The sequence below is a fragment of the Acinetobacter sp. PC34 genome (genome assembly GCF_051789135.1).
Lineage (GTDB): Bacteria > Pseudomonadota > Gammaproteobacteria > Pseudomonadales > Moraxellaceae > Acinetobacter > Acinetobacter johnsonii.
Window position 1 is genome coordinate 692,060 of record NZ_CP196664.1, and the last position, 57,671, is coordinate 749,730.

Annotated in this window: 58 protein-coding genes (2 of these 58 running past the window's edge); 44 read left to right on the forward strand and 14 right to left on the reverse strand. The window is 42.0% G+C overall.

The genetic code is table 11. The annotated features are described in order from the left end of the window. The 7 genes from ACSC9N_RS03395 to ACSC9N_RS03425 form a co-directional block, all read left to right on the forward strand. Positions 1-157 carry the 3' portion of a hypothetical protein gene (locus ACSC9N_RS03395; RefSeq protein WP_010327424.1) on the forward strand. It extends 65 nt beyond the left edge of the window, so 157 of the gene's 222 nt are visible here — the last part of the coding sequence; its start codon lies off the left edge, out of view; the stop codon is at positions 155-157. A gap of 4 nt (positions 158-161) precedes the next feature. Then, complete coding sequence (locus ACSC9N_RS03400; protein WP_010327423.1) at positions 162-1,100, forward strand: hypothetical protein; 939 nt, start codon at positions 162-164, stop codon at positions 1,098-1,100. A 72-nt stretch (positions 1,101-1,172) separates the two neighbouring features. After that, positions 1,173-1,403: an antitoxin gene (locus tag ACSC9N_RS03405; protein WP_010327422.1), complete on the forward strand. Its 231-nt coding sequence runs from the start codon at positions 1,173-1,175 to the stop codon at positions 1,401-1,403. After that, positions 1,403-1,822 (forward strand): type II toxin-antitoxin system tRNA(fMet)-specific endonuclease VapC, encoded by a 420-nt coding sequence (gene vapC, locus ACSC9N_RS03410; protein WP_010327421.1) that lies wholly within the window; start codon positions 1,403-1,405, stop codon positions 1,820-1,822. Before ACSC9N_RS03405 ends, vapC begins: the two co-directional genes overlap by 1 nt. Before the next feature lie 130 nt (positions 1,823-1,952). Continuing rightward, the gene (locus ACSC9N_RS03415; RefSeq protein ID WP_004695201.1) at positions 1,953-2,096 is read left to right on the forward strand and encodes a zinc ribbon-containing protein; all 144 of its coding nucleotides are present in this window, start codon (positions 1,953-1,955) and stop codon (positions 2,094-2,096) included. Positions 2,097-2,214: 118 nt separating this feature from the next. Continuing rightward, positions 2,215-2,790 (forward strand): DUF4126 domain-containing protein, encoded by a 576-nt coding sequence (locus ACSC9N_RS03420; protein WP_010327420.1) that lies wholly within the window; start codon positions 2,215-2,217, stop codon positions 2,788-2,790. 231 nt (positions 2,791-3,021) lie between these two features. Continuing rightward, complete coding sequence (locus ACSC9N_RS03425) at positions 3,022-3,228, forward strand: hypothetical protein (protein WP_004695205.1); 207 nt, start codon at positions 3,022-3,024, stop codon at positions 3,226-3,228. Between the two features lie 81 nt (positions 3,229-3,309). Here the strand turns inward: ACSC9N_RS03425 and ACSC9N_RS03430 are convergent, their stop codons facing one another. Continuing rightward, positions 3,310-3,663: a hypothetical protein gene (locus ACSC9N_RS03430; RefSeq protein WP_010327419.1), complete on the reverse strand. Its 354-nt coding sequence runs from the start codon at positions 3,661-3,663 to the stop codon at positions 3,310-3,312. Positions 3,664-3,875: 212 nt separating this feature from the next. Here ACSC9N_RS03430 and ACSC9N_RS03435 point away from each other — a divergent pair, with 212 nt between their 5' ends. The 14 genes from ACSC9N_RS03435 to ACSC9N_RS03500 all read left to right on the forward strand — a co-directional run bounded on the left by ACSC9N_RS03435 (position 3,876) and on the right by ACSC9N_RS03500 (position 13,784). After that, a complete protein-coding gene (locus tag ACSC9N_RS03435) occupies positions 3,876-4,574 on the forward strand; it encodes a hypothetical protein (protein ID WP_010327418.1) in 699 nt (232 codons plus the stop codon). 106 nt (positions 4,575-4,680) lie between these two features. Continuing rightward, the gene (locus ACSC9N_RS03440) at positions 4,681-4,953 is read left to right on the forward strand and encodes a hypothetical protein (protein WP_010327417.1); all 273 of its coding nucleotides are present in this window, start codon (positions 4,681-4,683) and stop codon (positions 4,951-4,953) included. A 589-nt stretch (positions 4,954-5,542) separates the two neighbouring features. Then, positions 5,543-5,938: a VOC family protein gene (locus ACSC9N_RS03445; protein ID WP_010327416.1), complete on the forward strand. Its 396-nt coding sequence runs from the start codon at positions 5,543-5,545 to the stop codon at positions 5,936-5,938. A 637-nt stretch (positions 5,939-6,575) separates the two neighbouring features. Beyond that, positions 6,576-7,241 (forward strand): RluA family pseudouridine synthase, encoded by a 666-nt coding sequence (locus ACSC9N_RS03450; protein WP_029575102.1) that lies wholly within the window; start codon positions 6,576-6,578, stop codon positions 7,239-7,241. 277 nt (positions 7,242-7,518) lie between these two features. Then, positions 7,519-8,475 carry a DUF5660 family protein gene (locus ACSC9N_RS03455; protein ID WP_010327414.1) on the forward strand — a complete coding sequence of 319 codons (957 nt, stop codon included), beginning with the start codon at positions 7,519-7,521 and terminating at the stop codon, positions 8,473-8,475. A gap of 150 nt (positions 8,476-8,625) precedes the next feature. Further along, the gene (locus tag ACSC9N_RS03460) at positions 8,626-9,012 is read left to right on the forward strand and encodes a ribonuclease E inhibitor RraB (RefSeq protein WP_004695219.1); all 387 of its coding nucleotides are present in this window, start codon (positions 8,626-8,628) and stop codon (positions 9,010-9,012) included. Between the two features lie 169 nt (positions 9,013-9,181). Beyond that, complete coding sequence (locus ACSC9N_RS03465; protein WP_010327413.1) at positions 9,182-9,628, forward strand: SRPBCC family protein; 447 nt, start codon at positions 9,182-9,184, stop codon at positions 9,626-9,628. Between the two features lie 59 nt (positions 9,629-9,687). After that, positions 9,688-10,038 carry a DUF488 domain-containing protein gene (locus ACSC9N_RS03470; protein ID WP_029575101.1) on the forward strand — a complete coding sequence of 117 codons (351 nt, stop codon included), beginning with the start codon at positions 9,688-9,690 and terminating at the stop codon, positions 10,036-10,038. Positions 10,039-10,217: 179 nt separating this feature from the next. Further along, on the forward strand, positions 10,218-10,556 hold the full coding sequence (locus ACSC9N_RS03475) for a zinc ribbon domain-containing protein YjdM (RefSeq protein WP_004695225.1): 339 nt from the start codon (positions 10,218-10,220) through the stop codon (positions 10,554-10,556). 141 nt (positions 10,557-10,697) lie between these two features. Beyond that, positions 10,698-11,063, forward strand: a complete 366-nt coding sequence (locus ACSC9N_RS03480; RefSeq protein WP_010327411.1) for a 5-carboxymethyl-2-hydroxymuconate Delta-isomerase — start codon at positions 10,698-10,700, stop codon at positions 11,061-11,063. 231 nt (positions 11,064-11,294) lie between these two features. Next, positions 11,295-11,630 (forward strand): YegP family protein, encoded by a 336-nt coding sequence (locus ACSC9N_RS03485; RefSeq protein ID WP_004695228.1) that lies wholly within the window; start codon positions 11,295-11,297, stop codon positions 11,628-11,630. 110 nt (positions 11,631-11,740) lie between these two features. Next, positions 11,741-12,187, forward strand: a complete 447-nt coding sequence (locus ACSC9N_RS03490) for a YybH family protein (protein ID WP_004695230.1) — start codon at positions 11,741-11,743, stop codon at positions 12,185-12,187. A 98-nt stretch (positions 12,188-12,285) separates the two neighbouring features. Next, a complete protein-coding gene (locus ACSC9N_RS03495; RefSeq protein ID WP_010327410.1) occupies positions 12,286-12,690 on the forward strand; it encodes an NUDIX hydrolase in 405 nt (134 codons plus the stop codon). Between the two features lie 38 nt (positions 12,691-12,728). Continuing rightward, complete coding sequence (locus ACSC9N_RS03500) at positions 12,729-13,784, forward strand: DUF1176 domain-containing protein (RefSeq protein ID WP_010327409.1); 1,056 nt, start codon at positions 12,729-12,731, stop codon at positions 13,782-13,784. Here the strand turns inward: ACSC9N_RS03500 and ACSC9N_RS03505 are convergent. The 4 genes from ACSC9N_RS03505 to ACSC9N_RS03520 form a co-directional block, all read right to left on the reverse strand. Continuing rightward, positions 13,781-14,716: a tRNA dihydrouridine synthase gene (locus ACSC9N_RS03505; RefSeq protein WP_010327408.1), complete on the reverse strand. Its 936-nt coding sequence runs from the start codon at positions 14,714-14,716 to the stop codon at positions 13,781-13,783. The genes ACSC9N_RS03500 and ACSC9N_RS03505 overlap by 4 nt on opposite strands. A 62-nt stretch (positions 14,717-14,778) precedes the next feature. Then, the gene (locus ACSC9N_RS03510) at positions 14,779-16,365 is read right to left on the reverse strand and encodes an ATP-binding cassette domain-containing protein (protein ID WP_010327407.1); all 1,587 of its coding nucleotides are present in this window, start codon (positions 16,363-16,365) and stop codon (positions 14,779-14,781) included. A gap of 458 nt (positions 16,366-16,823) precedes the next feature. Next, a complete protein-coding gene (locus tag ACSC9N_RS03515) occupies positions 16,824-17,186 on the reverse strand; it encodes a hypothetical protein (protein WP_010327406.1) in 363 nt (120 codons plus the stop codon). 37 nt (positions 17,187-17,223) lie between these two features. Continuing rightward, a complete protein-coding gene (locus ACSC9N_RS03520; protein ID WP_010327405.1) occupies positions 17,224-18,033 on the reverse strand; it encodes a cytochrome C assembly family protein in 810 nt (269 codons plus the stop codon). A gap of 138 nt (positions 18,034-18,171) precedes the next feature. Between ACSC9N_RS03520 and ffh the strand changes: the two genes are divergently transcribed. Continuing rightward, positions 18,172-19,578: a signal recognition particle protein gene (ffh, locus tag ACSC9N_RS03525; protein ID WP_010327404.1), complete on the forward strand. Its 1,407-nt coding sequence runs from the start codon at positions 18,172-18,174 to the stop codon at positions 19,576-19,578. Positions 19,579-19,757: 179 nt separating this feature from the next. Then, positions 19,758-20,357: an RBBP9/YdeN family alpha/beta hydrolase gene (locus tag ACSC9N_RS03530; RefSeq protein ID WP_010327403.1), complete on the forward strand. Its 600-nt coding sequence runs from the start codon at positions 19,758-19,760 to the stop codon at positions 20,355-20,357. Here ACSC9N_RS03530 and ACSC9N_RS03535 read toward each other — a convergent pair. After that, positions 20,348-21,079 carry a type III pantothenate kinase gene (locus ACSC9N_RS03535; protein WP_010327402.1) on the reverse strand — a complete coding sequence of 244 codons (732 nt, stop codon included), beginning with the start codon at positions 21,077-21,079 and terminating at the stop codon, positions 20,348-20,350. The two genes, ACSC9N_RS03530 and ACSC9N_RS03535, sit on opposite strands and share 10 nt — an antisense overlap. A 16-nt stretch (positions 21,080-21,095) precedes the next feature. Then, positions 21,096-21,851 carry a biotin--[acetyl-CoA-carboxylase] ligase gene (locus ACSC9N_RS03540; protein ID WP_010327401.1) on the reverse strand — a complete coding sequence of 252 codons (756 nt, stop codon included), beginning with the start codon at positions 21,849-21,851 and terminating at the stop codon, positions 21,096-21,098. 28 nt (positions 21,852-21,879) lie between these two features. On the opposite strand from ACSC9N_RS03540, the gene ACSC9N_RS03545 reads away from it, so the two are divergent. The 5 genes from ACSC9N_RS03545 (at position 21,880) to ligA (ending at position 30,135) form a co-directional block, all read left to right on the forward strand. Next, positions 21,880-22,683 (forward strand): sulfite exporter TauE/SafE family protein, encoded by an 804-nt coding sequence (locus ACSC9N_RS03545; RefSeq protein WP_010327400.1) that lies wholly within the window; start codon positions 21,880-21,882, stop codon positions 22,681-22,683. A 159-nt stretch (positions 22,684-22,842) separates the two neighbouring features. Continuing rightward, the gene (locus ACSC9N_RS03550; RefSeq protein ID WP_004983028.1) at positions 22,843-23,538 is read left to right on the forward strand and encodes a GntR family transcriptional regulator; all 696 of its coding nucleotides are present in this window, start codon (positions 22,843-22,845) and stop codon (positions 23,536-23,538) included. A gap of 10 nt (positions 23,539-23,548) precedes the next feature. Beyond that, positions 23,549-27,001, forward strand: a complete 3,453-nt coding sequence (gene smc / locus ACSC9N_RS03555; protein ID WP_010327399.1) for a chromosome segregation protein SMC — start codon at positions 23,549-23,551, stop codon at positions 26,999-27,001. A gap of 4 nt (positions 27,002-27,005) precedes the next feature. Then, positions 27,006-28,001 carry a cell division protein ZipA C-terminal FtsZ-binding domain-containing protein gene (locus ACSC9N_RS03560; RefSeq protein WP_010327398.1) on the forward strand — a complete coding sequence of 332 codons (996 nt, stop codon included), beginning with the start codon at positions 27,006-27,008 and terminating at the stop codon, positions 27,999-28,001. Between the two features lie 94 nt (positions 28,002-28,095). Next, positions 28,096-30,135 (forward strand): NAD-dependent DNA ligase LigA, encoded by a 2,040-nt coding sequence (gene ligA / locus ACSC9N_RS03565; RefSeq protein ID WP_010327397.1) that lies wholly within the window; start codon positions 28,096-28,098, stop codon positions 30,133-30,135. 356 nt (positions 30,136-30,491) lie between these two features. Here ligA and ACSC9N_RS03570 read toward each other — a convergent pair whose 3' ends face one another. Then, complete coding sequence (locus tag ACSC9N_RS03570) at positions 30,492-31,559, reverse strand: SDR family oxidoreductase (RefSeq protein WP_010327396.1); 1,068 nt, start codon at positions 31,557-31,559, stop codon at positions 30,492-30,494. 274 nt (positions 31,560-31,833) lie between these two features. Here ACSC9N_RS03570 and ACSC9N_RS03575 point away from each other — a divergent pair, with 274 nt between their 5' ends. From ACSC9N_RS03575 to ftn, 5 genes are all read left to right on the forward strand, one after another. After that, entirely contained in the window at positions 31,834-33,975 is a 2,142-nt protein-coding gene (locus tag ACSC9N_RS03575; RefSeq protein ID WP_010327395.1) for a TonB-dependent receptor, read from the forward strand. A 73-nt stretch (positions 33,976-34,048) separates the two neighbouring features. Beyond that, complete coding sequence (locus ACSC9N_RS03580) at positions 34,049-34,321, forward strand: hypothetical protein (RefSeq protein ID WP_155115400.1); 273 nt, start codon at positions 34,049-34,051, stop codon at positions 34,319-34,321. Next, positions 34,305-34,598 carry a hypothetical protein gene (locus ACSC9N_RS03585; protein WP_058870177.1) on the forward strand — a complete coding sequence of 98 codons (294 nt, stop codon included), beginning with the start codon at positions 34,305-34,307 and terminating at the stop codon, positions 34,596-34,598. The genes ACSC9N_RS03580 and ACSC9N_RS03585 overlap by 17 nt, the downstream gene beginning before the upstream one ends. Positions 34,599-34,601: 3 nt before the next feature. Next, the gene (locus tag ACSC9N_RS03590; RefSeq protein ID WP_010327392.1) at positions 34,602-36,233 is read left to right on the forward strand and encodes a PepSY-associated TM helix domain-containing protein; all 1,632 of its coding nucleotides are present in this window, start codon (positions 34,602-34,604) and stop codon (positions 36,231-36,233) included. A gap of 270 nt (positions 36,234-36,503) precedes the next feature. Beyond that, positions 36,504-36,968, forward strand: coding sequence for a heteropolymeric bacterioferritin subunit Ftn (ftn, locus tag ACSC9N_RS03595; RefSeq protein WP_004695301.1), 465 nt, complete (start codon positions 36,504-36,506; stop codon positions 36,966-36,968). 101 nt (positions 36,969-37,069) lie between these two features. On the opposite strand, the gene ACSC9N_RS03600 is transcribed toward ftn, so the two are convergent. Further along, positions 37,070-37,639 (reverse strand): peroxiredoxin, encoded by a 570-nt coding sequence (locus ACSC9N_RS03600; protein WP_029575099.1) that lies wholly within the window; start codon positions 37,637-37,639, stop codon positions 37,070-37,072. A 154-nt stretch (positions 37,640-37,793) separates the two neighbouring features. Between ACSC9N_RS03600 and ACSC9N_RS03605 the strand changes: the two genes are divergently transcribed. The 5 genes from ACSC9N_RS03605 to bioD all read left to right on the forward strand — a co-directional run bounded on the left by ACSC9N_RS03605 (position 37,794) and on the right by bioD (position 42,547). Continuing rightward, entirely contained in the window at positions 37,794-38,540 is a 747-nt protein-coding gene (locus ACSC9N_RS03605; RefSeq protein WP_010327390.1) for a hydrolase, read from the forward strand. Between the two features lie 105 nt (positions 38,541-38,645). Beyond that, positions 38,646-39,965, forward strand: coding sequence for an adenosylmethionine--8-amino-7-oxononanoate transaminase (gene bioA / locus ACSC9N_RS03610; protein WP_010327389.1), 1,320 nt, complete (start codon positions 38,646-38,648; stop codon positions 39,963-39,965). Continuing rightward, on the forward strand, positions 39,962-41,119 hold the full coding sequence (locus ACSC9N_RS03615) for an 8-amino-7-oxononanoate synthase (RefSeq protein ID WP_010327388.1): 1,158 nt from the start codon (positions 39,962-39,964) through the stop codon (positions 41,117-41,119). Before bioA ends, ACSC9N_RS03615 begins: the two co-directional genes overlap by 4 nt. A 7-nt stretch (positions 41,120-41,126) precedes the next feature. Continuing rightward, positions 41,127-41,906 (forward strand): malonyl-ACP O-methyltransferase BioC, encoded by a 780-nt coding sequence (gene bioC, locus ACSC9N_RS03620; RefSeq protein ID WP_010327387.1) that lies wholly within the window; start codon positions 41,127-41,129, stop codon positions 41,904-41,906. Next, positions 41,903-42,547 (forward strand): dethiobiotin synthase, encoded by a 645-nt coding sequence (gene bioD, locus ACSC9N_RS03625; RefSeq protein ID WP_010327386.1) that lies wholly within the window; start codon positions 41,903-41,905, stop codon positions 42,545-42,547. Before bioC ends, bioD begins: the two co-directional genes overlap by 4 nt. A 72-nt stretch (positions 42,548-42,619) precedes the next feature. On the opposite strand, the gene ACSC9N_RS03630 is transcribed toward bioD, so the two are convergent. The 5 genes from ACSC9N_RS03630 to ACSC9N_RS03650 all read right to left on the reverse strand — a co-directional run bounded on the left by ACSC9N_RS03630 (position 42,620) and on the right by ACSC9N_RS03650 (position 47,936). Further along, a complete protein-coding gene (locus ACSC9N_RS03630; RefSeq protein ID WP_439036113.1) occupies positions 42,620-43,036 on the reverse strand; it encodes an ExbD/TolR family protein in 417 nt (138 codons plus the stop codon). A gap of 18 nt (positions 43,037-43,054) precedes the next feature. Continuing rightward, on the reverse strand, positions 43,055-43,480 hold the full coding sequence (locus tag ACSC9N_RS03635; protein WP_010327380.1) for an ExbD/TolR family protein: 426 nt from the start codon (positions 43,478-43,480) through the stop codon (positions 43,055-43,057). Between the two features lie 18 nt (positions 43,481-43,498). Beyond that, complete coding sequence (locus ACSC9N_RS03640; RefSeq protein ID WP_010327379.1) at positions 43,499-44,380, reverse strand: MotA/TolQ/ExbB proton channel family protein; 882 nt, start codon at positions 44,378-44,380, stop codon at positions 43,499-43,501. Between the two features lie 34 nt (positions 44,381-44,414). Beyond that, complete coding sequence (locus ACSC9N_RS03645) at positions 44,415-45,113, reverse strand: energy transducer TonB (RefSeq protein ID WP_010327378.1); 699 nt, start codon at positions 45,111-45,113, stop codon at positions 44,415-44,417. 141 nt (positions 45,114-45,254) lie between these two features. Further along, positions 45,255-47,936, reverse strand: coding sequence for a TonB-dependent receptor (locus tag ACSC9N_RS03650; RefSeq protein WP_278345177.1), 2,682 nt, complete (start codon positions 47,934-47,936; stop codon positions 45,255-45,257). Between the two features lie 753 nt (positions 47,937-48,689). Here ACSC9N_RS03650 and ACSC9N_RS03655 point away from each other — a divergent pair. The 6 genes in view from ACSC9N_RS03655 to ACSC9N_RS03680 are tightly spaced (at most 24 nt apart) and all read left to right on the forward strand, a layout consistent with a single transcriptional unit that may run on beyond the window. After that, positions 48,690-50,480 carry an ABC transporter substrate-binding protein gene (locus tag ACSC9N_RS03655; RefSeq protein ID WP_278345189.1) on the forward strand — a complete coding sequence of 597 codons (1,791 nt, stop codon included), beginning with the start codon at positions 48,690-48,692 and terminating at the stop codon, positions 50,478-50,480. A 17-nt stretch (positions 50,481-50,497) separates the two neighbouring features. Then, positions 50,498-52,306 carry an ABC transporter substrate-binding protein gene (locus ACSC9N_RS03660; protein ID WP_010327375.1) on the forward strand — a complete coding sequence of 603 codons (1,809 nt, stop codon included), beginning with the start codon at positions 50,498-50,500 and terminating at the stop codon, positions 52,304-52,306. A 24-nt stretch (positions 52,307-52,330) separates the two neighbouring features. Beyond that, the gene (locus tag ACSC9N_RS03665) at positions 52,331-54,346 is read left to right on the forward strand and encodes a M3 family metallopeptidase (protein ID WP_010327374.1); all 2,016 of its coding nucleotides are present in this window, start codon (positions 52,331-52,333) and stop codon (positions 54,344-54,346) included. A gap of 11 nt (positions 54,347-54,357) precedes the next feature. Next, a complete protein-coding gene (locus ACSC9N_RS03670; RefSeq protein WP_004695335.1) occupies positions 54,358-55,296 on the forward strand; it encodes an ABC transporter permease in 939 nt (312 codons plus the stop codon). Positions 55,297-55,303: 7 nt separating this feature from the next. Further along, positions 55,304-56,449: an ABC transporter permease gene (locus ACSC9N_RS03675; protein WP_010327373.1), complete on the forward strand. Its 1,146-nt coding sequence runs from the start codon at positions 55,304-55,306 to the stop codon at positions 56,447-56,449. A 10-nt stretch (positions 56,450-56,459) separates the two neighbouring features. Then, positions 56,460-57,671, forward strand: partial view of an ABC transporter ATP-binding protein gene (locus ACSC9N_RS03680; protein WP_010327372.1) — the 5' portion only. 519 nt of this gene lie beyond the right edge of the window; only the first 1,212 of its 1,731 coding nucleotides appear in the window; it begins with the start codon at positions 56,460-56,462; its stop codon lies beyond the right edge, outside the window.

Genomic DNA, 57,671 nt, shown 5'->3' on the forward strand with positions numbered 1-57,671 from the left:
TATAAGGGTTAAATTTAGTGGTACAGCTAAAATTTATACTTATAGTTATCGAAGTGCAGGTATTGAGAAGGTTGAACGTATGAAGCAGCTAGCTAAAGTTGGAAATGGTCTCAATGCATATATTAAATTAAACGCAAATAGCCTTTACGAAAAATAAGAATATGAAATTTAAAAGCAGAAACCTAAGAGCGATTGCTGAGTGCATTATTGGTGATAATAAATCCTTTAAATATAGAAGTAGCACGTATATTACTGAGTTTTTCGAGGAGTGTGATTTACCATTTCAACATGATGGTTCAACACGTTGGGCTTGGACATCAGATAGATTAGCCGAATTACTGGACGAATCTTGCCCACCAAATATGTTGCCTCCACGATTTGTACATGTATTAAGGGTCTTAATGCATAAATCTGAAGCAACAGAGGATGATCCGCAACGTATCAATGCTTTAATTGAGTTAAATAAGCCTTTAAGCAGAGAAGGATATGAGGCTTTTTATAGTAATGATAATAATTTATATATTAAAAACTTAAATAATAATCAGATTATAAAACCTTCTGAAAATCCTCATCGAATATTCTCAGAAGAGGAAATCAAAAAAAGAGATTTGTTAATCAATTATTTAGATAAATGCTCAGAGGATCAACTAATTGAAAATATATTATTACCACTATTTCGAATATTAGGTTTTCATCGAATCACAGTAGCAGGACACAAAGATAAAGCATTGGAATATGGAAAAGATATTTGGATGAAATATACACTGCCTACACAGCATATAATTTATTTTGGAATTCAGGTAAAGAAAGGAAAACTAGATTCTTCAGGTGTTTCCAAAGCTAGCAACCACAATATTGCTGAAATTTATAACCAAACAACGATGATGTTGGGGCATGAAATTTTCGATCCTGAAACAAATAAAAGAGTATTGGTAGATCATGCTTATATCATTGCAGGCGGTGAAATCACAAAAGCAGCAAGAAACTGGTTAGGTAATAAATTAGATGCAAATCGCAGAAGCCAAATTATTTTCATGGATAGAGATGATATTTTGAATTTATTTACTGTGAATGTTATTGAAGTACCTCAAATTCATTAAATTTAATTCGCTTGAAAAACACTCAATAAATACCTATCATAAGGTATATATCAAAACTGATGGAGTAGCCTTATGACTACCGCAAAAGTTTTTATGACTGGTCGAAGCCAAGCTGTTCGCTTACCCAAAGAATTTCGCTTTGAAGGTACAGAAGTCGAAATTTTCCGTCGTGGCGATGACGTGATTCTGCGTGAAAAGCCAGTCACCGTAGATCGGTTATTTAAAGTATTAGCGCAAATGCCGAATGACTTTTATGCAGAAGAAAGAGTGGATGAACCACCACAGGAACGAGAAGAGTTCTAATGCAGACACAATATTTATTGGATACGAATATTTGTATCTACATCATCAAACATCAACCTGAAATTGTCCGTCAGCATTTTGAAAAACATCTCCCACATCGAAATATTTTAATTTCAGTCATTACTTTGGGGGAGTTGCGTTTTGGTGCAGAGAAAAGTCAGCAAAAAGAAAAAGCCCTTAAAGTGATAGATGAATTAACCTCAATGATTCAAGTGGTTGAGTTAGATGAATATGTCGCTGATCACTATGCGCAAATACGTCAAGACCTTTCATCTAAAGGGCAGATTATTGGTGCGAATGATTTGTGGCTTGCCGCGCATGCACGTGCGAATAATTGGGTGATGGTGACCAATAATGAAAAAGAATTTTTGCGTGTCGATGGATTGCAGATCGAAAATTGGGTGACTAACACCTTGTAAGGCGTTTAGATTTTCTAGGGAAATTATTTCTTGCCCAAATGCCATCATCATTTGTCGAAATGATCAATAGACATTCATCATAAAAGGCATATACTAGTAAGACCATTTTCTAAACATATGGAGAACAAAAATGGTTACTGCTGGCGAAAAACCTGGAACAGGCTTCTATTTTTGTGTTCAATGCGGACACCGCGTCTACTTAGAAATTGGTACAGATCGTTTACCCCCGTGTACCAAATGCCAAGGCAATCAATTTAACAATAAGAATGCCTAAGCCCAAGATTTAACAGTTACCCACTGTTTAAAAGAAAAGCCCTATCACCCGATAGGGCTTTTTGCTAAGTTATAAAAAAGATAAAAGTATCCCAACTTAAGCCACATAGGAAAAGCACATGGAAACCATATTAGGACTTTGTATCGGCATTGGCTTAAGTGCGGCCTGTGGCTTTCGTGTTTTTGTCCCACTCTTGGTCATGAGCCTTGCATCTATTATGGGTTGGTTCGAGCCCATGCAAGGTTTTGAATGGTTAAGCATGCCATCGGTATGCATTGCCTTAGCTATTGCAACTGTCTGTGAAATCGCAGCTTATTACATACCATGGGTAGACAACGCTTTAGACACCATTGCAACGCCAGCCGCGATGGTCGCAGGAACACTCACCACTATGGCGGTCAGCAGCGGGGAAATGTCGCAGTTTGCCAGTTGGGCCGCAGCAATTATTGTCGGTGGGGGAACAGCAGGCGCCGTGCAAATGAGTACCGTTGCTGTCCGAGGGGTTTCAACCGCGACGACGGGCGGGGTCGCCAACCCACTGGTGTCTACAGTGGAATGGGTCGGAGCCGTTTTACTGTCCGTGCTGTCACTACTGGTTCCAGTCTTGGTGGTGATTGTGGGCATTATTTTGGCGATTTGGGCCGTACGTTGGTTTAAACGTAAAAAACAACAAAGTATCAGCACACCTTTATAGTTTCAGCAGTTTTCTTATGGTGTTGCTGGGCCTCTAAATTTAAAGATAGCATGGCTAATTTTTCGGTTATATGGACATCAATTCTTTTAACTTGATATGACTTAGAGGTCAGTTTCACTTTTAAAATAATGATTGATTTTTATACGGCATCCGTTTAATTTTATAAATACATACTTTTTGTATGGTTTTGTTTGTGGTTGAACTTTATAAAAATTATTCGGGGAGCTGTAAATGATAAAATTTATTGTAAATGAACAGCCTAGTGAAAAAGGCATCCATCATATTCATAATGCGTCCTTAGGCTGTGCAGACTTACCCAGCTCGGAGGATCAAATTCTAATTGGTTATTTTGCCAATTATGAGCTGGCTTATAAACGGGCAAGAATGAACTGGCCCAGAGAAAAAGTCGAAGGTTGTGACAAGTGTTGTTTCAAATAGCCAAAAGCAAAAAAGCTCTGCAAATTATGCAGAGCTTTCCATTGTTAGATATGGATGTTCAACTTTTTAAGCATTACAACATTAATGAATTTCAATTCGGGTCGTGACCTTAATTTTTCGACACTCTCGGTCAGCTTCGACTAAAGCACGAATTTTAAAGTCAGAAAATCGCACTACTCGGTTTTGCATAGCAAATTGTTCAGGTGTTTTAATTTCTAAGCACTGAAAAGGACGCAGATTTTTTAGGATGTGCTTTTGTTTATCCGTCATGTTCTGTGTCGATAAATATACATAGCCTTTGGTGGTTTTTAATAACACTTCATTTGGCTGTGCTTCAGTTGAGCTGGTGACTTTAACGATATGTGTTTTTAACACTTTGCATGCACTGAGGGAAAGCGCAAGGCACAGCATCAGCAGGGCAGTTTTAGTTTTCATGATGAAACGTATTTGAATGGTCTTCCGTCACTTTAGCCGAAAGTTTTCAGCGGCAGCAATCAAAATATGACACTGATACGGTCATCTGTTTTAATTGTAGAGCATCCTATAAATAGGCTTCTGATAAATGCTAATCTGTAGTACAGATGCCAAAAATGAGGCATTCATTAGCGTGCTCGCTTAACTACTTTATTTTAAAAATTAAGAAAACTATGAAAAAACAGTTCATTCAAACTTCTCTAATGTTCGCTGCAATGTTGGGTATATCCACCAATCTCTGTGCTGAAAACTTAAGCGCTGAGAACATTCAGCGGCAAAAAGCGACCAACCAATACCAAGCTTACCTTCCCGCAAAATATACGGTGTATGAGGTTGTGCAAGGGGACTTAAACAAAGATGGTTTAAAAGATGTGGTTTTAATCGTCAAAGGTACAGATCCGAAACAATGGGTCACCGATGAATACCGTGGAAAACTAGACCGCAACCGCCGTGGTGTGATTGTGCTGTTGAATACCAAAGGGCACTACCAAAAAGTCGTTCAGAACCTGTCACTGTTTTCTTCAGAAAATGAAGATGGCGGTGTGTACTTTGCGCCTGAGTTGGTGCCCTCTATCGAAAAAGGCGTGTTAAAACTACATTATGCCCATGGCCGTTATGGATATTGGGCCTATCAGTTCCGTTTAGAGGGGCGTGATATGCGTCTGATTGGCTATGACAGCTCCGATAATTTCGGCCCTTATGTGAACAGCGAAACCAGTGTCAATTTTCTCACCGCTAAGAAGCTGGTCAGAGAAAATCTCAATAAAGACCCGGATAGTGACCCTAAATTTAAAGAAACATGGAGCAAAGTGAATTTTGCTCCACTGTATTTGAGCAAAATTCAAGACATCGATGATCTGAGTCTTGAATAGTATTGGCTTAGTTTTTGCTAACTTATATCTCAAAATGCACTTTTATAAGTGACGTGAGTCTGAGGCATCAGTCACATGACTGCTTGATCATGTATAGGGGAAAGAGATGGAAAATAAAGAACTGGCCTTGAGTGTTGAAGAGAAACCTAAGCTGAGTACGGCTGCTCATTTGATGGCAGGTTGGCCTTTGTTTTTAGTGATGATTGGTGGTGCAATCGGTGGAGCCTTAGCTGTGGTTGCGTATGTAATTAACCGAAAAATCTATCTGTCTCAGCTCAGCAATATGCAAAAGGTGCTTGCCAATTTACTCTGTGGTATGTCTGCGATCAGTTTGTGGTGGTTTATTGCAACATGGTTGCAAGGCTATATGGCGACTTAAACGTTCTGGAATGATGGTGTAAAAAATGATACAAGTTCATTTTTATGCGATGAAATAGATGATTTAAGTGTCATGATGAATATCTTTATCAAATTTAGTTTTATTTATGGAAATATTTTTCATCATCGCTTGAAATTAGCCAATCTTCGAAAATTCATCCCGTACCAATTTGCTTAATATAACGTTTAAGGGCACAGGAATCGAAAAGAGTAGTTTGCGACTCGTTATCTATCAGATCAGCGTCGTACTTACCCACAAGGTCTCGATTCAGCTTAGGACGCTATAGATTATCCATTTATAGGCAAAAGTTTAGAACTTACCCAGTTTTAATCGTTGAAGTTATCTCCTGATCCCTAGAAACTACATGATAAAAACAACACGATAAAAGACAGGTCCATTCAAATATTTTCTTCCATTTTAAACTTCTATATTGCCCCGAATTTATCCAAATATTTGCTTTAACTGTGCCAAAACAAATTGGCGCTTTGGTTTGCGAAAACGGCTTTAAAAAAATTGCGATTTGATAACATTGGAACGCTTAGAGTTCTGCTATAACCATTAAAAGTCTGATAAAAAATATGGAACAACAATGAAAATATATGTCACCAGCATCATGGTCGATAGCCAAGAAAAAGCCTGTCAGTTTTATACAGAAAAACTCGGTTTTAAAGTCAAACATGATGTACCTGTGGGGGATTATCGTTGGCTGACTTTGGTTTCCCCCGAAAGTCCTGAAGGTGTTGAACTGCTACTGGAGCCTGATGCACATCCTGCGGCACAGCCGTTTAAAGCTGCAATTAAAGCAGACCTGATTCCCTATACTTCTTTTCAAGTGGATGACCTAGATGCGGAATATGAGCGACTCAAAAACTTAGGGGTACGCTTTACCAGTGAACCGATGCGGGCAGGAAAAGTTAAAGTTGCAGTCTTTGATGATACCTGCGGGAATCTCATTCAGCTGATGCAGGTCTGTGCAGGAAGTTGAATTTCTCATCTGTGATGCAGCAAAGAAATAAAATCCTGAGAAAAGTGCTTTTATGTGAGAAAAAAATCATAAATACTCTGCATTTGGGAAAATATTTTTTAGATAACCTGAAAGCCAAGATTTTTTTCCAAAAATAGCCGAAAAGACTTTATCTTCGGGAAACAATCCCGCCCTTGGATTGTTAAATTATATCTCAAGGGTGTGACGGGATCGAAAAGAGTAGCATGCTACCAGTGGCGCAAAACGCGTGAGTAGTACTTACCCAAAAGGTCTTGATTCGGCTTAGGACGCTATAAATCAAAAGTTTATAGGCTATAAGATCATCACTTACAAAGTTATGATAGTTGAAGTAAACAACATGTTTTCCCAGACACCCTAAAAAATTTGAACTCGAATAAAAGATAAATCAAAAAAATAAATTTTAATATTTCCCGCGAAAATCGAAAAATCCTGCTGTTGTAGTTTCACTTACATCATTTTATTTTAAGCTTTCAATCCAATCAGCCCTGCTAAAAAGCTGGCTTATATGGAGTGATGGACGCCTAGGATTAAGGCTGTTTTCCATATTTCTTGAATGATTGACAGCAGAAACACGGCTTGCTATTTTTCGCGCTCGCTTTTTTATGCTGTTATTCCTATGGCTCTAAATGACAACTTTATTTATGCACCACCCCAAGAAGACTTGGTGATCGTTTATGAAGACGATGATTTGGTGGTAATTGAAAAGCCTGCGGGCTTGTTGTCTGTACCAGGGCGTTTACCAGAACACCAAGACAGTGCCTATTTACGGGTTTTAGCCCAGTATCCACATGCCAAAATTACCCATCGTTTAGATATGGCGACCTCGGGGATTTTAATGTTTGCCAAGCACCGCGATGCCGAAGTTGCCGTCAGCAAAATGTTCCAAGCCCGCACGGTGGATAAACACTATATTGCTTTAGTTCAAGGCCAGTTGGATGCTGAAGGCAGTGTTGAAGTACCACTGATTACTGACTGGGAAAATCGACCACGGCAGATCGTGCACTTTGAGTTGGGCAAACCTGCAAAAACACTTTATCAAGCACTTAGCTATGATACTGAGACCGATATTACGCGAGTTTTACTGACCCCAATTACGGGGCGTTCGCATCAGCTCCGTGTACATATGCAATATATTGGGCATCCAATTACAGGGGATAAGTTGTATCACCCTGAGCCGACACGAAGTCCATTAAAACGTATGGCTTTACATGCCAGTTTTCTCGCCTTTCAGCAGCCTTTAAGTGGAAAAGCGGTTGCGATTCATGGAAGTGTGCCATTTTAACTGTGTCACACTTTACCTATATTTTGAGAAATACTTAAAATTTGGGATATCGGGCAGTTTAAAAAACCGTTAGCGTAAGTTGTGTAAGTGCAGTTTTATCCAGTGTGCTTATCTTTGTGGAAATTAACATTTGAGTTTGACTTTTTGGCCATAGTCACGATTGATTGAAATTGAATGAAAATATGTTTGTCTGTTCCAAGGCTTACTGTTCGAATTTCATGTGTTCTTACAGCGGAGTCTTTAAAAGAAAAATGACGTTCCCGTAGGGAGATAGACCATGCTTTATGTATTCGCTGTCATTCTTGTCCTGCTGTGTGCGGTTATATGCGGGCAAATAATACACAGCCTTGCCCAAAAAAAGAAGATTGAATCCTTAGAAAGTAATTTAGAGCGCAGTCGAAACAGTTTAGAAGTTTATGAACAGCAGCAAAGTGAATTACAACACCGGCTGACCAGTTTAAGAATTGAGCTTGGAACACTCAGACAACGCAATGAAACTTTGAGTCCTTACCAAGAAATTATTGATGTCGAACACTATGTCATTGAACGACACAACCAAGTTGAATTGTTTGCTGAAACAGTCAAATTTGATGCTGAACAAATGCTTAAACAATGTCGGCAGCGCATCGAAAAAGTACATCACTTTTTAACGGAATATGAGCGTAAAGCCAAAGAAATGAGCATGCTGCGCGCCAGAGAAAAACTGGGTGCTTTTTTTCACATGGCTGAAGAACGACAACATCTGGCTGAAATATCAAAGGCCTTACATCATAAAATTGAAACCTACAGCCAGAGTTATCAACTGCCTTCGGAGCAGTTATTAGATGAACTCATCGAAGGCTATGGGAAAACAGATGCGGCCGGTCATTTACAAAAAGTCCGGCAACAAGTGATTCGTGCGGTTGAGCAAAACGACGTTGTGACCTGCGCCTTTATGGATGAACATCGACGACTATCGATGATGGTGTTGGTTTCACAGTTATTTAATACGAAAGCAGACTTTTATTTACAACGTGTGAGCAAAGACAATCTTGGCCTTTTGATTCAAGCTTTGCAGGATGACTTTACCCTCATTAATCACTATGGTGTGGCTTTCGGTCATACTCAGATACAAGAGAGTTATCTGGCTTTACGCTTAGAAGAACTTAAATTTGCGGCTCTATTAGAAAGCCTAAAAAGCAGTGATTTACAGTTTCAAGCGGACATTTTAGTTGAGCATCGGGTTTTACAATAATCTGGCAAAGTCTGCGTGAAATAAAGTCCAAACAACCTTCGAAAAATCAGATGTAACTGCTATAAAAATGAGCAAAATATGCTATGTTGAAGTCACTATTTTGTCACTTGCCAACGATATATTGGCTAAAAAGATAACAAGGACATACGCATGACACGTGATTATGAATTATATCCAGATGATGATAACGGAAATGTACTTTGGCAAATGGCTGAGGATGGCGACGACCTATCTGAACCGCATGAAATAGAATATTCGATTGCCTTTCAAGAGCAGTCACAAGCAGAAAAGTGTGCGTTGTATTTATTACAAGAAGAGCAAAAAATCACTTTGTTTGTCGATGAAGAAAGTGATGTATCTGAGTGGATTATTACCATCTATGTGTACATGGAACCTGAGTATTCAGACATTGTCGACTTAGAACAATGGTTTACTAAAATTGCAGAACAGTTTGGTGGTGAATATGATGGCTGGGGCTGTATGGCCTATGTCTATGACGACGAAGATGATGAGGACTATGAGCAAGGTCAAGCCTAAAAAATGGTCAAATTTAAAGCATGTTGAAAAACATGCTTTTTTTGTTGGTGGGTAGAAAAAGACAGCTGGCCACGTTTGGCTATTTAAAAAAGATGCACAAAAAAAATACAGTATGTGGGGTTGAGCGTTCTAAACTAAATCTGAATATTTGAAAAGAACGAGAAAAATCATGTCAAATAGCGTCCAATTACACCGCGTATTTAGTGCGCCCGTCGAGCGCGTCTATCGTGCTTTTACCACTGCAGATGCTTTAGTCAAGTGGATGGCACCACATGGCTTTACCGCACATGTCGATCAGTTCGATCTGCGTGAAGGTGGTCAATATCGTATGTTCTTTACCAACTTCAGTACAGGCATGCAGCATTCATTTCATGGCACTTATCATGAAATCGTTGAAAACAGTTTATTACGCTATACCGATGAGTTCGATGTACCTGAACTTGCAGGTAAAATTGAAGTGCGTGTTGAATTTAAAGAAGTATCTGTCGGTACAGAGGTTCATATTACGCAGTCTGGTTTGCCCGATGTGATTCCTGTCGATGGCTGTTATCTAGGTTGGCAAGAGTCGTTGCAACTCTTGGCTTTTTTAGTGAATCCAGACATTCCTGATGAATAGTGCTTCGTCATCGTTGAACAATAAAACAAGTTGCACCATAGATTTAAAAGGAGTTTTGCATGCCAATACGCATGAAGCGAATTTATGCGCCTGTCGAGGCAGAGGATGGCAAACGGATTTTAGTTGATCGGTTGTGGCCTCGAGGGGTCTCAAAACTTGAGGCCAAAATAGATGAATGGCCAAAAATTCTCACACCATCCAATGAACTACGGAAATGGTATCACCAAGACATGGTGGCACACTGGGATGAGTTTAAAGTCCGTTATATGAAAGAACTGGAAGCACATCCCGCCGAGTTGAATGATTTGCGCCAACTGGCAGTGCGTGAGCAGATCACGTTACTCACCGCAGCCAAAGAAGAACAGCATAACCATGTGGTGATTTTGAAGCAGTGTTTGGAACAAAAGTAAGTGTTGAGCTGATGCTATTACAGGGAAAATTTATACTTTCCTAGGCTTTATTTTATTCATCCCGTGACAAGGCTAAAGCCTTAAAATAAATAGGTGATTCGCATCGTTTTTGTCTGAAAAATGCTATATTGGCGTTTTGAGCAATGTGAATTGCTTATTTTTTTATTTTTGAGGTTTTTATGTCTTTACCCAACTGCCCAAAATGCCAGTCCGAATATACCTATGAAGATGGTGACTTGCTGATCTGCCCTGAATGTTCAAACGAATGGAAAGAGGGAGAAGCAACTGAAGAAGTGGTAGCAATTAAAGATGCCAACGGCAACTTACTTGCTGACGGTGACACGGTAACGGTGATTAAAGATTTAAAAATTAAAGGTTCGTCATCGGTGGTGAAAGTCGGAACCAAAGTGAAAAATATTCGTTTACTGCCAGATGCCGCAGATGGTCATGACATTGACTGTAAAATTGACGGTGTCGGTGCGATGAAACTGAAATCTGAGTATGTGAAAAAAGCCTAATCCGCTGAGTTTGCAGTTCGAGATTAAAACGGAGTCAATTGGACTCCGTTTTTTGTTTTTTCAGCCATTTTGAAAAGACATTAAGCGTTGAAACACCCGCACAGCATGCTATAAAGATAAAAACTTGTTGAAGAATACGCTATGCCACATATCCACCTTGAATATTCAGACAATATCGACACCCTTGAAGTTAAGCCGATGTTATTGGCGTTAAACCAAGCTTTGCTGGATGGTCAGTTTGTACAATCGGGTAATGACATCAAAAGTCGTGCCATTCGACAGTCCGATTTTGTGATTGGGGTGGATGGTGATGCACAGGCTTATTTGCATGCCAAAGTGTCTTTATTAAGCGGACGAGATGAAGCCACCAAGTGTGCCATTTCGAGCCAATTGCTTAAAACCTTGCAGCAAAACTTTACCGCTCCTCAGGATTTAACGGTACAAATTTGTGTAGAAATTATTGAAATGCCAAAAAGTAGTTATAGCAAATTGGTATTAAAAGCATAGAATTAGGAAGAGTACCAAGCCGTATTGGGCCGATATCGAGTGTCATTTAAACGGTTTGAGGCTGTCATGCGTTATTCATATAGCGCTGTTATTTTAAAAAAATAAAAATTGGGCTGGTAGTAAATGCACTTTTTTTTATAAAAGAAGTCATTTATATTTTATGAAATTGGATGATTTTTTATTCGGTTTTGGTGGATCTACAATCACTTTAAAATAACAATAGGTGAGCTTATGTCAGGATGGTACGAAGTAAGTCAGGCAAATGATGGCCAATACCGCTTTGTTTTAAAAGCGGGAAATGGCGAGGTCATTTTGACCAGTGAACTGTATAAAGCAAAAGCGTCAGCACATAATGGAATTGAGTCGGTGCAAAAAAACAGCCCCGATGATACGCGTTATGAACGCTTAGAAGCCAAAAATGGCAAACCTTATTTTAACTTAAAGGCTGCCAATCATCAGATTATTGGTACCAGTCAGTTTTATGCCAGTGAGCAATCCCGAGACAAAGGCATTGAATCGGTCAAAAACAATGGTTCAAGTACCACGATTAAGGATTTGACGACTTAAGATCAGATTACATATTTTGCTTGTTTTAAGAATTGAAGAAAACCGCGTGTTTGCTATGGATGGCGCACGCGTTTTTTTATGCAGTTTGATTTGTAGTGTGGGAGGGCGATGTGGATTTTCGATTAGTTGGAGATGAGCATGCAGGGCATGAAATTATCTTCAAACTCAAACAATGGGATGATGCCATTTGTAAAATGGATGTACAAAATATCATTCGTCTTTGTCAGAGTGATGTCAGCTTGTTTGATATTGGGTTTGAGCTGCAAGGTGTGCAAGCCTATCAAGAATTGTGGAGACGATATGCCCCATTTTTTCAGGGGGAAATCAAAGTGTTTAGGCGTAACATCAATATTTTTAGTCGTGACGGTTTAGCTTTTTTACATTGTTATTCTAAATTGGATCATGCCAGTGGTGTTGCAACTCCAGAGATTCCTTGGTGCAGAATCACCCTATGTTTTCAAAAAACGGCAGGTGAGTGGTTGGTTGCCCATCAGCATATTTCGGTGCCTGTGGACTTTGAAACTAAAATGTCAAAGCCGATTTATTTTCCAGACTGAGTTCGACTAAAGCTTTGGCTTTGGCACAGATCGAGCCACCTCAGTTTTAGTGAGTTATGTTTTAATGACAACATGAACAACTTAAGAAGAAGGTATCTATGGCATTTCAAGACTTTTACCGACTGAGTTCTCATGCGGTGCTAACCAATGCTGTAGGGCAGGTTTTATTACTGAAAGCCAATTATGCCGATCAGGCTTGGGGGCTGCCAGGTGGAGCCTTGGATATGGGAGAAACCATTCATCAGGCTTTGCTGCGTGAGTGCCAAGAAGAACTCGGTTGTCAGGTTCAGATAGAGTATTTGTCGGGTGTGTACTTTCATGCGGCAGTGACCTCGCATGCCTTTATTTTTAGATGCCATCTGGCTGCATCTGCTGAGATCAGGCTCAGTGATGAACATACGGCCTATGCTTGGTTTGATCTAGATCAGCTGTCGAAAGTACAACGGATTCGCGTTGAAGATTGTTTAAATTATACAGGTATCGTGCAAAGCCGAAGTTTTTGAGTGCAAGATTATATTCCTCTAAAGTGGAGTGAGTGCATATGTTGAATAATAAGATCATAAAACGAAATAGTCCCATTATTGGTGTGTTGCTGATGAGTGCCTTGAGCCAGTTGACTCATGCTGAAACGGGTAACTATTTTATGCATAAAGACTGGGAGCTTGCCTGTGATAATACGGGTATGTGCCGCGCGGTGGGTTATCAAAGTGATGCTCAGTTTGGTCATCCAGTTTCATTACTGATTTCTCGTCCCGCAGGTGCAGGCAGTGCGGTACTCAGCCAAATTCAAGTGGTTGAGGAGTTTACGCAGGATACTGAAGCCAGTTTAAATGTAGGAGGAACATCTCTAGGGAACCTAACCATCGATGCCAAGAAAAGTACCGCGAAACTGTCCAGTGCTCAAAGTGCGCAGTTGCTAAAGGCTTTGGTAGGCGCAGAAGATATTCGTCTCACGACCCAAGCACAGCAATGGCAAATTTCAACTGCTGGGGCAAATGCAGTTTTGCTCAAAATGGATGATATACAAAAACGTGTAAATACACCGAACGCGGTATATCAAAAAGGCAATCAGTCTGAGCAAAATGTTTTACAACCCAAAGCCATCCCTAAAATTGGTATTACGGGATATCGACCTGCAGTTGCCAGTCATTTTGCCGTGGACAGTAAAATTGCCAATCAACTCTTTAAAAAGTTAAAAGCAAAAACAGATGAACAAGACTGTCCAAATCTCTATGAGGCACGATTTTTTGAGGAAGATCGGGTTTCAGTCTATCCGCTGAATGCAGAGCAAGTGGTGGTTCAAGTGCCATGTTGGCGTGGAGCGTACAATGAAGGTCTAGGCTACTGGGTTATGGACAAAGCATTACAAAAGATTCAGCAGCAAGTCACGACATCAGGCTCAAGTTTTAGTGAGGCGCAGATTTTCTCAGAGCAAAAAGGTCGGGGTATTGCTGACTGTGGTATTAGTTCAGAGTGGGCTTGGAATGGAAAGGCTTTTGTCCTTAGTTATCAGGCACAATCGCAGCAATGTAAAGGCTTTGCAGGTGGTGCGTGGAACTTACCCACTTATGTCGCGATCGTTGCGCGAACGGATTAAGTTGAGCTTGCGTTTAGTTTAAGAATAATGTCATCCAGCGGCTTGATACGTTTGACTTCATCCCAGAGGGCTTTGGCTTCTGGATAGTGTTTAGACATCATGCCAAGCCATTGCTTATAACGTCCGACCATATTCATTTCTTTTTTATAGCCGCCGTTTAAGAAACGGATTTGTAAGGTTAGTAGCTCATTCCATGTCAGCAAAGGTGTGTCGATATTTTGACGAATACATTGGGTCAAATCAGGTATGGTCACGGCACCACGTCCAATCATCAAATCTTCACAGCCAGACTCTAAGCGACACTGTTTCGCGTCTGCATTGTTCCAAATTTCACCATTGGCAATCACATTGATCTTCAATGCTTCACGAATCGGGCGGAGCTGATCCCAAAAAGCGGGTGGGGTATAACCATCGGCTTTGGTACGTGCATGCACGGTAACCCATGCTGCACCTGCATCTTCAATGGCATGAGCATTGTCCAACATAAAATGTCGGTCCATATAGCCTAAGCGCATTTTCGCAGAAACAGGAATATGTGCAGGAACCGCATCACGCACGGTTTTGACCAGTTCATGCACTACTTCTGGCTCATCTAAGAGTACAGAGCCACCACGGTGACGGTTCACGGTTTTGGCTGGACAGCCAAAGTTCATATCAATGGCGGGTGCACCGAGTTTCACCGCACGGATGGCATTGGCAGCCAGCATTTCAGGGTCATTGCCCAAAAACTGCACATGCACGGGTGTTCCTGCCGCCGTTTTTCCGCCATTGAGTAATTCTGGGCAATACTGGTGGTAAATATGATCGGGTAAGACCGAATTGGTCACACGGATAAACTCGGTCACACACCAGTCGAAGCTACCTACAGACGTGAGAACATCACGCATGATTGGGTCGGTTAAGCCTTCCATTGGTGCAAGAATGAGTTTCACAGCGGTGTCACCAGTCAAATAGAAAAACGGTGTTATACGCAAATCCGATCACGCTGTCTAGTCTAATCCGTTTGGGTTAAATCGAAATAGTTTTCAATCTGTGTCTCCTCGATAAAGGCATCATCATGCGAAACTAAAATAACCGCCCCTGTAAAATCGCGTATAGCCTGTGCCAACAGTTGTCTTGAGTTGATGTCGAGATGATTTTCGGGTTCGTCCAGTAACAGTAAGTCCACAGGCTGTGCTGCGAGACTGATACACAGTAAAGCGACTTTGAGTTGTTCACCGCCACTGAGTAGTGAGATGGGAAGCAGAGCCTTATCTCGTCGAATTCGAAGTTGCCCCAATTGATTCCGACACTCCTCATCGGACAAAGACGGATTCAATAATTGTAAATTGTGTACCGCATTCAGTTCTGGATTCAGTAGGCTAAAGTTTTGATCTAAATATAACGATGCTCCACGCTTAAAAATGTCTCCCGATTGAACATGACTATGATTTTGAATGGCACGAAGTAGGGTCGACTTACCTGAACCATTTTGGCCGCGCAGTTGGATTTTTTCTCCGTTGTGTAAGGCGAAAGAAATAGGCGAGATAGAAAGTGCTGCTAAACCCACTTCTTTCAAACGAAGAATTTCACCTGTTTGTTTAGGTTGAAAATGGAAATCAAACTTTTGTGACTTAATCTGTTCTAGTTGCTGCTGTTTGTTTTTGAGCTCATCTTGCGCTTGTTCCTTTTGGCGAAGTTGTTGCTGCGCGACTCCCGATAAGGTTTGACTCGCACGTTCTTTTTTAAAGTCGAGTAGGATTTTGGCTTGAGAACCAGAGCTTCGTAATTTCTTCCCAGACTTTTGCCTTTTCTGAGCTTTCATGCGCTGCTCATGCTGTTGGACTTGTAATTGTTTTAGTTCGCGTTTCTCTTGCGAGATATTGTGTTGTAGTGCCTGCTGTTGTTGCTCTGCTTGTGACTGATACTCGGCATAGTTGCAACGGAAGTGTTGTAAACCAAAATCATTTAAAACATAGGTATTGGAGATTGGATTTAACAATGTGCGGTCGTGGCTAATGACTAAACAGCCCGCAGGATGCTGAAGGATTTTTTGACTTAACCATGCACGACTTGCATGGTCTAAGTGATTACTGGGCTCATCAAGAAGTAAATAATGCTCAGTTTGTAAAAAAAGGCGACACAGTGCCAGTTTAGTTTTCTGACCTTCACTCAGTTGAGAAACTGAGCTAGATAGATTTGTAGGTAAGTTTGCACTTTCTAGCAATTTCAACCATTCAGTGGGTTGATGCCATGCATGTTCGACGCGGTCATAGTCTTCAAAGCTCGCAGTCGATTGTTCAATACGTTGAAAACTTGCATGTAAGTCAGCAATGTTAAGGGCTTCGGCAAGTGTACAGTTGCTTAAACGCTCGAGCTGACTTAAGTAGGAAAATGACATATGCCAAATCACTTCGCCACTCGCATAATTGGGCATGTGCGCCTGAGTGAGTAGGGACATTAATATTGATTTGCCTTGACCATTTCGTCCAATCAGAGCTGAACATTGGGCAGCGGGCAATTCAAAGTTTAAATGCTGAAACAGTGGTTCATGAGCAAATTGAACGCTGAGATTTTTTACAGTACAGGCCTGTTGGATCATTGAAGACTCCTTTATACAGGACATACAAAATAAATTTTTATAGAGATATAGAGCAGTAAATAAGTTTATTTTGCACGTCAGAAAACACATAAATTAGATTTGACGGAAAATAAGACTTACTTCATTGGTGTTACTCTAAATTGGAAGAAGGGGGGATATTTAGCCAGTATAACAGGTGGATAAAAAATGATCCATTTCATTGTCTTTCTTATGTACTTAAGGTTTATCGATCAATGCTATTGGTTAGGGAGTTTGTCATATACACTAGTCGAAGCTTTCTGTAGATGTAAGTACAACCCGCACGATTGGTTAAGTGAGGCTTTTGTGAGTGCGTGGATGAGTTTTACAGTGGTGCTATACGTTTTTAGTAGGGGTGATAAGCAATAGATAACTAAAATATTGTAGGGTGGTTGGGGGAGTTTTTAGTGTTATGTTACATAAGCTCTATTCTGTAAACTTTATGGAAAATTATTAATTTTGTTCATATTTGTTAGAATTTTTATAGTATCCATATAAGTGTGAATGTAAGTATATTCATAACAAATTTTTTCCCCTTGCTTTATTTCTCCAGAGTATTTTATGTTCTGATGCACATCAAATTCAGGATCAAAATTAAATTTATCTATTTCCTTTTGATTATTCTGTATTACAAAATACTCCTGACTAAATCTAGCTTTTGTTGACTTAATGCCCAACAAGTAGCCACAATTTTTAATTTTATTTGTTGAGTTTATTGCAGAATCTAATTGTTTTTTATGAAAAAAATCGCTGCAAACCCATGTGATTAAAGTGAATGCAAATACTACAAAGAAAAATTTCATTATAAGTTTAATTTTCCTAAAGTTAACATAAAATACTTTATCGACCTAAAATCATTTCCAATACAAACTTAGATCCGATAAAACCGACAGCCAACAAGAAGAATCCAATTAAGGTAAAACGAATCGCTTTTTGACCGCGCCAACCAAAACGGTAATGTCCGATGAGCAAAGCCCCATACACAAACCAAGAAATAATACTAAAAGCGGTTTTATGTGCCAGATGTTGGGCAAAAAAGTTATCGATGGTAAAGAAACCAAACACCAATGCTACAGTCAGTAAAAGAAAACCCGTTTTAATCAAGTCAAACAGTAAAGATTCCATCGCTTGAAAAGAGGGCAGTAAGTTGACCCAAAAGCGTTTTTTTTGTTTGTTCTTTAACTCTCGATCTTGGAACCATAAAATCACGGCTTGTATGGTCGCCATGAGTAGCACTGCATAGGCCGACAGCGATAAAATAATATGAATATCTAAACCCAATGAGCGCTGTTCAATAAATTGAGTGGACTGACTAAAGGCAAAACCTAAAATGAGTCCTGTCGCGGCCACAGGAATGCCAATCAGGTTCAAAGCTAGAATTGGACGATAAGTGCTATAGAGTAGACTAAGTAATAGCATGAGCCCCGATGTAAATGACATTAAGACAAAAACGTCATAATTCACTCCCATCGGTGTGAGCATGTCATGGTACAAAACAGTGGCATGTAGCAATAAGCCTAGGCCTAAAATAATGCCAATAAACCAATGGTTTGGATCACGTTTAGCCATTAATTTGAGAAACAAATACCAAAAAGAGGTGGTATAAGCGACTAATGCTAAGATGGTGTAAACCAAGGGCAGGCTAATCATGTCAAACCTTTTTCAGGATGATGAATATTCATTTATATAAATTCGGTGCGAACTACAGTATCCTATAGCATTCTATGCATAAATTTTCTATTTTAAGAAAGATTTTTTTGCAACTAGCAATTTTAAGCGGATTTTGCAATGTTTGATACCTTAACGGAACGACTCACGCAGAGTTTAAGAAATGTTACTGGCTCTGGGCAGCTAACCGAAGACAATATTAAAGATACCCTACGTGAAGTACGTATGGCACTTCTTGAAGCCGATGTTGCACTTCCTGTAACTCGTGAATTTATCGCGAAAGTTAAGGAAGAGGCGTTGGGTCAAGAAGTCATGACTCAATTATCGCCGGGCCAAGCATTTGTTAAAATCGTGCATGACGAATTAACAAAAATGATGGGCGAGGCAAATGAAAGCCTTGATCTTGCAGCAAAACCTCCTGTTGTGGTTCTACTTGCAGGCTTACAAGGTGCAGGTAAAACAACAACGGCTGCAAAACTTGCTCGCTTCTTACAAGAACGCCAAAAGAAAAAAGTAGCGATGGTATCTGCCGATGTTTACCGTCCAGCAGCAATTAAACAGCTACAAACCGTTGCAGGTGAAGTAGGCGCGATTTTCTTTGAATCGAGTGCTGATGAAAAACCGATTACCATTGCAACGCGTGCAATTGAACAAGCCAAAATTCAGTTTGCGGATGTCTTGATTGTCGATACAGCAGGTCGTCTACACGTAGACGATGAAATGATGGACGAGATCAAAGAACTTCACGCGGCGATTAAGCCAACTGAAACTTTGTTCGTGGTCGATGCAATGACCGGTCAGGATGCGGCAAATACAGCCAAAGCCTTCAATGATGCACTGCCATTAACAGGTGTGATTCTGACCAAAACTGATGGTGATGCGCGCGGTGGTGCGGCGCTTTCAGTACGTGCAATCACAGGTAAGCCAATCAAATTCTTAGGCATGGGTGAAAAGCTCGATGCCTTAGAGCCATTCCATCCTGAACGTGTTGCACAGCGTATCTTGGGTATGGGTGACGTACTTTCTTTGGTCGAAGAGCTTGAACGTAAAGTCGACAAAGAAAAAGCCGAAAAAATGGCGAAAAAACTGCAAAAAGGCGGCAGCTTCAACTTTGAAGATATGCTAATGCAGTTTGAGCAAATGAATAAAATGGGAGGCATGATGGGCTTCTTGGATAAGTTGCCTGGCATGAGCAATGCAGGGATTCAAGATGCGTTGGCGCAAGCGAACCCTGAAAAGCAAGTGAAAAAGATGGAAGCGATTATCCAATCGATGACCATCAAAGAGCGTCGTAATCCGGACCTGATGAACCCAAGCCGTAAAAAGCGCATTGCAGCAGGCTGTGGTATGGATGTTGTTGAAGTCAATAAATTGATTAAACAACATGCGCAAATGGCGAAAATGATGAAGAAATTTGCCAATCCATCGGGTATGGCAAAAATGATGAAATCATTAAGCGGTATGCAAAAACAGTTTGGTGGTGGCGGCGGAATGGGACCATTATTTGGTGGGAACGATAAGAAGTAATCTGCTTCTTACCATTTCAGAAAAAGGCGCGTTGAGCGCCTTTTTTTTGTTGTTTTGTAAGTCATGGAAATTATTGTGTGCGTTTTCAATACCGTCGCTTAATAACAAAAACGCACTGTTTATGGCTTGAAAGTTGCGTAAAATTTATTCTTTTCAAACATTATAATAAGAAGTTGAAAATGAATGGATCAAAACAACATATCTATATTGTGCATGGCTATCAAGCATCGCCCAATGACCATTGGTTTCCGTGGCTAAGTCAAAAACTCAGTCAGATGGATCTGCATGCTGAAGTAAAACGCTTAGTGCTTCCGCATAGTGATGCACCACATTTCGAAGAATGGCAACAGGCTTTGGCCCTGCAAATGACCACTTTGGATGAAAATACCATCATTATTGCGCATAATTTGGGGTGTCTGGCGACTTTACATTATCTCAGTAGTAAACTGCGTGAACGTCGAATCAAAGCGATCTTCTGTATTGCGGGCTTTAAAGCGGCTTTAAAAAGCTTACCTGAGTTAAGTGGTTTTATTGCGCAAGCGAAGCTGGACAGCGGTATACTCCACTCTCACATCGCTTCACGTGTGGTGATGTTTTCCAATAATGACCCTTATGTTCCACCGCCTTTGGCGCTTACCTTTGGACACTTTTTGAGTGCAGAGGTATTGGAAGTGAAACGTGCAGGAAATTTTATGCGGGAAAATGGCTATGCTGAATTTGAGCTACTGCTCAATACCTTAAAACCCCTTTTACAACAACAGGCGGTGGCTCAGGGTTGATGCTGAATATAATATTGTAGCCCTTTAAGTAATAAATCATTTTCAATACGTGGTGCATACTCTGCCAAATAGCGTGCAAATACAGGCGCATCACCGCCAGTTAAAATCAGTTGGCGTGGAGACTGTTGCAAGACTTTTTCAATGGTACTGACCAAACCGAGCAAAATCCCATGATGCACTGCGTCGATGGTATTACGACCGGGCCCAAGTTCATCAAAAGCCGCATCTGGAATTTTAATGCCTTTGGTGTTTTGGATCAGCGAGTCTCTTTGTAAGTAGAGATTTGGTAAAATATAGCCGCCCAAATGCTGTAAACCATCTGCCAAGTCGATGGTCAGCGCCGTACCACAGCTAATCACACAATAGTTCTGCTCTGGATTACGTGCGACGGCCAACACTTGCAGCCAACGGTCAATTCCGAGTTGTTCAGGCTGTTCGTAACCACACTGCAGGCCTGCATAGTTGGCCTGCACTTGAGCAAAGGTGATCGGCACATTTAAACTTTTTAAAAGTCTACGGATTCGGTCATTATTTTTTTTGTCCTGAACCGAAGAAACACCAATCTGTTGGATGTTTAAGTTTTTAAAATGCTGAATTAGACCTAAAAGCAAATCGGCAGGGGACTGTAAATGTAACTCAGCCCCTTGCTCTAAAATTTGATCTTCCTGCGTAATCCAATATTTTAGGCGGGTATTACCAATATCTAACCATAAATTTTTCATGATGATGCTCAATCATTTAAACAGGGGTCACTGGGCGTAAACGGCCTTGATAAAAATTTTCAACACCATTGGCGGTCTGAATTTGTACCGCACCATCATCTTGAATGCCTAAGAATAGGCCTTGAGACAGACCCTTCATATGTTCAAATTCAACGGGTTGCTGCATAAAGGCTGCGTAATGATTGAAACGAGAAGCCAGATTTGCACTGTTATGGGTGAACCATAGGCCTGCTTGTTGAATTGCCAGATATAGTTCCGCCATTAAGCGAATTCGCTCTGCTTGGGCTAAACCCAGCTGTTCAAGTGAGCTGGTGGCTTGATCAAGCTGGGTATCTTCGACTTGGTTGATGTTGATGCCCACCCCAATAATCGCTTGGTGGCTTGACAGTGGTTCAACTAAAATCCCGCCCCATTTACCTTGAGCACTATAAAGGTCATTCGGCCATTTCACTTGCAGAGCAAGGCCTTGCAAACTCGGCATTTGCAAGATATTTAACGCAATTTCTAAAGCCAAGCGCCCATCTATAGGTGTTTTGGTCTGTAGCAATGTGCTTAAATAGATGTTTCCTTCAGGAGAAACCCATTGTCGTTGACGCTGTCCACGACCTTGAGTTTGTCGTGTACTGCAGACCAAAACGCTCTGAATCCCTTTTTGCGCAATTTCACGCACATCGTCATTGGTGGATGTGGTAACTGGCTTAAGCAATAAAACTTCAGGAAGTTGCTGTGCTTCAGCGAGAAGCTGTTGTAATTGGCGTGTCTCTAAATCCATATGAATCTGAGAAAAGTGAAAAATGATCATGGAGTTAATCATATATTTACTGATTGGTGCAATCGCTGGTTTTGCTGCGGGGCTATTTGGGGTCGGTGGTGGACTCATTATCATCCCGATTTTATATGTGGTGTTTACTCATCTGAACTATGACCCGAGTGTCATTATGCATATGGCGGTTGGCACATCACTGGCTACGATTATTGTCACGTCAATGAGTTCAGTGAGTGCGCATCATAAACGCGGGGCAGTGTTATGGTCTGTGTTTCGCAATTTGGCTCCAGGTTTAGTCATGGGTGCTTTTTTAGGTGCGGGCATTGCAGACTATATGTCGGGACATGGCTTACAACTGCTGATCGGTTTTTTTGCGGTATGGGTGGCGTACAAAATGTTTAGTGGCGCACATGTTGAGGTCGATCCTTCGCGTCAGTTACCCTCTACAGGCAAACAGTTATTTGTCGGTGCAGGCATTGGTGTGGCTTCTGCGATCTTTGGCATTGGTGGGGGAAGTTTGACGGTGCCGTACTTAAACCGTCATGGTGTGGTTATGCAAAAAGCGGTGGCGACGTCTGCGGCTTGTGGCTTACCAATTGCAGTGGCTGGAGCTTTAGGTTTTATGTGGTTCGGGCATCGGGCTGAAGTGAATGTACCGAATACCATTGGTTATATTCATGTCTATGCATTTTTCGGGATTGCGGTCATGAGTTTTATCACTGCCAAGTTTGGGGCAAAAGTGGCGCATCTTTTATCGCCTGCGATGTTGAAAAAGTGTTTTGCTGGTTTGTTGGTGGTAGTTGGTTTATATTTTATTTATCAAGGTTTTAGTTCTTAATTTCTTTGACAATGTTGTGTGCGTTGCTGTTGATTGGCATTATAGACGGTAAAATTGTTAGACAATGACATAGTGTTTAGCGTTTAAGATCGGGTAAAACCTAAAAATAGGTCACTAAAGACCATGGATTGCATCTTATAAAAACAAGTTAGGAACAGTATGCAAGCACATGATACAGAGAGTTTGTCCGAACAAATTGCCAAGCACATCAGTGAACAAATCATTCGCGGTGAGTTGGTCGAAGGTGAGCGCATACAAGAATTACGTATTGCCGCTGAACTGGATGTGAGTCGCGGCTCGGTGCGTGAGGCCTTGTTACTGCTTGAACGTACACATCTGATTGAAATCTACCCGCGCCGCGGCGCCATCGTTTCTGAAATGTCCGCTCAGCAAGTGCGCGCCTTGTTTGACACCAGCAGTCTACTGTTGGGGCAAATTGTGCAACGCATAGCGGAAACATGGCGTAGCTATGAAGCGGAACGTTTACAGCTGTTATTGGATGAGTTGGGGAATCAACTGAAACAGGGTAGTATCGAAAAATTTTATGATTTGATTTTTGAAGGATTGGCGCGCCAGCATGAAATGGTGGGCAATGCTTATTTGATGAAGTTTTACCAAGAACTGTTACCCTCGATACGTCGGAGCTATTTTTTAACCTTAAATACTTCGCGTAGAGAGTTACAAGAATCTTATGATTTATTTAAACTGGTGACTGATGCGGTTTTAATCAGAAAATCACAACAAGCTACTTTATTTATGGAAGATTTTTGTCGACACTTACGTAACTTGGTGTTGGAATCTCTGACCCGAATGAAACAAATTGAACTTGCGTGGGCGAGACGCTCACGACGTTAGTCAGGACATTATGCGTTTAAGCAGTTTAAAACTTTCCGGCTTCAAATCTTTTGCCGACAGCACCACGTTACACTTTAAAGATAACCGCACAGCAGTGGTTGGGCCGAACGGTTGTGGTAAATCCAATGTGATCGATGCTATTCGTTGGGTCATGGGCGAATCCAGTGCTCGTCAACTGCGTGGTGGTAGTATGCAGGATGTCATTTTTACCGGTACGGCAAAGCGCAAACCCGTGAGTGTCGCGAGTGTAGAACTGCGTTTTGACAACACTTATGGCAAGTTGGGTGGTAGCTATAATGCCTATACCGAACTGGCGGTTAAACGTCAGGTCAACCGAGATGGCAAGTCTGAATACTTTTTAAATGGCACCAAATGCCGTCGTCGGGATATTACCGATATATTTTTGGGCACAGGTTTAGGGCCACGTTCTTATTCGATTATTGAACAGGGCATGATCAACCGTTTGGTCGATGCAAAACCTGAAGAAATGCGAGTTTTTATTGAGGAAGCCGCAGGGGTTTCTCGTTATCAAGCACGTCGCCGCGAAACTTTATTGCATTTGGATCACACCACGCAAAATTTATCGCGTTTAGAAGATATTGCCTCCGAGTTAAGATCACAGCTAAAAACTTTAAAACGTCAGGCTGAAACCGCGATTCAATACAAAACACTGGAAAGCCAAATTCGCACCATTAAAGTCGAAGTTTTATCTTTTCAGTGTGAACAAAGCAGCCGTTTACAGCAAGAATATACGCTGCACATGAATGATTTGGGTGAGCAGTTCAAACTGGTGCGTTCAGAGTTAACCACTTTAGAGCATGATTTGACGTCAACCAGTGAGCTATTTCAACGCCTGATTCAGCAGTCCACGCCACTACAGAGTGAGTGGCAACAGGCCGAGAAAAAGCTGGCTGAGCTGAAAATGACTTTGGAACAAAAGCAGACACTGTTCCAGCAAAACACCACCACTTTGGCACAGCTTGAACAGCAGAAGGCGCAAACTAAAGAACGTATGCAACTGATCGAGCTGCAACTGGAAAGTTTGCACGAACAAAATGAGCTTCATACCGAACAGTTACAACAGCAAGAAAGTCAAAACCAACAGCAAAGCCAAGGTTTAACGGATTTAAAAGCACAGCAGCAACAGCTGCTTCAACAGTTTGAACAAGTCAAAAGTTTGGTTGAAAAACAGCAGCAACAAAAAACGCAAATGTTGGCGCAAAGTGAACAGTTGGCCAAAAATATTTTACGCTTTGAACAGCAAAAGCAGATTTTAGAGCAGCAAGCGGCGCAAATTCAAAACCAAAGCCAGTTGGATGCGATTGATCAACTGTTACATGCCAAGCAAAACGCCGAGGCACAGCAGTTACAACGTGAGCAAAGTATCATTGAGGTACAGTTGCAGCTGGATGATTTGCGTATCCAACACCAAGCTGCTCAAACTGAGCTGAATGAACATAAAGCAGATATACAGGTTTTGAGTGCCGAACAGAAGCACCTCAAACAGCTTCTGGTCAAAGTCAGTGCCTTAAAAAATAGTGATCATCCACAGTTGATGCATGTGCTGCAGCTTAAAGATGCGGCTAAAACCCATGCCGCGCTGGTCGAAAAATTCTTAGCCAAATGGCTTTCAGCGCATTGTTTGGACAACAGCGATGCATTCACCGATGCCGTTGCACGTCAGTTAACGCCTCAGCCGCATGTTGAGCTGATCGAAATTGCAGGTTGCGATAGCCTAGCCAGTTGGATTGAATCGCCACAATCCTCTTTGTGGCAACAGGTGGGAGTGACCACCAACTTAAAACAAGCCCTCGCTTTGCAAAAGCAATTGAAAGATGGTCAGTCTCTTCTAAGTTTAGACGGTTATCATGTTGGCGTGGACTGGGTGATTGGTCTGGATTATGACGAAGCGAGCCAAGCTGGACAGGGGGCGCTCAGTCATCGAATTCGTTTAGATGAAATTGAACAGAGTCTTGCTGAAAAAACAGGACTTCTGACTCAGCTTGAAACGAAAACCACAGAACTTCGTACTCAAGTTCAAGCAGTAGATGAGCAGTTAAAAGCGGATCAACAGCTATTGAAAAAAGAAGTTCAGGCAACCCAGCAGATTGACTTGAATATCGCCAAAGTACAAAGTACCAACCAAGCCTTTGAAGTGCAAAAACAACAATTGGCCAATCAACTGGCACAGTTAGACAGTCAACTCGAAGAAGATGCCATGCAAAAAGATGATTTGGAGATTGATCTGCATGCATTGACTATTAAGCTAGAACAAAACTTGCCTAACTACAAAACCATGCAGTTCCAAGTGGAGTCTTTGACTGAGCAACTGGATGACAGCCAGCAGCAGGCACAGCAGGTTTGGCAAGCGCTTGAAATGGTACGTCGTCAGGCGGTACAAACTACACAGCAGATTGAACTGTTAGAAAAAGACAGTACTTTCTTAAAAGCACAGTATCAGCAAATATTGTCACAAATGGAGCAGGCCAAAAAGTTTATTGACCCTGTACAACTTGAGTTACCCGCCTTAGAAAGCCAGTTTAGTGAACAAGCACAGATCACTGAAAAGCTACAAAAAACATGGTCTGAATGGCAAGTTGAGCTGAATGCGGTACAAGAGCGTCAGCAGAGTTTAACCGAACAACGTCATCAGCATCAGCAACAAGATGAAAAGCTGAGAACTCAGTTAGAAGAAAAACGGTTAGCGTGGCAAGCTGCAAAGTCAGACTTACAACATTATTCTGAACAGCTGAAAGAGATGAATGTTGAAGCTATTGAGGGTTTGAACATTGAGATCAGCAGCCATCAACAGATTTTGGAAAAAGCGCAGCAGCAGTTTGAGAAATTGGGTGCAGTGAATTTGGCGGCTTCAGAAGAATATGAAGACGTGTCTAAACGTTTTGAAGAGTTGAGCCATCAAATTCAAGATTTGGAAAATACCGTTGAGCAGTTGCGTGCTGCAATGAAAAGTATTGACCAAGAAACCCGTAAATTGTTCATGAGCACTTTTGATCGGGTCAATACCGAACTACAAGATCTGTTCCCGAAAGTTTTCAATGGCGGTGAAGCGAGTCTGACTTTAGAAGATGACTGGCAGTCTGGGGTTAAACTCATGGCCCGTCCGCCAGGCAAACGCAATAGCTCTTTGGCGCTACTTTCAGGGGGAGAAAAAGCCCTGACCGCATTGGCCTTGGTGTTTGCAATTTTCCGTCTCAATCCATCGCCATTTTGTGTTTTGGATGAAGTTGATGCGCCTTTGGATGATGCGAACGTGGGAAGATTTTGTAATCTTGTAAAAGAGCTTTCTGAACAGGTGCAATTCATTTACATTACCCATAATAAACTCGCAATGACGATGGCGACCGACTTGTTAGGTGTTACGATGCCTGAACCGGGAACATCAAAGTTAGTGACTGTAAATTTAGAACAGGCAAAAGAATACGGTTTAGTCGCGGAGGCCTAATAAGATGGAATACACAACAATTATTGGTATCGTCATAGCAGTGATCATTATGCTGTTTGGGGTTCGAATGATTTTTCGAAAGCCGGCAGATGCAGCGCCTTCACTTGAGTCCGCATTGCATATCGATGCTGACAGTCAAAAACCGATTATCCCGCGTCACGTACGTGACCAACTGCAAACGGCATCAGTTGAAGAGGCTGAACGTAAAGAGCCGACTTTAAACGAAAGCTCTGTAGAAGAGACACTGCCTGAAAAAGCCGAACCGAAAGCTTTGGATGCAGACAGTGTGCTCGAAAGCAGCAGTACTGAACCAAGTTTGGATGCATCAGCTGAGGTAGAAAATAAAGCAGTAGACTCAGTCGCTCCTGAAAATGCAGTAGCAGATGCAACGGAATTAACGACTGAAAGCGCAAGCTCCTCGCTTGTCGATGACCAAGCAAAAGCGGATAAAGCTGAATTTAGTTTAAATGCCAATGTCGAAAAAGCCGAAATTTCAGAGTTTGACGATGAAAGCAGCATTTTAGATGCACATTTGTATGAGCAAAAAATTGTCGATGATGAAAGTGCCTTAGCCACAGCAGAGTCGTTTATTGCCCTGAATGTTTATCCTGAACGTCGCGCGTTGTCTGGTGAGAAAACCTTAAAAGTTTTAATGAAGTATGGTTTACGTTTTGGCGAAATGTCTTGTTTCCATCGTTATAACGAAGATGGAACCAAATTGCTGTTCTCTGTGTTGCAAATTACTGATACAGGCATGGATGGTTTTGACTTGGAAAATCTGTCGACCGATCCAATTAAAGGCTTGGCATTTTTCTTGGCCTTACCACACCGTGACGTGCAAAATGCCTTCGACACCATGGACAGTATTTCACGTTTGATTGCTCGTGAAATCGATGGAACGGTTTATGACCAAAACAACCAAGAGTTCACGCCACAACTGCGAGAGCATTGGCGCCATTTGGCGATTGATTACCGTGCTGGACAAGCAATCGACGCTTAATCTGATTGAAAGCAGTGGTAACGATTTCTATAATAGACAGTAGAAATACAATTTTTAGGGCGGAACAAAGACCGCCCTTTTTTATGGTGAAATTATGACTCAAACTTCGACTGTCGTTGCGCAAATGCGTCAACTGATCCAAATTTTGGCACAGCATAATCATGCTTATTATGTGATGGATCAGCCGACTATTTTAGACAGTGAATATGATCAGCTTTTTCATCAGTTGAAAGCTTTAGAAGAACAATACCCTGAGTGTATTCAGCCAGATAGCCCGATCAATAAAGTCGGTGCTAAACCTTTGGCGAAGTTTACGAGCGTGACCCATGTGGTACCGATGCTGTCTTTAGGCAATGTGTTTAATCAAGAAGAACTTTTTGCCTTTGCACGCCGTGCAGAAGAACGTTTGCCGAATCAAACGATTCAATATGATGTCGAACTGAAGTTTGATGGTCTTGCGATTTCACTGTGGTATGAACAGGGTGTGCTGGTTCGTGGAGTGACGCGTGGTGATGGTGAGACAGGGGAAGACATTACCCAAAACGTCAAAACCATTCGTAACTTGCCGAAGGTGTTGACCACAAATCAGGGCGAAGTACCTACGCTACTGGAAGTTCGTGGCGAAGTTTTGATGCCTAAAGCAGGATTTGAAAAGCTCAATGCAGAAAATGAAGCCAAAGGTGAGAAGACTTTTGCCAACCCACGTAATGCCGCGGCTGGCAGTCTACGTCAGTTAGACCCGAATATTGCGGCTTCGCGTCCACTTGCATTTTATGCTTATGGTATTGCGCAGTGTGAACCAAATCATGGTCAAAGCACCATGTCGGAAAGTCTAGAGTGGTTGCAACAGTTTGGTTTTGCAGTTGGTGAGCGTCATTTTGTCTGCGATAGTATTCAAGAAGTCCAAGCTGTTTATGAGCAAATCAATGCGGAACGACCACAATTGAGTGTGGAAATTGACGGCATGGTGATTAAGGTCAACAGCCTCAAACAACAGCAACAGCTCGGCTTTTTAAGCCGAGAACCGCGTTGGGCAACGGCTTATAAATTCCCTGCGGTGGCTGCGCTCACCACGGTTGAAAATATTGACTGGCAAGTGGGACGTACAGGTACATTGACCCCTGTAGCGCGGTTGAATCCTGTCGCTGTCGGCGGCGTGACCGTTTCAAATGTGACCTTGCATAATATTGGAGAAATCCACCGCCTAGATGTGCGAATTGGCGATACTGTCAGTGTTTACCGTAGTGGTGATGTGATTCCCAAAGTGGAAAAAGTATGGCCTGAGTTCCGTCCTGTCGATGCCATTGAAGTTGAACTCCCGAGCCAATGTCCCGTGTGTGAATCGCCAGTGGTGATGCCCGAAGGTGAAGCTTTAGCACGTTGCTCAGGTGGTTTGTATTGTGCCGCACAGCGTATTGAGGCAATTCGCCACTTCGTGTCACGTAAAGCTCTTGATATTGAAGGTTTGGGAGATCGTTGGGTCGAATCACTGTTACATCTTGATCTGCTTAAAGATGTGGCTGATATTTATCACCTACACGAGCACCGAGAAAAGCTATTAACCATTGAAAAAATGGGTGAGAAGTCCGTTCAGAACTTGATTGATTCGATTGAAAATAGCAAGAAAACCACTTTGGCTGCATTTATTTATGCACTGGGGATTCGTGGGGTGGGTGAAACCACAGCACGTATGTTGGCCAATACTTTCCAAACTTTAGATGCGCTACGTGTCGCAGACATTGAAGCTTTAAAGAAAACCCCAGATGTAGGGGATATCACGGCGGAGTGGATTGTCGACTTTTTCCAAGCGCCGCATAATCTTGAAGTTTTAGACCGATTATTGGCGGCAGGTATTCACTGGGACGCGCCTGTGGCACCAAGTCGCCAGCCTCTAAATGGAGAAAGTTGGGTCGTGACGGGTACACTCAGTACGATGGGGCGTGATGAAGCAACACAGCTCCTACAAGCACTGGGCGCACGTGTCAGTGGTAGTGTGTCGAGTAAGACCAAGTGTGTTGTTGCAGGTGAAAAAGCAGGTTCAAAGCTGGATAAAGCAGAGAAGCTTGGGATTGCTGTGATTAATGAAGCTGAGTTTATTCAACTGATGAAAGATTATGGCCAGTTAGAGGCTTAGATTTTTGATTTGGATCAAAAAGATACTGTTCAGATAATTGCGTTCAGTTAAAGCACGACTAAAACGACTTTTAATGATGAGGGGTTCACAGCGGAGTCTTACGTATTCGCATCAAATGCTTGAAGTTCGTATGTTACTTTGGATTAGCCCAAAGTAACCAAAGGCATTAGTCATCAGCAAAACTCGTTCATTGCCATCAATGAATAAAATTGTCGCAGAAACAATTTTTTTCTAATGTAGTGTTGTCTCGAACAGTTGCTGATGACATTTCGTGTATCCCATACCTTCATAAATTTAGAAAAAGCATAATGCTCGTCAGTTATGAAATTGACTAGTACTATGCTTTTTATTTATTTTTAAGGAATATATTGCTTAATGACACCGTCATCGAGCAATTGTTGAAAGTGCTCAACCAAGCTTTCTTTGACATCTCGATACTCTAAACCCAATTCTTTTTGGCTCTTGTTCGCATCAAAATAAATCGGATAACCCATATTCAATTCAACAAACTCGCGGCTAAAACCAATGAATGGGCCAATCACCTTAAAAGCTGCTTTGGGAAGTTCATTTCGTGGAAATGGAAACTTCCAACCAAAATGTGCTTTAAGCAATTGACCGATTTCAAGCAGACTTAAAGTTCCACCACTTACAATGTAACGACCTGTTGCTTCTGGGTTGAATGCTGCTTGTAAGTGCGCTTCAGCAACATCTTGAACATCGACCACACCATTCCACATAGGTGGGACACCCGCTAAAGTCAAACCATTGGTAAACTGTTGTAAGACCTCAATTGAGCCTGACTGTGTATTTGGTGTCAATGAACGACCAAAGACCAACGCAGGGTTAATGCATACCAACTGCCAACGATCTTGTGCCTCAGCCATTTCCCAAGCTTTACGCTCAGCCATCACTTTAGAATATGGATACGGCTGATGGGTCTCAGAACTGCTGGTGTTCCAGTGACTTTCATCGAAAGAATTATGGTCTGTTTTTAAAATATCAATGGCATCGCCATAGGTCGACGCAATACTCGAAGTGACAATGACGCGTTTAACGGACTCGGTTTCATTTACGGTGTTTAAGACATTTTCTGTACCCAAAACAGCAGGTTCAATGATGTCTTTCACCGCATCCTTATAGTTAGTAACGACGAAAGGAGAGGCCATATGAAAGACAATTTCACAGCCTTGCATCGCTTCTTTAAAGGAATTGGGCTCGAGCAAATTGGCTTTAAAGAGTTTCAGTGTTCCAGCACTGCTGTCTGCAATTTTAGATAAATGCGCGAAGCTTTGGGTTTTGTTCAAGTCACGTACAGTGGCATGAACGGTATACCCTTGGGTTAATAATTTTTGAATCACCCAACTGGCAATATAACCCGATGCACCTGTAACCAGTACCGGTGCTTGTGTTGCTAAGTTTGTCATAGATTACCCATTGTTGTTTTAAGTATTGGCTTAGTGTAAACGTGAATGCCATGAAAGTCTTTGCCTATGGGGTGAACAGGTGTCTGACTTATGCGTCATTTTATAATACTGCACCAAACTGTATTGAAATTGAGCGAGTAAAACGTATTTTTTAGCAGTAATCTTAAATTTGTATTTTAGATCATATAGATAAGTCAAATGATAAAATACAATAAATAATGATAATTATTTTACATATAATAATGATTCTCATTAAAAATAAGCGTTGTTTAAAATGAAATCCTTCTCTAAGAAAATTCTTGCAAGCTCTGTTGGGCTTTTGATGATGGGTGGAGGCTGTTTACAGCTTGCTTTTGCAGAGGAGGTTTCAGTTTTACCTGCCTTAAAATCAGAAGCGCAATCACAACAAGGCTATGCCGATGGTAAATTGGCGAAGGCAGCTGACTTGGGTGCTTTAGGGAATAAGTCAACGATTGATACGCCATTTACGGTTTCTACTTATACAGAGCAACTGATTCGTGATCAACAAGCATCTACAGTGGGGGAAGTTTTAGAAAATGATGCCAGTATTCGTGCGACGACCAATCAAGGTCATTTAAACGAAAACTTCCAAATTCGTGGTTTTAGTGTCGGCTATGACGATATGGCTTACAACGGGTTATACGCTGTAGCTCCTATGGGACGTATACCAACAGATTTACTAGAATCGGTAACAGTATTGAAAGGACCGAATGCTTTGGTTGCAGGTATGGCACCAGCAGGAAGCGTTGGCGGAGTAGTGATTGCGAATTCTAAACGTGCCGATCAAGATCTAACACGTATTTCGACGTCATTAGAAGATGAGAGTTATTATAAAACCAATGTAGATGTTTCTCGTCGTTTTGGTGACCAAAACCAATTTGGAGTTCGTGTAAACGGCACATATGGAGACGGTGAGCATCTTATTGAAGGTATGGATGACCGTTTAGCACTGGGTTCGATTGCAGCGGACTATACGACCGATAAATTAAAACTAAACTTTGATGCTTATGCCATTCGTGAAAACCGTGATAATGGTTCACCTGCAATGGTCTCTATGCAAAAAACAGGCGTAGTTGCTGCACCAAAGGGGGATAGTAATTACTTTGATCAAATTCATGGGGAAACCTATAGCCGTTATGCGGGCTTAAATGGAGAATATAAATTCACCCCTGATACCAAAGTTTTTGCAGGTGTAGGTTATGTTGAAAAAGGTTATTCGGGTCATATTTTTGGTACGCGTATGATCTTGCAGAACAGTGCAGGTGATGCAACTTCGCAGTACTATCGAGTCGCATCTAAAGAAAATAACCTAAGTGGTAATACGGGTATTGAAACTAAATTCAATACAGGCGCCATTAAACATACCCTTGGGTTACGTGCAGATTATGTGCATCGCGAATACGATCAACACTCTCGTGCGACCAGTTCATCATTTACAACGAATCTTTATAATCCTAACTCGAACGGGACAATGCCAACGACCTATCCAACAGTTGTACCTTATGAAGATGATAAATTCATGAGTTATACCTTGACGGATCAAATTTCAATGTTGGATGACAAATTTCAGTTGATTTTGGGTGCTCGTTATCAAGATATGCAGTTGGAAAGTCTCACTACAGATGTGAAATACGATGAAAATAAGCTTTCACCAAGTTTAGGCATCGTAATCAAACCGTTTGGAGAAAATTTATCTTTTTATGCAAGTTATGTTGAAGGTTTATCAAAAGCAGACTCAGTAACTTCTACCGCGGATGTGAATGAAGGAAAACTATTTAAGCCTTACGAAACGAAGCAATATGAAGTGGGGACAAAGTATCAAGCTGGTTCTTGGTTAAATAGCTTGGCACTTTATCAAATTGAAAAACCGACTCTGATCACAACAGCTTTGGCGACAGCGGTTAATGGTAATACACAGATCACTGAAGATGGTGGGGAAAGTCGATCACGTGGTATTGAATGGTCCTTCTCAGGGAATGTGACTGAGGACTTAAGTCTACTGGGAAGCATGGCTTATATTGATGCTGAATATACAAAAGGTTCTACAAGCACCACTGATATTTCAGGCAATACGATTTATGGTGTGCCCGACTTTACTGCCTCATTAGGCTTGGATTATGCCGTACCTGTGATAGATGGTTTAAATGTTAATGCTCGGGCTAACTATGTTAGTGAACAATATTTAGATAGTTTGAATACCTATAAACTTCCTGACTATACTATTCTCGATGTTGGTGCGCGCTATAAAACAAAACTGGGTGGTGTAAACACGACTTTCTTAGCCAATGTAGATAACGTGACAAATAAAAAATATTGGGAAGGTGTGTTCAATTCTTACTATGCAACGGTTGGTGGTGCACGTACCTATAAACTTGGCGTCACTTTCGATTTCTAATTTTACTGAACAGCCCATTGCGATGCAGTGGGCTTTTTTATGTCTGAATGCTGCCTCATTTAAGTTGAACGCAATGATGAAATTTCTCGGTTTACTCCTGTGCTGTGGTGGTTGTGTGCTGCTGTATTTGACCCATCCTAACCAAACGGTTCTTAAACAGACTGTGGCGAAAAAGTATCGTTGGGTCGGGTGGATTGGTTTTGTTTTGGCATTGACTCTTTTACTGGCGGTATTACCAAAACTGGTGGCGGTGTTGATGTGGTTACTGATGCCATTGGTGTTGTGGTCAGCACTACCATTTCTTCCTTTATTACATGGGGCTTTGACGCATGAGGTTACTACGTGATCAAAAGATACAACCTGACTGGTGGACGAAAAGCTTTGCAGGAGCAGTTCTTGGACTCAGCCTAGCTTTCGCTTTAGCTGCATTAATCACAATGTGGGGACTGCAATCTGAGTATCGTAGTCTTGCTCCACAGTTAGGTATGTGGTCGATTCCTTGGATTTGGCTACCACTCTTTTTCGTGGCCTATTTTATTCCACGCGGATGGCAGTCCATTGTGATTTATCTGTTTTTCAATGTTGTGGCTTACACACTCATATTTTGGCTCAGAGGAGAATAGGGCATGAAGGTACGTACAGATATTCTCCGACTGGCCAAAGAGTTACATACATGGGTGGGGATTTGTGCAGGCATTCTCTTGTTCATTTGCTTTTTTGCAGGTGGGCTGAGTATGTTTCAGCATGATTTGAGTAAGTGGGCAACGCCGCCGCAACAAAGTCTAAATACGGTTGAACTCCATCAGTACAACGATTTGGTGTCACAGGTACAGCAGCAGTATCCTGAAGCGCAAAAAAGTTTCCAGATCAATTTAAACTCCAAAGAGTTTCATTATGCCCCGATTCAGTGGCAACCTGCGCAAAGTCAAGCACATGATGATCATGCCTTTGATACCGATCAAAGCGCGATGTTGGCGACACTGAAACCAGATGGCACTTTACAGGTTGAACAAGAAAACTTATCTAAACTGGGTTGGTTGATTGAACAACTGCACGAAACGGCAGGCATTCCAGGGATGCTTGGGCACCATACACTCGGTGTTTATGTGATGGGTGTGGTATCCGTCTTATACTTTTTAGCGCTAATGACAGGTTTGATCATCCTCTTGCCGACGTTGGTCAAAGACTATTTTGCGATACGGCAAGGTAAGAACAAAAAACGCTTTTGGCTCGATGCGCATAATGTGATTGGCATTACCAGTTTACCGTTTCATATTTTGATTAGTGTGACGGTAATTGTTTTTGCATTTCATGATCTCTTTTATGATGGCTTGGGGCAGTTGGTCACCAAAGGTAAACCACTGTTTGAACGTCCCGCTGCGGTGCAGATTGTAGATCCAGTTCCTCAACTGGATGTTGAAAAAATACTCTTACAGGTACAGCAACAAGCACAGGGCTATGAGGTCTCGTCTGTAAGCTTTAACAATCTAGACCAACCCGCCAAGGCATCGGCACGCGTCAGTTTATATAGTCCAGATCAGATGTTACGTGGAGATAACTTCGACGTGATGTTTTTCAATCCTTACCAGCCTGCACCCTATAGTACAGACAATTTAAATACCCAAAGTTCTGGTCTAGATCAATTGATTCGATCGATGTTCAGTTTGCACTTTGGTAACTATGGCGGAGATTTTACCCGGTGGTTGTATTTGGCCTTGGGGCTGGGCGGAGCATTTTTATTTTACTCAGGCAATATTCTATGGATTGAATCGCGTGTAAAGCGACAAAAAAATCCAAATTTAGCACCACCTGCACAGCGTAAGGATGTGCAATTCATCGCAAACTTAACCATAGGCGCATGTTTGGGAGCGGTCTTTGGCATTGTTATGAGTATGTTGATCGGGCGCTGGGCCTATGTACTCAGTCCTGAACTACACAGCATCAACGCATGGTTTATGTATATCTATTATGCGATTTTTATTTTCAGCTTAATGCTGAGCTTCGTACTGGGTGGAGCACGGGCATTACCAACGTTATTGCTGTCGATTGTGATTGTTTTACTGCTCATGCCTTTGACTTCTGCTATCGCATTGCTCTTACCTGAGATTGGATTATGGTCATCTTCTTCCTCTTTATGGTGGGTTGACGTCTTTGCTATTATTTTTGCTGGGTTATTTTTCTGTTTTTATCGCCAAGCTCAGGCCCGAGTCCAGTCCGCAGAAGTGGGGTCTCTTTGGTCCGTTGCTCAGAAAAAATGAAAGATTGTGCACCGTTCCAAGGTTGAAATAAGAAGCATTTTTAATGGTTACAAAATGAAGCACAGGGCGGTTCAAGCCTAAAAAGCCTTTGCAAAAAGGATAAAGTTTTGCAAAGGCTTCTTTTATAACTATTATTTTGATGACTCATACTGCAAATGCGTATGTTTCTCATTTTAATTTTATAAAAATCATAAACTTACATAATTTATCTTTTGCAAAGTGAATTAAATGTGTCCATAATAGTTGCATTAGAGAATGGAGATTTTGAAAATGCGTGGCAATCCTGAAGTCGTAGACTACTTAAATATGTTGATCGGTGGAGAATTGGCTGCACGCGATCAATATCTCATTCATTCACGTATGTATGAAGATTGGGGTTTGAGCAAAATCTTTGAACGTATTGATCATGAAATGCAAGAAGAAGCACAACATGCAGATGCGATTATTCGCCGTGTTTTGTTTTTGGAAGGCACACCAAATATGCAACGTGATGACGTTGAAATTGGTGAAGATGTGGTTTCATGCTTAAAAGCCGATTTAAAGCTTGAATATCATGTACGTGAAAAATTAGCGCAAGGCGTAAAATTGTGTGAAGAAAAGGGTGATTACATTACCCGTGATATGTTACGTCAGCAAATGTCAGATACCGAAGAAGACCATACTTATTGGTTAGAAAAACAATTACGTTTAATTGAATTGATTGGTCTGCAAAACTACATTCAGTCTCAAATGTAAGAGATGCCAGCTACCAGTTTTATGTAAAGGTGGCATGTGTATTTACATACTGAGTAATCAAAAAGCCTTCGAATCAATGTCCGAAGGCTTTTTTGTATGGGTTATTTTTTAGAGAACTTTTGAATATCTGCTAATACTTGTCCTGCATGGGTTTGGGTATTCACACTGCTGTAGTGATAGACCACCGTACCTTGTGGGTCAATCAGAAAGGTTTCACGTTTCGCAATTTTCGCGATGCCCAAGTTCCGCACGATGCCGAGTTGATTTGCCAGTTGATGATTGTTATCAGCCAAAATAGGGAAATTCAGTCCCAACTTTTTAGAAAATTTTTGATGCGACTGTACATCGTCCAAACTCACGCCTAAGACCACCGCATTATTTTTGCTAAATTGTGGGTAGAGTGCTTTAAACTGATTGGCTTCTTGGGTGCAGCCCGGCGAGTCATCCTTCGGATAAAAATATAACACCACCCATTTGCCTTGATATTGTTTGAGCTCATGCCATTTGGCATTTTGATCTTGTAACTTAAAACTCGGTGCGGGCTTGCCTACCCATTGTTTTTGGTCTGATGAAGCGCTTGAAAAAGCTGGTGCTGCATAAGTGGCGCTACTGATGGCACAGAAACTACCTAGCGAAATTAAGCTAATCGTTGCCATTTGCATTATTTTCATTGTGTAGGCTGTCCAGAAATGTATTTCATTGATCTTAGCAAATTTTAAGGCACTAAAGTGCTGAGATTCTGGTGTCTAAATCTGAATTATTTATTTAAATTTACTGTTCATTCAAAGGGCTTGCTTTGCAACGGAGTCTGAGGTTTTATACTGTTTGAAATTTACAGTTTTAGAGTCTGCATTGAATCAACGTATTTTACTCATCACGGGCTGGGGTGGTGGGACCAAGTTACTGCAACCTTTGTCTCATGCTTTGCAGCATAAAGGCCATTCGGTTGAGCTGATCAATATTTTTAATGGATTGGATACACAGGCGTTGCAGCAACATGCTGAACAAGCCAAAGATTTTGATATCATTATCGGTTGGTCTTTGGGGGGGCAACTGGCGACTTTATTGATCGATGCTGTTGAACAGCAGTATCAACAGCAAAAAGTATTAATTACTCTGGCTTCAAATCCGTGCTTTGTGGCGCATGAAAACTGGCCAACCGCGATGAGTCCAGCGACATTTAAAAGCTTTAAACAATCCTTCGAAGCAGATGCGATTGCAACCTTAAAGAAATTTGGATTTATGGTATGCCAAGGGACGGCAACCACCAAGCAAGATTTTTTGCAGTTGCAAAGTTTGATTCAGCCTCAGTCTTTAGATCTGTTAAAACAGGGACTCAATTGTTTAGAGCATTTAAATACGGTTGAGATCTTACACAATTATACGGGGCATCAACTCCACCTGCTGGCTAAACAAGATTTTTTAGTTAGCTACAAAGTCTTGGATAATTTAAAAGCTTTGGGTGCAAATTTTTTAGATGCGGTGCTTTTAAGTGGTTCACATGGACTTCCAGTTTTTCATGCCGATGAAGTAACTGACAAAATCTGCCAATATTTACAAAAAATGGATTAAACAATTCGCTGAGTGGCGAATATCGCAATTTCTTTTTGATGCGCGCAGGTTTAAGATCAGTCAAATTGAAATTTTGCTGTAACTGTAGTCGATATGGAGTTAAGGATGACTGAGATCAATGCCAAATTGGATGGTGAGTTGGATGACTTAGCATTTGATCGGGAACATATTTGGCATCCTTATACCTCGATGACCAATCCGCTCCCCACGTTTAAAGTTAAAAAAGCCTTTGGTTCAACCATTGAGTTAGATGATGGTCGTCAGCTGATTGATGGGATGTCTTCGTGGTGGTGCACCATACACGGCTATAACCACCCTGAACTGAATCAGGCCGTGACAGATCAGCTGCAAAACATGTCGCATATTATGTTTGGTGGTTTTAGCCATGATCCTGCCATTCAACTGGGCAAATTACTGTTGCAAATCACCCCACCAAGTTTAGATAAAATTTTCTATGCAGACTCGGGTTCTGTTGCGGTTGAAGTGGCGTTAAAAATGGCAGTTCAGTATTGGACTTCGCTTGGGAAACAAGACAAAACTAATTTTGTCACCCCGCGTTCGGGCTACCACGGTGATACATGGAATGCGATGTCGGTCTGTGATCCTGTCACAGGGATGCATCAAATTTTTGGTTCAAGTTTACCCAATCGTATTTTTGTTCCTGCACCGCAAGTTGCCTTTGATGCAGCATGGAATCAGGATGATATCCGTGAACTTGAAAACACCTTAGCAACACAGCATGAAAGTATCGCCGCGCTGATTATTGAGCCGATTGTTCAGGGTGCAGGAGGGATGCGTTTTTATCATCCTGAGTATTTACGGCAGGCCAAATTGCTCTGTGAAAAATACAGCGTTTTACTGATTTTTGATGAAATTGCGACGGGTTTTGGGCGTACGGGGAAACTTTTTGCTTGGGAGCATGCACAGGTCGAACCAGACATTATGTGTATGGGTAAAGGTTTAACAGGCGGCTATATGACCTTGTCTGCAACCTTAACCACAAAGCATATTGCTGAAATCATCAGTCGAGGCGAAGCGGGTGTGTTTATGCACGGCCCAACGTTTATGGCCAACCCCTTGGCGTGTGCGGTGGCGGCGAAAAGTACAGAACTCCTGATCTCACAAGATTGGCAAAGCAATATTCAACGCATTGAAACACAACTTCATACCGCTTTGACCCCGTTGCAGTCACTTGAATATGTTCATGAAGTTCGTGTATTGGGTGCCATCGGTGTGGTTGAGCTGACGTTTAATGTGGATATGAAAACCTTGCAACAGGAGTTTGTCCGCCGTGGTATTTGGGTGCGACCCTTTGGAAAACTGGTTTATGTGATGCCTCCTTATGTGATTACCTCACAGGAACTCAAGACCTTACTTGAGCAATTGGTTGAAGTGGTGGTGCAGATGCAGGAGCCTGTTGTATGAAGCATGTAGAACATTTTGCAGCACAACTGGATGTACTTAAACAGCAAGGCAATTTGCGCCAGTTTACGTCTAATGTGCAGCAAGGGCGGATGATTCGAATCCATGATCATGAGATGTTGAATTTGGCATCGAATGACTATCTAGGATTGGCTGCAAATATCGAATTACGTGAACAGTTTTTCGATGAAACACCGAATACACAGCGCTGGATGAGTTCAGCCTCTTCACGTTTATTGACGGGTAATTTTCCGGAATATGAACAGTTTGAAGCAAGCCTAAGTCGGGCTTTTCATGGTCGTGCTGCTTTGGTATTCAACAGCGGCTATCACATGAATATTGGTATTTTACCTGCGCTAGCGGACAGTAAAACCCTAATTCTGGCTGATAAATTAATTCATGCCAGCATGATTGATGGTATTCGTTTATCGACTGCGAAGCTGGTACGTTATCGCCATAATGACTTGGCACATTTGACTCAACTTTTACAGAAGTATCATACCGATGATACTTTTGAGCGAATCATTGTGGTGACGGAGTCCATTTTTAGTATGGATGGTGACGAAACCGATTTGGCTGAATTGGTTCGCATCAAAAAACAGTTTGAAAAAGTCATGCTCTATGTCGATGAAGCACATGGTATTGGTGTGCGTGGTGAGCAAGGTTTGGGCTGTGCCGAGCAATATCAAGTGATTGATGACATTGACTTTTTGGTTGGTGCTTTGGGTAAGGCTATGGCTTCAATCGGTGGCTATCTGATTTGTCACCCTGTGATTCGAGACTATCTCATCAATACTATGCGCCCATTGATTTTTAGTACGGCACAACCGCCGATATGCATGGCGTGGAGCAACTTTATCTTGCAACAAGTCTTGCGGTTAAAGACTGCACGACAGCATTTGCATAGTATCAGTCAGACCTTACAGCAAGCAGTTCAGGCCAAAGGTTTTGATTGTCCATCAACGTCTCAAATTGTCCCTGTGATCATCGGTGATTCGAGCAAAACGGTAGAGAAGGCGAAAGCTTTGCAACAAGCAGGTTTTTATATTATGCCTGTACGACCACCGACTGTGCCGCAGCATAGTTCTAGACTACGTATTTCCTTGACCGCTCAAGTTCGCCATACTGATTTAGATCAGTTGATTCAGTTGTTGTGAGTGAGTCGTGAAGAATTTAGAGATTGATAAAGCACAAGTCGCATTGCGCTTTGCTCAGGCAGGGCAAAGCTACAGTGAACATGCGGTTGTGCAAAAACAAATTGCACGCCGGCTTTTTAATTTAATCCAACGTCATGCTGCTAAAACGCAATTTGAGCGGGTGTTTGAAATTGGTTGTGGTTCAGGCAATTTAAGCCATCTTCTGCTGAACGATTTCCAAATTCAGCACTATTTACTGAATGACTTATATGCTGAGGTGCAGCAGCACTTTCAGGGTTATTCAAATATAGACTGGTTATTGGGCGATATTGAACAGCTTGTTTTTCCAGCTCATTTAGAACTGATTGTATCGACCTCTGCACTGCAGTGGATGACGAATCTTGATGCTGTTTTTCAGAAAGCGAATGACAGTCTGCTTCCACAAGGTCTATTTTGTTTTTCCACCTTTGGCGAGCGGAACTTACAAGAGATTAAGACTTTAACGGGGCAAGGTTTAGATTATGTCAACCTCGATCAACTACGGGAAAAATTGCAAAACCAAGGCTTTGAAGTTCTGCATTTGTCTGAACAAATTGAGTACTTAGACTTTGCGACACCGAAACAGGTACTGCAACATTTAAAAGCCACAGGTGTCACGGCAACTGCATCGAGCTTTCGTTGGACCAAGCACTCGCTTGAACGCTTTTATCAAGATTATCGACAATTTTCACAACTCGATACATCAGGACAGATTCATTATCGCCTGAGTTATCACCCTATTTATTGTATTGCACGGAGAATGCCATGACTGGATCAGTTTACTTTATCAGTGGAATCGATACAGGCATTGGGAAAACCTATACCACGGGCTACTTAGCCAAGCTTTGGAATGAACAAGGCCAAAAAACCATTACCCAAAAGCTAGTGCAAACGGGCAATGTTGATGTTTCTGAAGACATTGAACAGCATCGTAAAATTATGGGTATGGGCTGGTTTCCAGAAGATGACAGTAAGCTGACCATGCCTGAAATTTTTAGTTATCCTGCATCGCCACATTTAGCGACTAAAATTGATGGTCGTGAGATTGATTTTGCAAAAATCGAGCGTGCTACTCAGCAGCTGGCTGAAAAATATGAGGTGGTGTTGTTAGAAGGTGCGGGTGGTTTGATGGTGCCTTTAACCACAGATTTGCTTAGCATTGACTATATTGCAACCAAGCAACTGCCTGTAATTTTGGTGAGTTCGGGGCGTTTGGGCAGTATTAACCATACTATTTTAAGTTTAGAAGCACTGAAAAGTCGTGGTTTAGAGCTTTACGCTTTAGCCTATAACCTAAATGATGAATCTCAAGATGAACTCATTTCTAAAGATACTGCGACCTATTTAAAAGCTTATTTGGCGACACATTTTCCGCAAGCATTGTGGATCGACATCCCCGTATTGAAGTAATTCGTAGAGTCATTAAAAAAGAAAAAAACCGCTAACAGCAAAAGTTGTCAGCGGTTTTTTTGACGGTTTTATTTATTGATTACTCACGACTCCAATTTTTTTCACATTAAGGCGTTGGGCTGCGGCCATGACCATCGCAATGTATTTATATTCCGTTGCGCGGTCAGCTTTGAGTTTAATTTGGTCTTGATCTGCTTTTTGAGCAACGGTTTGAAACAAGGCTTCGAGCGCTTGTTTGGACTCCACAGCTTGTTCATTCCAAAACATTTTGCCTTGAGCATCTAAGCGTAGTTCCACGATTTCAGGTGGTTTTTCCTGAACTGGTGGTGGTGTGCCATTCGGGAGGTTGATATTAATGGCGTTGTTTGGCAATGGAATCGTGATAATGAACATAATCAGCAATACCAACATGACATCAATCAAAGGCGTCATGTTGACATCGAGCATGACATCTTCATCATCTTGATTGGAACCAACATTCATACCCATAGCTGAATCCTTCTTTGATTAAGGTGAAGAGGGCGGTGTGGTGACAAAGGCAATTTTGCCAATCCCCGCTTGCTGCGTGGTTGTAATGACTTGGTCAATCGCATCGTATGGCGTAAGTTGGTCACCACGAATGTGGACATCGGGCTGAGGTCTCTTTTGTGCCTCTGTCTGTAACCGAGAGAGTAATGTTGCTTTATCGGCAATGTAACTTTCATTCCAAAAAATATCGCCATTTTTATTGACTGCAAGTTGAATATTTTCAGGTTTGGTTTCATAAGGCACATTCCTTTCTTCAGGCAAATTGACTGGCACGGTATGAATCGCAACAGGCACTGTAATGAGGAAAATAATCAGTAAAACCAACATAATATCAACCAGTGGGGTGGTATTAATGGTTCCGATTACATCATCATCGCTGTCATTTGAATTTACCGTCATTCCCATGGCTGATTCCTCATGTTCTTATTTCATGTCACGGTTAACAGGATTGTTGGTGCTGATTTCACCACTTAACAACACCGCATGCAGGTCTGAACCGAAGGTACGAACTTCTTCCATCACGGCTTTATTCCGACGAGTTAACCAGTTGTAACCAAGCACTGCTGGAACAGCCACGGCTAAACCAATTGCAGTCATAATTAAGGCTTCACCCACAGGGCCTGCGACCTTATCAATAGATGCTTGACCCGATACCCCAATCGCGGTTAAAGCATGGTAAATGCCCCAAACGGTACCGAATAAACCCACGAAAGGTGCGGTTGAACCTACAGTTGCTAGAAAAGCCAGCCCACCACTTAAATGACTGTGAATTTTGTCGATAGCACGTTGAATCGAGATAGTGACCCAAGTATTAAAGTCAATACGCTCTAATAATGTTCCACCATGGTTTTTTGTCGACTTAATACCTTTTTCAGCGATAAAGCGATACACACTGGCATCATCTAAACCTTCAGTTGCAGTATCGAGAGAGGTTGCTTCCCAAAAGTTTTTATCGGCATTTTGGCCTTGTTTGCGAATTTTGCCTTGCTGTAAGCACTTGGTGATGATGATGTACCATGTCCCAATCGACATAATCACCAAAATAAACAGCGTCACTTTAGACACCAGATCACCTTCTTTCCACATTGCTTCTAAGCCATAAGGGTTATGTACTTTTTCTGAAGCAGAAGGTGCTTTCTCAGCTAAGGGTGGGGGAACAGGTGTTGCTGCTTTCTCAGTCGCAGTGACTGGTGTAGTCATTGTTGTAGTGGGCGCAGCGGTTTCCTCTGCGAAAACAGCTTGTAGAGGAAGTAATGTGCTCATTCCAAGTAGGCTTGCTGCGGTAAAGTTTTTTAAATTTTGCATTGTGTAACTCCTAATGTCGGCTGATCTTTTTCAATTATTCGAGAACAAATTCGTATGGGATGTCGAACCAAGCGCTTTGAGCTACGCCATCTTTCATTGCAGGTTTAAATGTGCACAAGCTATACGCTTTCGTTGCTGCTCGGTCTAAAGTACGGTCACCTGTTGAGCGTTTCACTTTGACTTCTTGCGCCTTACCATTGGTATCGACAAAGACCGAAATCAGTACGGTGCCAGAAATGCCACTCATCTCTGCTTCGCGTGGATAGCTTGGTGCTTTGCATCCAGCTTCACCTTCCGATACTCCACGTGTAACACCTGTGGGTTTGGGTGCAGGTGATGGAGTAGCGGCAGTCGGTGACGGAATTGGAGATGGGCTTGGAGAAGGCGATGATGCAACTGGCGTCGGCGTGCTTATCGTCGGTTTAGTGACGGGTGTAGCAACTGTTTTTTGCACTGGGACTACTTTTTCTACAGGTTTGGGGTCAGGCTGCTGCGCTACTTTTTCCACCATTTTCGGTGGCTCTGGTGGAACTTCTTTAGGTGGTTCAGGCTCAGGTGGCTTGATATCTTGCAGAATGACCAATTCCACAGGTTCGGTTGAGGGTTTAACAATATCTTTTGCCAAACCTGCCATTAGCACCAAGCCAACAAGAACATGTAAGAAAATCACAACGCCAATACCTGTGAGTTTTTTGGCGGAGTTTTTTTCTAAATCTTCAAATGTAGTGCCCATAGTTACTCCTAAAATTTAAGCCAAATCTACTTTTTAAAAGCATTGGATTGCACTTGGGAAAATCCATATATATCTGGTTAAAGTTGAGCATGTATAAACATCACCACAGATTGAATACTTCAATCTGTGGCTCAGATCCGCTTAGAACGTATATGTACCTCTTACATAGAAAGTACGTCCTGTTGGGTCGCTGTAACGTGGGTCATAGCCGTATTGGAAGTTATCGAGAACATTCGATGCAGCAGGTTCTTCATCAAATAGGTTTTTGATGCCACCCGTTAGGGTTAAGTTTTTGAAACCTTTATAGGTGCCTGCAATGTTGTAGAGGGTATAGTCGGGGACTTTGTGATTATCAAAGCCTTCTTCACCTGTTGCATTTTGGTCGTGATAGCCTCGGAAAAATTGCTGTTCAAAGACCAATTTCCAGTCTTCATAGCTCCAGTTGATGTTTGCGGTATGTTTCCAGCGCAGTACTGCAGGGTCATCATAAACGCCCACTAAGCCCTCCCAGTCTCCATCTTTTTCTTCTTGGTAGTCATTTTTGATGACATAGGTTCCATTAATTCCAAAGCCAAACCGACCTGTTGATGTCATAGGAGTCAGGTAGTCTAAGCTAATGTCGATCCCTTCTGTTTTGATGCCACCTGTATTCATTAAAGTGGTATTGATGTATTGGATACGACCATCTGCATCTCGCACAAAGCGATCTGCATATTTGGTTGGATCTTCGAAAATGGAGGTTTCACCCGTTAAGCCAATAAGATTCTCAATTTCGATATTGTAGTAATCGACTGCTAAGACTAGGTTCTTAAGGGGCTCAAAAACAAAGCCTGCTGTAAATGTGGTTGATTCTTCGGGCTGAAGCTCAGAGTTACCACCTTGCATACGCTTAAACTGGGTATTACATTCTGTTTGATATTGCGGTGAAGTTGCTACGCCACCTGGACAGAGCACAGGGTCATCGTATTTTGCCCCCGTGTAAGTTTGGCTTTGCGGTGCATTAATTTCATATAAGCTTGGTGCACGGAAACCTGTACTGTAAGTACTTCGGAACATTAATTGCTTTAAAGGTTCCCAGCGTAAACCCACTTTCGGGTTGAAGGTGTCGCCAAAGTCACTGTAGTCATCATAACGTGCTGCAAGTTGCGCTTCTAAAGTTGAGGTAATCGGAATTTGTAGCTCTGAGAAAACGGCTGTAATGTCGCGGTCACCCTTACTGATAGGTTTGTCAGGGTCAATGCCACTACCTGGGACAAGTCGAACAAGGTCTGAGTTTACCTTTGCTTCCCAGTCTTGTGTGGTAAAGCTACCACCGAAGGCAAAGCCCACGTCACCCGCAGGAAGGGTGAAAATTGGACGGCTGATCGTAAAGTCAAAGGTGGTGGAGTCTAAGGTCGCATCATTGGTCGTACCGCTGACTTCTAATGAATTCCAAACACTTGAATCCGCTGAAGGACCAAAGGGGTTAATGGTACCGTTATCTAGCCCTTCTTGCAGTTGACTACGATTTAAATAGCCACTAACGAAACTGTCCTTTGCTTTACCTTTTGCATAGGTCACGCCGCTGTCGATGTTCCAGCCATATGCTTCACCTTCAATCCCTGCAAAAATACGATGTGATTCATTGGTTGTCTTAGAAACACGGTTACCTGCTTGTGAGCGTAGGTAGAGTTGTAAAGGATCACCACTTAAACCGGGAACAGCAGGAGTGATACCTTCCCCTGGATAATATTGGCTTCCTTTGGGAAGTGTCACAGATCGGCTATAGACATCGGGTGCGATTGAGGTAGTGACTTCATTTTTTGCATATACATATTCAGCAATGGCGTTGAATTGGTCACTGAGTTTGAACGTTGCACGCCCTAGGGCCGATAAGTCTTCTGTTTCTGGTTGAATACCAATCAAGGCTTGAGTGTTTAAAAAACACAGACCATCTTCCGCAACGACATTAGGAGTGTTATTACAGTTGGCATTACCGTAAGGATTGGTTAATACACCACTGGTTGGGTCATAGAAGTTAGCAGGAAAACCATTCGCAGAGCCAGCATCGATCCCTAATTCAGGTAAAAGCCCACCACGACGGCTAACTTTACGGTCTTTGGCCATAATTTCTTTAGACTTTTGGTAGCTGATTGCGCCATATACGTTAAAACCTTGTTCGTCTAAGTCGCCATAGCCACCAAAGATAGAGACATCGTATTCTTCCCCCCCTTTTTCTTCGGGTTTGAGTACACCGCTGCTGATACCGAAACCTTCATATTGTTTTTTTGTGATGAAGTTGATCACCCCAGCAATGGCATCCGCACCATATACCGCGGATGCACCATCTCGAAGGACTTCAATTCGTTCAACCATTGCTAGAGGAATCGTATTGAGGTTGGTTTCAGAGGTACTAAAAGGGCTATAAGCCAAACGACGACCGTTTAATAATACTAAGGTTTTGTCTGGGCCTAGGCCACGCAAGTTAGCTGTTGAACCAGAGGTATTACTTGCCCCCACGTTTTGCGCGGTTGTGTAACCCGCTTGGTTGGCACTGATTTTGGTTAAAGCTTCTTCGGCAGTTGTGACGCCTTGTTGCGCAAGCTCTTCAACTTTAATGACGGTAATGGGTGAAGAACTTTGAGCTGCAACTCCTTTGATAGAGGAGCCTGTGACAGTCACTTTAGCAACTTTTTTAGTTGGTTCTGCTGAGACTGAGCTTTCTGTTTCTTCTGCATGAGCTAAAGACAAACACATCATACTTAAAGTCAGGGTACTTAGTTTAAGTATTGATTTGCTGATGGTTGGGGTCCCCATAGATCGAACAAGTTTGTTTTTTTGCATCGTAAATTCAACCCTTCTTTTTCTATATTTAGCGGTATTGCTGTGCTGAGGGAGTGCAAGGCAAATGCCAACTTTCAGGGATAGACAAAAGACTGTGAATTAAGTTATTGGAAAATATTGTTTTATTTTATTATTTGTATGGATTTATGTAACTTGTTTTCATTTTTCTAGAATTTAAAAATTTAAAATGGCAAAAAATTACTTATAAATCGATTAAAAAATAATCATAAAATGATTATTCATATAATAAGTGATCAAAAATGAGTCGTGATTTTTTGACTTTTTAATACAAATATTATTTGTAATTATACTGAAATATTAGTATTTATCTTTAATAAATAAATATTTGCGATGTTTTATTTGGTTTTTTGTATTTCTTGAGATGTTCGAATTTGAATCATTGGTGTATTAAATCTGTGCAATAGTTTATTTAAACTGAATGTTTAAAAATAGCTACTAATTGGCAAAATGTTCCGGTGTGAGTTGAGCCTCTGATTTATAACTAATTAATATCCATATATTTTTCTTACAAAATGTTAAATTAGAATGATAAAAAAATAGGCGTGGCATGATATTCGCTTTGTTGCAGAGGTGAATATTTGCCCATGACCGTTTTTTAAATTTTGATAATTAAAATTTAATTTATAAAACATGGGTTTATGTTTTAAGTTTTTGTCAGTGTTGTCTTAAAAATAAAACACTGACATTGAACATGGATGGCATGAGATCACCTTGCTTAAAAAAAAGATGTGTATAGGTATGAACTTGAATTCAAAAAAACTGAAGCTTGCTGCTTTATCCCTTGCGATGGGTTTTGGCTTTTCTGCCTATGCAAAGTCGCCTGCAGATCCAAACAAAGTATTAAATATTGCTTATGAAGCGCCTGATGATGGTTTTGATACGGTTAAAACCTATAATTTTTATAGTGGTAGTATTGCCCAAGCCATTTTTGAACCACTTTTAAAATACGATTATTTGGCGCGCCCCGCTCAATTGGTTCCAAATACAGCAGTGGCGATGCCAAAAATAGAACAAGAGGGCAAAGTCTATATCTTTAAAATTCAGCCCAAGATTTATTTTAGCGATGACGCGGCCTTCAAAGGCAAGCCGCGAGAGTTGGTGGCGCAGGATTATATTTATTCCATGATGCGGATTATGGATCCGAAAAACCGCTCACCGACCTATTCATTTATTGAAGGCAAAATTGTCGGTGGCGATGCTGCTGTTGCTCAAGCCAAGAAAACAGGCCAGTTTAATTACGATGCCGCGATTCCGGGTTTAAAAGCCCTCGATAAATACACACTACAAATCACATTAACTCGTCCTGACTATAATTTTCCCTATATCTTAGCTTACGCCACATTTAGTGGAACAGCGCGGGAAGTGGTGGAGTTTTATGGGGACCGAATCGCGCAACATCCTGTGGGGACAGGGCCTTATCAACTGAGCAGATATGTACCGCGGAGTCGTATTGAACTGGTGGCCAACCCGAAATATCGTGGTTTTACATGGAACTTTAAATCTACAGGTTCGAGTTGGGACAATCGTCTGGTCAAGGAGATGCAAGGCAAAAAAATGCCGCAAATCGGCAAAGTCAGCGTCAGTATTATTGAAGAAGAACAGTCTCGCTGGCTCGCGTTCAAATCGGGACAACTCGATTTTGACAAACTGACTTCCAATGCGGTACCACAGGCTTTAAATGGTAAGCAACTCAAACCTGAACTGGTCAAGCAAGGCATTCAACATTTTCCCAATAAAGACGCTGAAATCACCTATACCATGTTTAATATGCAAGACCCTACAGTGGGTGGTTTTGGGCTTGAAAAAGTTGCATTAAGACGTGCGATTAGTCTGGCTTATAACCAAGCAGAAGCCATTAAACAACTGTATAAAGGGCAGGCGGTGAAGTCGGAGATGTTGGTGCCTGAGGGGGTACAAGGCTTTAATCCGAATTATCGGAGTAGCGTGGCCTATAACCCACTCTTGGCGAATAAATTACTGGATCGTTTCGGTTATAAGAAGGGAGCAGATGGTTACCGTCGACTACCGAATGGTCAGCCTTTAACGCTCAAGTTTATGACTGAAAACAGTTCCAGTTCGGTGATTCAATCTGAACTGTGGAAGAAAAATTTAGATGCGATTGGTCTGCGTGCTGACTTTGTGGTGAGTAACTTTGCTGACAATTTAAAAGCAGCGATGCAATGTAAATACATGATCTGGGGCGGGGCTTGGATTGCGGACTATCCTGAAGGGGAAAACTTTGCCCAACTGCTGTATGGGCCCAATTCGGCTCAGGGCAATCTCAGTTGCTACCAGTCCAAAGCCTATGATGCACTTTATACGCAGGCTATGGCCTTACCACCTCCTCAGCGTTTGCCATTTTATGAAAAACTCAGTCGTCAAATTGAGGCCGATAATCCATGGATTATTCATAACAGTCGTATTCGAAATTGGTTGTTACATCCACAAGTTCAGGGTTTTAAAGCACATCCGATGATGAACACCAATTGGCAGTATTTGGATATTCAGCCCATAAAAAAATAATTGAGATGTAGAAAATAATGAGAGATCTAAATCAGAAATTGAAACGATGGGGTTTGGGGATTTTGGCAGGCAGCATTCTGCTGAGTAGTTCAGTTTCCAGTTTTGCACAAAGCCCTGCCGACCCGAAAAAAGTTTTACGTTATGTTTTTCCTGTGGCTGAAACAGGCTTTGACCCTGCGGGCGTGCATGACTTGTACTCGGCCCATGTTAATGGATCGATTTTTGAAACGTTGTTTACCTATGATTATTTGGCCTCACCTGCGAAATTGGTACCACGAACAGCTGCGGCTTTACCCGAGGTGAGCCCGGATGGATTGACCTATACCATTCGTTTGCAAAAGGGGATTTATTTTGCTGCAGACCCAGTGTTTAAAGGTAAAAAGCGTGAGCTGACTTCGGCTGATTATGTGTATACCTTTAAGCGTTTACTGGATCCGAGTTTGCATTCACCCAACAGTTGGTTATTTGATGGGCGAATCTTAGGGATGGAGGCTTTGCTGAAACAGGCGAAGAAAACGGGAAAATTCAATTACGACCAATCTGTCGCGGGCTTGCAAACACCAGACCGTTATACCTTGGTTATTCGCCTGACCAGCCCAGATCAGAACTTTCCAATGTTGCTTGCGCATCAGCCTGCAGGCGCGGTTGCACGGGAAGTTATCGAAAAATATCGTGACAAAGCGGGTTTTGTGATGGGGCATCCAATAGGAACGGGGCCATATATGCTCAGTCGTTGGACGCCGGGTTCGCGGATTATTTTAAAGGCCAATCCTGATTTCCGAAGTTTTGTTTGGAACTTTAAAGCCAGTACGCCTGAGGACCAAAAGATCGTCAAAGCCATGCAAGGCAAAAAGATGCCGCAAATTGGCGAGATTGATATTCAGGTAATGGAAGAGGGGCAATCACGCTGGTTGTCTTTTATTAAAGATGAAGTGGATTTGTTTGCCTTAGATGGTGAGTTGACGGTTCAAGCCTTGCAAAATGGAAAACTAAAACCGGAATTGGTCAAGAAAGGCGTACAGCTGTCACGGATCACCGATCCTTCGATTGACTATCATTATTGGAATATGCAAAACCCAATAGTCGGCGGCTTAAGTAAAGATAAAATTGCCCTGCGCCGTGCCATGGCGATGGCATTTTCAGCCGATAACTACATCAATATTTTACAAAAAGGCGATTCGCAAAAACTGCAAGCACCGATTCCAAGTGGTGTGGTGGGCTACGATCCCAATTATCGAAGCAGTATTCCTTACTCAGTCAAAGCGGCAAATTTATTGTTAGATCGTTATCACTATAAAGTAGCTGCGGATGGTTGGCGTACTCAGCCGAATGGGAAACCTTTGGTGATTGAGATGACGCTTTCGGGTAATAATTTACGCAGTCAACAACAGGCCGAGTTTTGGAAGAAAACTTTAGACAGTATCCAAATCAGAATGACCACCAAGTCGATGCCTTTTGCTGAGGCTTTGAAATTAGAAAAACAATGTAAAACCATGTTTAAAGCATCAGCATGGATTGCAGACTACCCAGATGCAGATAACTTTATGCAGCTGTTTTATGGCAAGAACATCAAGATCACCAACAATGGCTGCGTCAAAATTCCTGAATATGACCACCTATATGAACAAGCCCAAAAGATGATACCGAGCCCAGAGCGCGATGCAATCTACGCCAAAATGTCGCGTCTGCTAGAGGTGTATATGCCTGTGCAGGTGATTGGTGCGCGTTACCGTAATATCTTGGCACAACCGCGTGTGATTGGTTTTAAAAAGCATCCCATACTGCCCGCAGAGTGGATGTATATCGATATTGATTTGAAGAAATAGAAATTAAACAAAACTGGAGTCATGATGAAAAAGCAACATTTTAAATTCACTGCATTGTGCATGTTGGGCCTAGGGATGAGTCAGATGGCTTTGGCGGAAACAGCACCGCGCCAAACATTACCCAGCTTTCAAGCCAAAGACATCCCTACAATGTGTAATGCCAAAATTGCGGATGTGAAAAAGCAACTTAAAACGTTTGAAAATAAGCCCCTTAAAAACGAAACGGCGGCAGCGCCTATATTGGCTGAATGGGATCGTATTTTTGCATCATTTGAAGATTTTTACGGCCCGATTGGTCTGTATAGCAATGTTGACCCTGATGAAGCACTGCGTAAAGCGGCTGAAGACTGTGAAATTAAAATTAGCCAATTCCAAACCGATGTGTATCAGAATCCAAAGCTATATCAACAAATTAAGAAAATTAAAATTGCTGATCCGATTGAAGCCAAGTTCCGTGAAGATATTTTGGAGGGCTTTGAAAAAACTGGGATACAGCTTTCAGCGGATAAACAAGCACGCTTAAAAGCGATTTTTGATGAACTGGCAAAAATTGAACAAGAGTATGCGCGTAATGTACGTGATAATCCTGAAAAACTCGAATTTAGCCTTGATGAGCTAAAAGGCCTGCCACAAAGTTATATCGACGGCTTAAAGAAAAATGACAAAGGCAATTATTTACTCGGTTTTGAGTATCCCGATTATCGTCCTTTTATGGAGTTGGCAGATAACGATGATGCACGTAAGCGTTATCAAATTGCATTTACCCGACGTGGCGGTGAGAAAAATCTGGCGCTGCTGAAGCAAGCCATGGACTTACGTTATGAGTTAGCCAAACTGTTTGGTAAGTCCAGTTATGCCGAGTGGGTACTGAAAAGTCGTATGGCGAAAACCCCTGAAACCGTGAATAAATTCTTGGCAGAGGTACATGCTACCGTAGCACCCCTAGAGAAAAAGGAAGTCCAAACTCTACGTGAGTTTAAAGCGCGAAGTTTAAATATTCCTGTTGAGCAAGCTAGTATTGAGCGTTGGAGCGAAGCATATTGGAGTGAAAAATTACGCAAAGCCAAGTATCAGGTCGACCAAGAACAGCTACGTCAGTATTTTCCAACGCAAGCCTCTCAAGACTGGCTATTTGCCATTTCTGAAAACCTGTATGGCATCAAGTTTAAGCCTGCCAAAGTCGAGGTTTGGCAAGATGAAGTGGAATATTACGATGTGACCGATGCCAAAACAGGGCAACTGCTCGGTGGTTTATATATGGATAAATTTCCACGTAAAGGCAAATATGGACATGCTGCTGTGTGGGGTGTTTATGGCGGAAGTAGCCTAACAGGGCGCAAACCAATTTCAGCACTGGTCACTAACTTTAACCGCAATGGTTTAAATAGCGATGAGTTAGAAACTTTTGTACATGAGTTTGGTCATGCGTTGCATGGCATTTTATCTAACACACGTTTTTCATCTCAGTCAGGAACTTCAGTTGAACGAGACTTTGTCGAAGCCCCGTCACAAATGTATGAGGAATGGGCACGACGCAAAGAGACTTTGTCAAAGGTGGCGGACTACTGCAAACCTGACTGCCCACGTGTGGATGATGCGCTGATTGCCAAACTCAATGCCGTGCATAGTTATGGGCGTGGTTTGCATTATGCTCGTCAGACGTTGTATGCGCAGTATGACATGGCGCTACATGGCAGTGATGCACGAGAGGTTCAGCCCTTAAAGGTTTGGGAAAAAATGGAAGGGGAAACGGCTTTGGGTTATGTTCCAACCACCGAGTTTCCGGGGCAGTTTGGTCACATCATGGGCGGTTATCAAGTCGGGTATTACGGTTATATGTGGTCAGAAGTGATGGCGTTGGACATGCTTTCAGCCTTTGGTGATAACTTAAATAACCCTGAAGTGGGACAGCACTATCGTCAAACCATTTTGTCCCAAGGTGGTCAAAAACCTGCCAAAGCATTGGTCAAAGACTTTTTGGGTCGTGAACCTGATAACAAAGCCTTTTTCGATGAAATTACCGGTCAACGGGTGAAATAAGGGGCATTTTTATGCTGGCATATATTATTCGTCGAATTTGGCAAATGATCCCGACCATGCTTGGGGTGGTGTTGCTGATTTTCTTCTTGTTTAACTGGGTCGGTGGCGACCCTGCCTATATTTTGGCAGGGAAAATGTCGAACCCTGAACAGATTGAAAATATCCGACAGCAGCTTGGGGTCGATCAGCCCTATTATGTGCAACTGTGGATTTTCATTAAGCAGATTTTGACTTTTGATTATGGGTTAAGTTGGAGTACAGGAGAGTCAGTATCGCAAATCATCACGACACGACTCGGGCCTTCACTGACTTTGCTCATTCCACTGACGATCTTACAAACCATCATTTCTATTGTGTTGGCTTTGGCGGTAGCAGCGGTACGCGGCAGTTTAACGGATCGTATGGTGATGATGCTGTGTACGATTGGCATGTCGATCAGTATCTTGGTGTATATCATTGTTTTTCAGTATGTCTTTGCCTATCAGCTGAGCTGGTTTCCAGTCCAAGGCTGGAGTGATAGCTTTAGCGAAAACCTGTTTAAGTATGCTTTATTACCTATTCTGATCATGTTGGTGGTCAGTATTGCCCCGACTTTACGGTTGTATCGTAGTTTTGTTTTGGATGAAGTCAATCAAGACTATGTTCGTACTGCACGTGCCAAAGGAATTGGCGAACGGCGCATTTTAGGTGTGCATGTGCTACGCAATGCCTCGATTCCAATTATTACAGACGTGATGGCAAGTTTGCCTGCTTTGCTGATTGGTGCATTTTTGATTGAGCGTTTCTTTGGTATTCCGGGCATTGGTCGTGAAGTGATTATTGCGGTAGAGCGTAGTGATTTTCCTGTGATTAAAGCCATTACTGTGTACGTTGCTCTCGCAACGATGTTTTTCAACTTGATTGCCGATTTGATTTATAAATGGGTCGATCCACGTGTACAGTTGAAGTAGGTGAATTATGCTCAGTGTTCTCACTAAAAGAAAACCAGATACTGCTGAACCTACAACAGCATCTACAGGGCTATGGCAACTCGCCATGCGCCGTTTAAAGCGCGATCGAATCGCCATGTTTTCCCTCCTAATCGTACTGTTTTATTTGGTGCTGTTAATTTTGTCATCCACAGGATTGATTGCAAAAGACTGGAATAAAGAAGTCGCGGTGAGTTATGCACCGCCTACGTTTATCGGTGCAGCAGCGATACCTGCTACGCAAAGTGAAACACAAAAAGTCGAAGCGGCTGTGCCTGAAAACCCTGTCGATCCTTTAAAAGATGTGATTCGTGAGCTCAACGCAGAAATTGCTGCTGAACAGGGTGTAGGTGGTGCTATTGATTACTATGGGGTTGTTGATCCTTTAGCTGAAGACATGAAAGCGATTGACCAAGCGCTGGATGGTCATTTACTAGATCAGCAAGCGGAACTCAAGCAAAGCCTGATTTTAGGTGCCGACAAATGGGGACAAAGTGTTTTACTGAAAACCATTAAAGGCGCAGAAACATCAATTATTGTGGGCTTAGTCGCAGCTTTTCTTGCTGTCGTGATTGGTACCGTTCTAGGTGCAATTTCGGGCTACTTTGGTGGCTGGATCGATGATGTCTTGAACTGGTTTTATAACATTTTTACTTCGATTCCTTATCTGCTCTTGGTTTTAGCGATTGCTGCAGTACTACAACAAAAAGGCGTCTTATCCATTGTTTTGATTTTGGGTTTAACGGGGTGGACGGGAGTATATCGTTTAATTCGTGCCGAATATATGAAGCATACTTCGCGGGAATATGTGCTGGCGGCAAAAGCGATTGGAGTGAGTCATAGCCGACGTATCTTTGTGCATATATTTCCCAATGTCAGTCATATTGCACTGGTTCAAATGTCAATTTTAGTGGTGGCCTTTATTAAGTCAGAAGTGATTTTGAGCTTCCTAGGTTTTGGTGTCCCTGTCGGTGTGGTGTCATGGGGCAGCATGTTGAATGAGGCGCAAAGTGAATTGATTTTAGGCAAGTGGTGGCAGTTAGCGGCTGCATCTGTGGCGATGGCTGTTCTGGTCACTGCATTTTCAATGTTTACCGATGCACTGCGAGATGCATTAGACCCGAAACTGAAATAGGAGCATGAGAATGTCTGAACTCAATCATATGACAGCGCCAGCCTTACTTCAGGTGGAAAACTTGCGTGTCAGCTTTAAAAATGAAGAAAAGCAGTACATTGAAACAGTCAAAGGCATCAGTTTTAGTATTCCAGTGAATACAACTGTGGCCTTGGTTGGGGAGTCAGGCAGTGGGAAGTCGGTCACATCGCTAGCGACCATGGGACTATTGCCTCCTGAAAGTAGTCAAATTGCTTTGGACAGTAAAATTCTGTTTGAGGGGAAAAACCTACTCGACTTACCGCGCCGTGAAATGCGGAAAAAGTGCGGCAAAGATATTGCCATGATTTTTCAAGAGCCGATGTCATCACTGAATCCTGTGTTTACGGTAGGTTCACAAATTGCAGAAATTTTGCAGTTACATTTGGGCATGAGCCGTAAGCAGGCGCGTGTACGTGCTTTGGAACTCTTGATAGAAGTTGGGATTCCATCTCCTGAAACCAAGATTGATGCATATCCGGGGCAATTGTCGGGTGGGCAGCAGCAGCGTGTTATGATTGCCATGGCAATTGCGTGTAAACCCAAACTATTGATTGCCGATGAACCGACGACAGCGCTGGATGTCACCATTCAAAAGCAAATTTTAAATTTGCTGGAGTCGTTGCGGAAGAAGCATCAAATGTCGATGCTGTTTATTACCCATGATTTGGCTTTGGTCGGGGAAATTGCCGATCAGGTTATCGTAATGCGGCAGGGTCAAATTCGTGAACAAGGCAGGGTTAAAGATGTGCTTGAACGCCCTCAAGATGTCTATACCAAAGCGTTGTTGCATTGCCGTCCGCAACTATCTAAACGTCCCATGCGTTTGCCCATGATCAGTGACTTTATGCAACAAAAGGGCGATGACTATATTGAAACGCATACTGTCGATGTCGAGTCACTTCAACAAAGATCTCGCGGCTTAACTGGCCAAGAAGAGATCATTTTAGATGTACGTGACCTTAAAAAGTCATTTTATAGTCGTAAAGGATTATTCGGCAAAGAGGAGTTTCAAGCGGTCAAAGGCGTGAGTTTCCAACTGGCAAAAGGCAAGACTTTGGGCTTGGTGGGTGAGTCTGGTTCGGGGAAAACCACCATTGGATTATTGCTGATGCGTTTACAGGAGGCGACAGGAGGAAAAGCGCTGTTTGAAGGTCAAGATATTTTGGCCATGTCAGAAAAAGAGTTTGCTCGGTATCAACGC

Bases quoted from the DNA above. Each gene is read 5' to 3' on its own strand.
- ACSC9N_RS03400 (WP_010327423.1), top strand. From the start codon at position 162: ATGAAATTTAAAAGCAGAAACCTAAGAGCGATTGCTGAGTGCATTATT.
- ACSC9N_RS03405 (WP_010327422.1), top strand. From the start codon at position 1,173: ATGACTACCGCAAAAGTTTTTATGACTGGTCGAAGCCAAGCTGTTCGC.
- vapC (WP_010327421.1), top strand. From the start codon at position 1,403: ATGCAGACACAATATTTATTGGATACGAATATTTGTATCTACATCATC.
- ACSC9N_RS03415 (WP_004695201.1), top strand. From the start codon at position 1,953: ATGGTTACTGCTGGCGAAAAACCTGGAACAGGCTTCTATTTTTGTGTT.
- ACSC9N_RS03420 (WP_010327420.1), top strand. From the start codon at position 2,215: ATGGAAACCATATTAGGACTTTGTATCGGCATTGGCTTAAGTGCGGCC.
- ACSC9N_RS03425 (WP_004695205.1), top strand. From the start codon at position 3,022: ATGATAAAATTTATTGTAAATGAACAGCCTAGTGAAAAAGGCATCCAT.
- ACSC9N_RS03430 (WP_010327419.1), bottom strand. From the start codon at position 3,663: ATGAAAACTAAAACTGCCCTGCTGATGCTGTGCCTTGCGCTTTCCCTC.
- ACSC9N_RS03435 (WP_010327418.1), top strand. From the start codon at position 3,876: ATGAAAAAACAGTTCATTCAAACTTCTCTAATGTTCGCTGCAATGTTG.
- ACSC9N_RS03440 (WP_010327417.1), top strand. From the start codon at position 4,681: ATGGAAAATAAAGAACTGGCCTTGAGTGTTGAAGAGAAACCTAAGCTG.
- ACSC9N_RS03445 (WP_010327416.1), top strand. From the start codon at position 5,543: ATGAAAATATATGTCACCAGCATCATGGTCGATAGCCAAGAAAAAGCC.
- ACSC9N_RS03450 (WP_029575102.1), top strand. From the start codon at position 6,576: ATGGCTCTAAATGACAACTTTATTTATGCACCACCCCAAGAAGACTTG.
- ACSC9N_RS03455 (WP_010327414.1), top strand. From the start codon at position 7,519: ATGCTTTATGTATTCGCTGTCATTCTTGTCCTGCTGTGTGCGGTTATA.
- ACSC9N_RS03460 (WP_004695219.1), top strand. From the start codon at position 8,626: ATGACACGTGATTATGAATTATATCCAGATGATGATAACGGAAATGTA.
- ACSC9N_RS03465 (WP_010327413.1), top strand. From the start codon at position 9,182: ATGTCAAATAGCGTCCAATTACACCGCGTATTTAGTGCGCCCGTCGAG.
- ACSC9N_RS03470 (WP_029575101.1), top strand. From the start codon at position 9,688: ATGCCAATACGCATGAAGCGAATTTATGCGCCTGTCGAGGCAGAGGAT.
- ACSC9N_RS03475 (WP_004695225.1), top strand. From the start codon at position 10,218: ATGTCTTTACCCAACTGCCCAAAATGCCAGTCCGAATATACCTATGAA.
- ACSC9N_RS03480 (WP_010327411.1), top strand. From the start codon at position 10,698: ATGCCACATATCCACCTTGAATATTCAGACAATATCGACACCCTTGAA.
- ACSC9N_RS03485 (WP_004695228.1), top strand. From the start codon at position 11,295: ATGTCAGGATGGTACGAAGTAAGTCAGGCAAATGATGGCCAATACCGC.
- ACSC9N_RS03495 (WP_010327410.1), top strand. From the start codon at position 12,286: ATGGCATTTCAAGACTTTTACCGACTGAGTTCTCATGCGGTGCTAACC.
- ACSC9N_RS03500 (WP_010327409.1), top strand. From the start codon at position 12,729: ATGTTGAATAATAAGATCATAAAACGAAATAGTCCCATTATTGGTGTG.
- ACSC9N_RS03510 (WP_010327407.1), bottom strand. From the start codon at position 16,365: ATGATCCAACAGGCCTGTACTGTAAAAAATCTCAGCGTTCAATTTGCT.
- ACSC9N_RS03515 (WP_010327406.1), bottom strand. From the start codon at position 17,186: ATGAAATTTTTCTTTGTAGTATTTGCATTCACTTTAATCACATGGGTT.
- ACSC9N_RS03520 (WP_010327405.1), bottom strand. From the start codon at position 18,033: ATGATTAGCCTGCCCTTGGTTTACACCATCTTAGCATTAGTCGCTTAT.
- ffh (WP_010327404.1), top strand. From the start codon at position 18,172: ATGTTTGATACCTTAACGGAACGACTCACGCAGAGTTTAAGAAATGTT.
- ACSC9N_RS03530 (WP_010327403.1), top strand. From the start codon at position 19,758: ATGAATGGATCAAAACAACATATCTATATTGTGCATGGCTATCAAGCA.
- ACSC9N_RS03535 (WP_010327402.1), bottom strand. From the start codon at position 21,079: ATGAAAAATTTATGGTTAGATATTGGTAATACCCGCCTAAAATATTGG.
- ACSC9N_RS03540 (WP_010327401.1), bottom strand. From the start codon at position 21,851: ATGGATTTAGAGACACGCCAATTACAACAGCTTCTCGCTGAAGCACAG.
- ACSC9N_RS03545 (WP_010327400.1), top strand. From the start codon at position 21,880: ATGGAGTTAATCATATATTTACTGATTGGTGCAATCGCTGGTTTTGCT.
- ACSC9N_RS03550 (WP_004983028.1), top strand. From the start codon at position 22,843: ATGCAAGCACATGATACAGAGAGTTTGTCCGAACAAATTGCCAAGCAC.
- smc (WP_010327399.1), top strand. From the start codon at position 23,549: ATGCGTTTAAGCAGTTTAAAACTTTCCGGCTTCAAATCTTTTGCCGAC.
- ACSC9N_RS03560 (WP_010327398.1), top strand. From the start codon at position 27,006: ATGGAATACACAACAATTATTGGTATCGTCATAGCAGTGATCATTATG.
- ligA (WP_010327397.1), top strand. From the start codon at position 28,096: ATGACTCAAACTTCGACTGTCGTTGCGCAAATGCGTCAACTGATCCAA.
- ACSC9N_RS03570 (WP_010327396.1), bottom strand. From the start codon at position 31,559: ATGACAAACTTAGCAACACAAGCACCGGTACTGGTTACAGGTGCATCG.
- ACSC9N_RS03575 (WP_010327395.1), top strand. From the start codon at position 31,834: ATGAAATCCTTCTCTAAGAAAATTCTTGCAAGCTCTGTTGGGCTTTTG.
- ACSC9N_RS03580 (WP_155115400.1), top strand. From the start codon at position 34,049: ATGATGAAATTTCTCGGTTTACTCCTGTGCTGTGGTGGTTGTGTGCTG.
- ACSC9N_RS03585 (WP_058870177.1), top strand. From the start codon at position 34,305: ATGAGGTTACTACGTGATCAAAAGATACAACCTGACTGGTGGACGAAA.
- ACSC9N_RS03590 (WP_010327392.1), top strand. From the start codon at position 34,602: ATGAAGGTACGTACAGATATTCTCCGACTGGCCAAAGAGTTACATACA.
- ftn (WP_004695301.1), top strand. From the start codon at position 36,504: ATGCGTGGCAATCCTGAAGTCGTAGACTACTTAAATATGTTGATCGGT.
- ACSC9N_RS03600 (WP_029575099.1), bottom strand. From the start codon at position 37,639: ATGAAAATAATGCAAATGGCAACGATTAGCTTAATTTCGCTAGGTAGT.
- bioA (WP_010327389.1), top strand. From the start codon at position 38,646: ATGACTGAGATCAATGCCAAATTGGATGGTGAGTTGGATGACTTAGCA.
- ACSC9N_RS03615 (WP_010327388.1), top strand. From the start codon at position 39,962: ATGAAGCATGTAGAACATTTTGCAGCACAACTGGATGTACTTAAACAG.
- bioD (WP_010327386.1), top strand. From the start codon at position 41,903: ATGACTGGATCAGTTTACTTTATCAGTGGAATCGATACAGGCATTGGG.
- ACSC9N_RS03630 (WP_439036113.1), bottom strand. From the start codon at position 43,036: ATGGGTATGAATGTTGGTTCCAATCAAGATGATGAAGATGTCATGCTC.
- ACSC9N_RS03635 (WP_010327380.1), bottom strand. From the start codon at position 43,480: ATGGGAATGACGGTAAATTCAAATGACAGCGATGATGATGTAATCGGA.
- ACSC9N_RS03640 (WP_010327379.1), bottom strand. From the start codon at position 44,380: ATGCAAAATTTAAAAAACTTTACCGCAGCAAGCCTACTTGGAATGAGC.
- ACSC9N_RS03645 (WP_010327378.1), bottom strand. From the start codon at position 45,113: ATGGGCACTACATTTGAAGATTTAGAAAAAAACTCCGCCAAAAAACTC.
- ACSC9N_RS03650 (WP_278345177.1), bottom strand. From the start codon at position 47,936: ATGCAAAAAAACAAACTTGTTCGATCTATGGGGACCCCAACCATCAGC.
- ACSC9N_RS03660 (WP_010327375.1), top strand. From the start codon at position 50,498: ATGAGAGATCTAAATCAGAAATTGAAACGATGGGGTTTGGGGATTTTG.
- ACSC9N_RS03665 (WP_010327374.1), top strand. From the start codon at position 52,331: ATGAAAAAGCAACATTTTAAATTCACTGCATTGTGCATGTTGGGCCTA.
- ACSC9N_RS03670 (WP_004695335.1), top strand. From the start codon at position 54,358: ATGCTGGCATATATTATTCGTCGAATTTGGCAAATGATCCCGACCATG.
- ACSC9N_RS03675 (WP_010327373.1), top strand. From the start codon at position 55,304: ATGCTCAGTGTTCTCACTAAAAGAAAACCAGATACTGCTGAACCTACA.